At 49.4% G+C, this 57,671-nt stretch carries 54 protein-coding genes and 3 tRNA genes (1 of these 57 running past the window's edge); 23 read left to right on the forward strand and 34 right to left on the reverse strand.

All coding sequences use genetic code 11. The features are described 5' to 3' along the window. Positions 1 to 144 precede the first annotated feature (144 nt). The 4 genes from BZG80_RS07335 to BZG80_RS07350 form a co-directional block, all read right to left on the reverse strand. Positions 145 to 1,149 carry a substrate-binding domain-containing protein gene (locus BZG80_RS07335; protein WP_077679064.1) on the reverse strand — a complete coding sequence of 335 codons (1,005 nt, stop codon included), beginning with the start codon at positions 1,147 to 1,149 and terminating at the stop codon, positions 145 to 147. A gap of 315 nt (positions 1,150 to 1,464) precedes the next feature. Further along, positions 1,465 to 2,241, reverse strand: a complete 777-nt coding sequence (locus BZG80_RS07340; RefSeq protein WP_158011534.1) for a heme ABC transporter ATP-binding protein — start codon at positions 2,239 to 2,241, stop codon at positions 1,465 to 1,467. Further along, positions 2,241 to 3,275 carry a FecCD family ABC transporter permease gene (locus BZG80_RS07345; protein ID WP_077670083.1) on the reverse strand — a complete coding sequence of 345 codons (1,035 nt, stop codon included), beginning with the start codon at positions 3,273 to 3,275 and terminating at the stop codon, positions 2,241 to 2,243. The genes BZG80_RS07340 and BZG80_RS07345 overlap by 1 nt, the downstream gene beginning before the upstream one ends. A 2-nt stretch (positions 3,276 to 3,277) precedes the next feature. After that, a complete protein-coding gene (locus BZG80_RS07350) occupies positions 3,278 to 4,126 on the reverse strand; it encodes a heme/hemin ABC transporter substrate-binding protein (protein ID WP_077461141.1) in 849 nt (282 codons plus the stop codon). Positions 4,127 to 4,335: 209 nt separating this feature from the next. Between BZG80_RS07350 and BZG80_RS07355 the strand changes: the two genes are divergently transcribed. The 5 genes from BZG80_RS07355 (at position 4,336) to BZG80_RS07375 (ending at position 8,732) form a co-directional block, all read left to right on the forward strand. Beyond that, positions 4,336 to 6,393 (forward strand): TonB-dependent hemoglobin/transferrin/lactoferrin family receptor, encoded by a 2,058-nt coding sequence (locus tag BZG80_RS07355; RefSeq protein ID WP_077670081.1) that lies wholly within the window; start codon positions 4,336 to 4,338, stop codon positions 6,391 to 6,393. A 95-nt stretch (positions 6,394 to 6,488) separates the two neighbouring features. Further along, entirely contained in the window at positions 6,489 to 7,025 is a 537-nt protein-coding gene (gene hutX / locus BZG80_RS07360) for a heme utilization cystosolic carrier protein HutX (RefSeq protein WP_077661013.1), read from the forward strand. A gap of 2 nt (positions 7,026 to 7,027) precedes the next feature. Continuing rightward, positions 7,028 to 7,597: a heme utilization protein HutZ gene (gene hutZ, locus BZG80_RS07365; RefSeq protein ID WP_077461144.1), complete on the forward strand. Its 570-nt coding sequence runs from the start codon at positions 7,028 to 7,030 to the stop codon at positions 7,595 to 7,597. A 137-nt stretch (positions 7,598 to 7,734) separates the two neighbouring features. Beyond that, positions 7,735 to 8,205: a DUF2947 domain-containing protein gene (locus tag BZG80_RS07370; protein WP_077461145.1), complete on the forward strand. Its 471-nt coding sequence runs from the start codon at positions 7,735 to 7,737 to the stop codon at positions 8,203 to 8,205. 83 nt (positions 8,206 to 8,288) lie between these two features. Then, positions 8,289 to 8,732, forward strand: coding sequence for a hypothetical protein (locus tag BZG80_RS07375; RefSeq protein WP_077679066.1), 444 nt, complete (start codon positions 8,289 to 8,291; stop codon positions 8,730 to 8,732). 47 nt (positions 8,733 to 8,779) lie between these two features. On the opposite strand, the gene panP is transcribed toward BZG80_RS07375, so the two are convergent. From panP to ugpB, 7 genes are all read right to left on the reverse strand, one after another. After that, positions 8,780 to 10,426 (reverse strand): pyridoxal-dependent aspartate 1-decarboxylase PanP, encoded by a 1,647-nt coding sequence (gene panP / locus BZG80_RS07380; RefSeq protein WP_077661015.1) that lies wholly within the window; start codon positions 10,424 to 10,426, stop codon positions 8,780 to 8,782. Positions 10,427 to 10,646: 220 nt separating this feature from the next. Then, a complete protein-coding gene (locus tag BZG80_RS07385; RefSeq protein WP_021023736.1) occupies positions 10,647 to 11,168 on the reverse strand; it encodes a hypothetical protein in 522 nt (173 codons plus the stop codon). Positions 11,169 to 11,401: 233 nt separating this feature from the next. Further along, positions 11,402 to 12,199, reverse strand: coding sequence for an HAD family hydrolase (locus BZG80_RS07390; RefSeq protein WP_077679067.1), 798 nt, complete (start codon positions 12,197 to 12,199; stop codon positions 11,402 to 11,404). Positions 12,200 to 12,231: 32 nt separating this feature from the next. Next, the gene (locus tag BZG80_RS07395) at positions 12,232 to 13,335 is read right to left on the reverse strand and encodes a sn-glycerol-3-phosphate import ATP-binding protein UgpC (RefSeq protein ID WP_077679068.1); all 1,104 of its coding nucleotides are present in this window, start codon (positions 13,333 to 13,335) and stop codon (positions 12,232 to 12,234) included. Further along, positions 13,336 to 14,184 carry a sn-glycerol-3-phosphate ABC transporter permease UgpE gene (gene ugpE, locus BZG80_RS07400; RefSeq protein WP_077670077.1) on the reverse strand — a complete coding sequence of 283 codons (849 nt, stop codon included), beginning with the start codon at positions 14,182 to 14,184 and terminating at the stop codon, positions 13,336 to 13,338. Further along, positions 14,184 to 15,065 carry a sn-glycerol-3-phosphate ABC transporter permease UgpA gene (gene ugpA / locus BZG80_RS07405; RefSeq protein WP_077646739.1) on the reverse strand — a complete coding sequence of 294 codons (882 nt, stop codon included), beginning with the start codon at positions 15,063 to 15,065 and terminating at the stop codon, positions 14,184 to 14,186. The genes ugpE and ugpA overlap by 1 nt, the downstream gene beginning before the upstream one ends. Before the next feature lie 57 nt (positions 15,066 to 15,122). Then, entirely contained in the window at positions 15,123 to 16,427 is a 1,305-nt protein-coding gene (gene ugpB, locus BZG80_RS07410; protein ID WP_077679069.1) for a sn-glycerol-3-phosphate ABC transporter substrate-binding protein UgpB, read from the reverse strand. 277 nt (positions 16,428 to 16,704) lie between these two features. On the opposite strand from ugpB, the gene BZG80_RS07415 reads away from it, so the two are divergent. Both BZG80_RS07415 and BZG80_RS07420 read left to right on the forward strand, forming a co-directional pair. After that, complete coding sequence (locus tag BZG80_RS07415; RefSeq protein ID WP_077679070.1) at positions 16,705 to 17,472, forward strand: glycerophosphodiester phosphodiesterase family protein; 768 nt, start codon at positions 16,705 to 16,707, stop codon at positions 17,470 to 17,472. Positions 17,473 to 17,519: 47 nt separating this feature from the next. Continuing rightward, positions 17,520 to 18,260, forward strand: coding sequence for a DeoR/GlpR family DNA-binding transcription regulator (locus BZG80_RS07420; protein WP_077676815.1), 741 nt, complete (start codon positions 17,520 to 17,522; stop codon positions 18,258 to 18,260). 28 nt (positions 18,261 to 18,288) lie between these two features. Here the strand turns inward: BZG80_RS07420 and BZG80_RS07425 are convergent, their stop codons facing one another. The 5 genes from BZG80_RS07425 to BZG80_RS07440 all read right to left on the reverse strand — a co-directional run bounded on the left by BZG80_RS07425 (position 18,289) and on the right by BZG80_RS07440 (position 23,493). Then, complete coding sequence (locus BZG80_RS07425) at positions 18,289 to 19,554, reverse strand: ABC transporter substrate-binding protein (protein ID WP_077670088.1); 1,266 nt, start codon at positions 19,552 to 19,554, stop codon at positions 18,289 to 18,291. Then, positions 19,554 to 21,002 (reverse strand): ATP-binding protein, encoded by a 1,449-nt coding sequence (locus BZG80_RS07430; protein WP_077679071.1) that lies wholly within the window; start codon positions 21,000 to 21,002, stop codon positions 19,554 to 19,556. The genes BZG80_RS07425 and BZG80_RS07430 overlap by 1 nt, the downstream gene beginning before the upstream one ends. Further along, on the reverse strand, positions 20,992 to 21,711 hold the full coding sequence (locus BZG80_RS07435; RefSeq protein WP_021023747.1) for a response regulator: 720 nt from the start codon (positions 21,709 to 21,711) through the stop codon (positions 20,992 to 20,994). The genes BZG80_RS07430 and BZG80_RS07435 overlap by 11 nt, the downstream gene beginning before the upstream one ends. 196 nt (positions 21,712 to 21,907) lie before the next feature. Further along, complete coding sequence (locus BZG80_RS15750) at positions 21,908 to 22,009, reverse strand: MetS family NSS transporter small subunit (RefSeq protein WP_021023748.1); 102 nt, start codon at positions 22,007 to 22,009, stop codon at positions 21,908 to 21,910. Further along, entirely contained in the window at positions 22,006 to 23,493 is a 1,488-nt protein-coding gene (locus BZG80_RS07440; protein WP_077461155.1) for a sodium-dependent transporter, read from the reverse strand. Before BZG80_RS07440 ends, BZG80_RS15750 begins: the two co-directional genes overlap by 4 nt. Before the next feature lie 798 nt (positions 23,494 to 24,291). On the opposite strand from BZG80_RS07440, the gene BZG80_RS07445 reads away from it, so the two are divergent. The 5 genes from BZG80_RS07445 to emrD all read left to right on the forward strand — a co-directional run bounded on the left by BZG80_RS07445 (position 24,292) and on the right by emrD (position 28,845). After that, positions 24,292 to 25,566: a patatin-like phospholipase family protein gene (locus tag BZG80_RS07445; protein ID WP_241833879.1), complete on the forward strand. Its 1,275-nt coding sequence runs from the start codon at positions 24,292 to 24,294 to the stop codon at positions 25,564 to 25,566. 4 nt (positions 25,567 to 25,570) lie between these two features. Continuing rightward, positions 25,571 to 26,128 carry a sugar O-acetyltransferase gene (locus BZG80_RS07450; protein ID WP_077670086.1) on the forward strand — a complete coding sequence of 186 codons (558 nt, stop codon included), beginning with the start codon at positions 25,571 to 25,573 and terminating at the stop codon, positions 26,126 to 26,128. Between the two features lie 141 nt (positions 26,129 to 26,269). Continuing rightward, on the forward strand, positions 26,270 to 26,875 hold the full coding sequence (locus BZG80_RS07455) for a GTP cyclohydrolase II (protein WP_021023753.1): 606 nt from the start codon (positions 26,270 to 26,272) through the stop codon (positions 26,873 to 26,875). A 105-nt stretch (positions 26,876 to 26,980) separates the two neighbouring features. Continuing rightward, positions 26,981 to 27,442, forward strand: a complete 462-nt coding sequence (locus tag BZG80_RS07460; protein ID WP_077461157.1) for a methyltransferase family protein — start codon at positions 26,981 to 26,983, stop codon at positions 27,440 to 27,442. Between the two features lie 191 nt (positions 27,443 to 27,633). Continuing rightward, positions 27,634 to 28,845 carry a multidrug efflux MFS transporter EmrD gene (emrD, locus tag BZG80_RS07465; protein WP_077679072.1) on the forward strand — a complete coding sequence of 404 codons (1,212 nt, stop codon included), beginning with the start codon at positions 27,634 to 27,636 and terminating at the stop codon, positions 28,843 to 28,845. Positions 28,846 to 28,956: 111 nt separating this feature from the next. On the opposite strand, the gene BZG80_RS07470 is transcribed toward emrD, so the two are convergent. Further along, positions 28,957 to 29,292, reverse strand: coding sequence for an HI1450 family dsDNA-mimic protein (locus BZG80_RS07470; RefSeq protein WP_021024513.1), 336 nt, complete (start codon positions 29,290 to 29,292; stop codon positions 28,957 to 28,959). A gap of 250 nt (positions 29,293 to 29,542) precedes the next feature. Between BZG80_RS07470 and BZG80_RS07475 the strand changes: the two genes are divergently transcribed. From BZG80_RS07475 to BZG80_RS07485, 3 genes are all read left to right on the forward strand, one after another. Then, positions 29,543 to 30,337 (forward strand): hypothetical protein, encoded by a 795-nt coding sequence (locus tag BZG80_RS07475; RefSeq protein ID WP_028569789.1) that lies wholly within the window; start codon positions 29,543 to 29,545, stop codon positions 30,335 to 30,337. A 401-nt stretch (positions 30,338 to 30,738) separates the two neighbouring features. Beyond that, positions 30,739 to 32,055: a YjiH family protein gene (locus BZG80_RS07480; RefSeq protein ID WP_077679073.1), complete on the forward strand. Its 1,317-nt coding sequence runs from the start codon at positions 30,739 to 30,741 to the stop codon at positions 32,053 to 32,055. An 80-nt stretch (positions 32,056 to 32,135) separates the two neighbouring features. Beyond that, complete coding sequence (locus tag BZG80_RS07485; protein WP_077679074.1) at positions 32,136 to 32,783, forward strand: esterase/lipase family protein; 648 nt, start codon at positions 32,136 to 32,138, stop codon at positions 32,781 to 32,783. 74 nt (positions 32,784 to 32,857) lie between these two features. Here the strand turns inward: BZG80_RS07485 and BZG80_RS07490 are convergent, their stop codons facing one another. Both BZG80_RS07490 and BZG80_RS07495 read right to left on the reverse strand, forming a co-directional pair. Then, entirely contained in the window at positions 32,858 to 34,129 is a 1,272-nt protein-coding gene (locus BZG80_RS07490; protein ID WP_077679075.1) for a DASH family cryptochrome, read from the reverse strand. A gap of 140 nt (positions 34,130 to 34,269) precedes the next feature. Then, positions 34,270 to 34,602 (reverse strand): DUF3392 domain-containing protein, encoded by a 333-nt coding sequence (locus tag BZG80_RS07495; RefSeq protein ID WP_021024518.1) that lies wholly within the window; start codon positions 34,600 to 34,602, stop codon positions 34,270 to 34,272. A gap of 135 nt (positions 34,603 to 34,737) precedes the next feature. Here BZG80_RS07495 and BZG80_RS07500 point away from each other — a divergent pair, with 135 nt between their 5' ends. Further along, entirely contained in the window at positions 34,738 to 35,679 is a 942-nt protein-coding gene (locus tag BZG80_RS07500; RefSeq protein WP_021024519.1) for a Gfo/Idh/MocA family protein, read from the forward strand. Positions 35,680 to 35,711: 32 nt separating this feature from the next. On the opposite strand, the gene BZG80_RS07505 is transcribed toward BZG80_RS07500, so the two are convergent. Next, positions 35,712 to 37,052: an ABC1 kinase family protein gene (locus BZG80_RS07505; protein ID WP_028569791.1), complete on the reverse strand. Its 1,341-nt coding sequence runs from the start codon at positions 37,050 to 37,052 to the stop codon at positions 35,712 to 35,714. Positions 37,053 to 37,272: 220 nt separating this feature from the next. Here BZG80_RS07505 and BZG80_RS07510 point away from each other — a divergent pair, with 220 nt between their 5' ends. The 4 genes from BZG80_RS07510 to BZG80_RS07520 all read left to right on the forward strand — a co-directional run bounded on the left by BZG80_RS07510 (position 37,273) and on the right by BZG80_RS07520 (position 40,843). Further along, positions 37,273 to 39,021, forward strand: coding sequence for a formate--tetrahydrofolate ligase (locus BZG80_RS07510; protein WP_077679076.1), 1,749 nt, complete (start codon positions 37,273 to 37,275; stop codon positions 39,019 to 39,021). A 156-nt stretch (positions 39,022 to 39,177) separates the two neighbouring features. Further along, on the forward strand, positions 39,178 to 39,342 hold the full coding sequence (locus BZG80_RS15965) for a hypothetical protein (protein WP_198532930.1): 165 nt from the start codon (positions 39,178 to 39,180) through the stop codon (positions 39,340 to 39,342). A 142-nt stretch (positions 39,343 to 39,484) separates the two neighbouring features. Continuing rightward, positions 39,485 to 39,958 carry an NYN domain-containing protein gene (locus BZG80_RS07515; RefSeq protein ID WP_077676792.1) on the forward strand — a complete coding sequence of 158 codons (474 nt, stop codon included), beginning with the start codon at positions 39,485 to 39,487 and terminating at the stop codon, positions 39,956 to 39,958. 60 nt (positions 39,959 to 40,018) lie between these two features. Beyond that, positions 40,019 to 40,843 (forward strand): Cof-type HAD-IIB family hydrolase, encoded by an 825-nt coding sequence (locus BZG80_RS07520; protein WP_021023660.1) that lies wholly within the window; start codon positions 40,019 to 40,021, stop codon positions 40,841 to 40,843. A gap of 136 nt (positions 40,844 to 40,979) precedes the next feature. Here BZG80_RS07520 and BZG80_RS07525 read toward each other — a convergent pair. The 14 genes from BZG80_RS07525 to hutC all read right to left on the reverse strand — a co-directional run bounded on the left by BZG80_RS07525 (position 40,980) and on the right by hutC (position 54,799). Beyond that, a tRNA-Val gene (locus BZG80_RS07525) sits at positions 40,980 to 41,056 on the reverse strand. Positions 41,057 to 41,069: 13 nt separating this feature from the next. After that, positions 41,070 to 41,146, reverse strand: a tRNA-Val gene (locus BZG80_RS07530). A 64-nt stretch (positions 41,147 to 41,210) separates the two neighbouring features. Further along, a tRNA-Val gene (locus BZG80_RS07535) sits at positions 41,211 to 41,287 on the reverse strand. Positions 41,288 to 41,434: 147 nt separating this feature from the next. Continuing rightward, entirely contained in the window at positions 41,435 to 42,439 is a 1,005-nt protein-coding gene (locus BZG80_RS07540; protein WP_077679077.1) for a DUF3080 domain-containing protein, read from the reverse strand. A 107-nt stretch (positions 42,440 to 42,546) separates the two neighbouring features. After that, complete coding sequence (locus BZG80_RS07545; RefSeq protein ID WP_077576022.1) at positions 42,547 to 44,580, reverse strand: methyl-accepting chemotaxis protein; 2,034 nt, start codon at positions 44,578 to 44,580, stop codon at positions 42,547 to 42,549. A 195-nt stretch (positions 44,581 to 44,775) separates the two neighbouring features. Next, the gene (locus BZG80_RS07550; protein WP_077679078.1) at positions 44,776 to 46,146 is read right to left on the reverse strand and encodes an MATE family efflux transporter; all 1,371 of its coding nucleotides are present in this window, start codon (positions 46,144 to 46,146) and stop codon (positions 44,776 to 44,778) included. 261 nt (positions 46,147 to 46,407) lie between these two features. After that, the gene (locus tag BZG80_RS07555) at positions 46,408 to 46,611 is read right to left on the reverse strand and encodes a CPXCG motif-containing cysteine-rich protein (protein WP_021023665.1); all 204 of its coding nucleotides are present in this window, start codon (positions 46,609 to 46,611) and stop codon (positions 46,408 to 46,410) included. 136 nt (positions 46,612 to 46,747) lie between these two features. Next, positions 46,748 to 47,401 (reverse strand): hexitol phosphatase HxpB, encoded by a 654-nt coding sequence (hxpB, locus tag BZG80_RS07560; RefSeq protein ID WP_021023666.1) that lies wholly within the window; start codon positions 47,399 to 47,401, stop codon positions 46,748 to 46,750. Between the two features lie 35 nt (positions 47,402 to 47,436). Then, positions 47,437 to 48,306, reverse strand: a complete 870-nt coding sequence (locus tag BZG80_RS07565; RefSeq protein WP_077679079.1) for a fructosamine kinase family protein — start codon at positions 48,304 to 48,306, stop codon at positions 47,437 to 47,439. 135 nt (positions 48,307 to 48,441) lie between these two features. Next, a complete protein-coding gene (gene hutH, locus BZG80_RS07570) occupies positions 48,442 to 49,974 on the reverse strand; it encodes a histidine ammonia-lyase (RefSeq protein WP_021023668.1) in 1,533 nt (510 codons plus the stop codon). A 10-nt stretch (positions 49,975 to 49,984) separates the two neighbouring features. Continuing rightward, positions 49,985 to 51,673 (reverse strand): urocanate hydratase, encoded by a 1,689-nt coding sequence (gene hutU, locus BZG80_RS07575; protein ID WP_077576018.1) that lies wholly within the window; start codon positions 51,671 to 51,673, stop codon positions 49,985 to 49,987. Between the two features lie 2 nt (positions 51,674 to 51,675). Then, on the reverse strand, positions 51,676 to 52,728 hold the full coding sequence (gene hutG / locus BZG80_RS07580; protein ID WP_077679080.1) for a formimidoylglutamase: 1,053 nt from the start codon (positions 52,726 to 52,728) through the stop codon (positions 51,676 to 51,678). After that, a complete protein-coding gene (gene hutI, locus BZG80_RS07585; protein ID WP_077679084.1) occupies positions 52,725 to 53,975 on the reverse strand; it encodes an imidazolonepropionase in 1,251 nt (416 codons plus the stop codon). Before hutI ends, hutG begins: the two co-directional genes overlap by 4 nt. Positions 53,976 to 54,094: 119 nt before the next feature. After that, complete coding sequence (gene hutC / locus BZG80_RS07590; protein ID WP_025744397.1) at positions 54,095 to 54,799, reverse strand: histidine utilization repressor; 705 nt, start codon at positions 54,797 to 54,799, stop codon at positions 54,095 to 54,097. A 252-nt stretch (positions 54,800 to 55,051) separates the two neighbouring features. Between hutC and thrS the strand changes: the two genes are divergently transcribed. The 3 genes from thrS to rpmI form a co-directional block, all read left to right on the forward strand. After that, positions 55,052 to 56,980: a threonine--tRNA ligase gene (thrS, locus tag BZG80_RS07595; protein WP_077679081.1), complete on the forward strand. Its 1,929-nt coding sequence runs from the start codon at positions 55,052 to 55,054 to the stop codon at positions 56,978 to 56,980. A 3-nt stretch (positions 56,981 to 56,983) separates the two neighbouring features. Then, positions 56,984 to 57,529, forward strand: a complete 546-nt coding sequence (gene infC, locus BZG80_RS07600; protein ID WP_077460504.1) for a translation initiation factor IF-3 — start codon at positions 56,984 to 56,986, stop codon at positions 57,527 to 57,529. 95 nt (positions 57,530 to 57,624) lie between these two features. Beyond that, positions 57,625 to 57,671, forward strand: the beginning of a protein-coding gene (gene rpmI, locus BZG80_RS07605) for a 50S ribosomal protein L35 (protein ID WP_025673304.1). It continues 148 nt past the right edge of the window; 47 of the gene's 195 nt are visible here — the first part of the coding sequence; the start codon lies at positions 57,625 to 57,627; its stop codon lies off the right edge, out of view.

Below are 57,671 nucleotides of genomic sequence, written 5' to 3' on the forward strand. Positions count from 1 at the left end.
GCCCTCTCTACGCGTACAAAATGTGATATTGGTTCAATAAGTATGTAACTGATAATTTAAAGTAAAAGCTCTTATCCATAGGAAATCAAAAAAGCCACGACCGTCATAGGGGCGTGGCTTTACATAAAAAAACGCGATAAACCATTAGGTTAGGTTTTTTACAGAGTCTCGACTGATTAATGATAAATCCATTTCAAACACTTGCTGCTGCGTATCGTTATCATTAATCCGGCTGAGTAAARGTTTAACCGCAGTCTTGCCCAGTTGTCGTTTAGGTTGATGGACAGTCGTCAACGGTGGTGAGTAATATTCAGTCAGATCAATATTGTCATAACCGATGACAGAGATATCATCTGGCACCTGAATACCCGCCTGGTTGAAGGTGCTGATCGCCGCTAACGCCATGATATCATTAAAACAAAAAACTCCCGTAGGACGGTTTTCCATGGCAATAAACTGCTGAGCGGCGACTTTTGCTTGATTCGCTTCAAAGTCCGCTTCAATGATCCAGTCTTGATTTACGGGGATATCAGCTTCTTTCAGGGCCCGATAAAATCCTGCAAGCCGTTGCTTACAGGTGTTCTTATCCATTTGCCCAGAGATACAACCAATTTGGGTATGCCCGTTGTCAATAAAATGTTTGGTTGCCAGATAGCCGCCTAGTTCCGCGTTATCTTCAATCCGATCGGTATCAATGTGGTGACTGCCCCAATCCATGACGACCATGGGTAGGTCACGCTTTTTCTCTAGCAGTAGCATGAGATCTTCATTGAGATCCGAGCACACCACAATTAAACCGTCGACACGCTTTTCTGACAGCATACGCAAATAGTCGCGCTGCTTTTCAAGGTTGCCTTCGGTATTACACAAAACTAGCGTGTAGCCTTGCTCGTAGCAATAGTCTTCTACACCGTGCACGAGCTCGGCAAAAAATGGGTTGGTCGATTTAGTGACCAGCATTCCGAGCGTACGTGTCGTATTACATTTTAAACTACGAGCCACAGCACTCGGTGCATAGTTCAGGTCTTCAACGGCTTGCCAAACCTTTTCTGTTGTCTTTTCGGCGACAAAGCGGGTCTTATTGATAACGTGTGAGACCGTGGTGGTTGAAACACCCGCGAGACGCGCGACATCTTTAATCGTTGCCATCTTAATTCTTCTATATTGTGAAGCCTTGGGATCGTTACTCGCGACCTTACAGAAAAACGCCGCTGATACGCAGCGGCGCTGTCTTTCACAATCCCGGCCCATCAGACGGTTGCGAAGGTAACGAATCCGATTTCATCCATTCTCATAGCTAATCGGTTGCGGTCTCAGTTTACTTAGGTTGCCGCCTAGTCGCAATTGGTCTGATGAGCGAACGATCATCAACAGACGGTTTTGTGACCCAGCTAGGCGGTTATCAATGCAAAAGTCTCATGGCGACGCTGGCAAGATCCCACCTTGATAGCAATAACTCAGGCACTAGGTCACGATCAATGGGCAGGCATGCTCTGGGTGCTCAATGACCTTAAGCGGATACTGATAAATCTTTGCGACCTGTTCACTCTCAAAACATTGCCATGGGGTACCCGTTAATATCATCTCTCCTTGTTTGAGAAAATACAGGCGATCCGCGTAGCGACTGGCAAGATTGAGGTCATGCAGCACCAAGACCACTGTCATCCCTTGATCGGCAAGCGATCGACAGCGTTGTAGCGTGTAATGCTGATGGGTAATATCGAGCGCCGATGTAGGCTCATCAAGTAGCATGATGGCCCGCGTTGGATCGGTTTGGATTAACTGCAAAGCAATGCGTGCCATATGGACTCGCTGTTTTTCACCGCCTGACAATATAGGATAAGGCCGGTTAGCAAGGTGGGTGATATCCCACTGCTGTAACTGCTCATCGGCGAGGGCGGCAATTTGCGCCTGATTCGCTTGTAACGGTGTCGCCCCCATTTGAACCACTTCTTTGACCGTAAACGCAAAGGTTAAGCCACTACTTTGGGGAAGAAAGGCGACCTGTTTAGCAAAGCGCTCACCATGCCATGCGGCTTTAGGCATGGCCCAAAAATCAACCTGGCCTGATGGATGACTGTCACTCATCACTTGTTTGAGTAAGGTGCTTTTTCCCGCGCCATTTGGCCCGAGCAACACATGTAATTGGCCTGCAGCAAAGGAAACATTGATGCGATTAAGCAGTTGGCGTCCGTTAAGCGAGTAACTTAAATCACGAACATTGAGGGCAATATCAGACATTAATGCACCACTGCTTGTCGTTGTTGGATCAAAAGCCATAAAAAGAAGGGTGCCCCCATAAGTGCGGTGATGATCCCCACTGGCAGCTCTGCCGGCGCAACAATGATTCGTGCGATAATATCAGCAAGCGTCAATAAAAGGGCGCCCAATATCGCCGATAAAGGGATCAGGGTGCGATGATCTGGCCCAGCCAATAGACGGCCAATATGCGGTACAACCAAGCCAATAAAGCCAATTAATCCTGCGGCACTGACCGACACGCCCATTCCAGCGGCTGTTGCAATGATCAATAAGCGCTTTAGGCGATGAACATTGATGCCAAGATACGCAGCTTCGTTTTCGCCAAGTAATAAGGCGTTGATATGCGGAGCGCAGCGATAGGCAAAAAGCGTGAGGGTAACGGATGCAACGCCCGTTAACGCGATGAGTCCCCACGATGCGCCAGTGAGCGATCCCATTGACCACAAGGCGATATCACGCAATGTTTGGTTATCAGCAACGTAATTGATTAACCCGAGCGCCGCACCCGACAAGGCACTAATGGCAATACCGGCTAACAACATCACGGTAACCGATGTTCCCATCGATGTTGTGCCAATACGATAAACAAACAAGGTGGCGACCAGCGCACCCAAAAAGGCAAATAGCGGCACCGAGAGGGTAAAACCGACGTTAAGGCTGCCCCAGGATAACAGCAACAATCCCAACGCGCCGCCTAAAGACGCCCCTCCAGAGACTCCAATGATCCCCGGATCCGCAAGCGGATTGCGAAATAGCCCTTGCATTAATGCGCCAGATACTGCCAGAAGTGCGCCAACGAACAAACACAATAAGGTGCGTGGTAAGCGGACCTGTTGCACGATGGTCAAGATATGCGGTGCGACATCACTTTGCCAAGGGCTCAAGCTTTGTAAACTGACGAGCCACCCAAGTTGCCACTGTCCCACGGCTATCGACATCACAGTGACGATGAACAAAACAGTGATCAACACAGGGAAGAGCCGCTGATGCGTTTCACGAAAGTAAGCGTGCATTACTATTGGTTTCCGGTTAAATGGGTTTGAATGCGCAGGGCCTCATCAAGAGTATTCAGACTTAATCCACCCACTAATACACGGCCATCCACAGCGATGATGCGATTGTTTTTATACGCTCGTGTGCTTGATAGCAACGGGACGGCGTTTGCCAGCCCTTGCATACCACCAAGCTGATCGAGTGAGCGTTGCATGACCAAAATAAAGTCAGGATTAAAGCCAAGCAGCGCCTCGGGTGAAAGTGGCTTATAGCTGGTGACGGATTCAGCCGCAGGGTTCGTGGCACCGAGCAATTCAATCAAGGTATTTGGAGTGGTATCAGCGCCGGCGACACTGGCAGGTCGTCCCTGGTGAACCAAGAGAAAAAGACCGTTGAGCGTGGATGTGTTTGATGCTGACGCTCGGGTTTCTAGCTTGGCTAATTGGTCATCCATGGCGTTGATCAATGGTTCGGCATTCGCTTGTGTCGCCGTTAACTCCGCCAAGGTATGAATACGTTGCTTGAGGGCAGCGACCGTCGGGGTACTCGATAACGTCACCACCTTGACCCCGGCATCACGGAGTGTTGATAACACCGGTGCTGGGCCCATTTCTTCTGAACCAATTAAAAGATCGGGGGATAGCGAAAGTACACCTTCCGCCGCGAGCTGGCGATGATAGCCCACGCTCGGCATGTCTTTCTCTTGTAATTGGCTGGTGGCATCAATACCAACAATTTGTGATTGCGCGCCAAGTTCAACGAGCAAGTCAGTCACACTGGCGCCCGCACTGACGATGCGTGGCGAGGCATGAATCGATAGAGATATGAGGGTACTGAACAGAGCTATCACTCTTACTGCGGCGGTGGCCATGTTAAATCCTTATTTTCGCTTTATCAGTGGCTTATTGGTCAAAGGTAATGCGGTGTCATTGACAGTGATTTATCGTTCACTGCACATTTGTAATCATTAGTTACATAACTAATTAATATCAATTATCGTTTACATTGCTGTTCTCGATCAATACAATCTTGCAAAAATAATGATGATTCTCATTTGTAGTTGAACCAGAGAGCACTGAAATGACATTGAAAAAGGATATTTTGATACCACGTCCGAGCCACCTAAACCTCGCTATCGGATTTGCGCTTGGCACATTAAGCCTCACTTCACCCGTCATGGCCGCCGATGGCGGGCAACAAAATGGCAACCAAACAGAAACGGTGTCTGTGTATGCCAGTCGTATGGACGCGCAAAAAGCGAATCGCGCTGTTGCCGTCAGCACGGTGTCACAAGAAGAGATTGAGACAAGGCAAGGAAGTAACGTCACGGATTTAATTCGGCACCTACCCAATGTCTCTGTGCTTGGTGGCGGGCGCGATGCCGCTCAGTCTGTGACTATTCGTGGATTAAGCAGCGAAAACGGCCGCGTGGTGCAGCTTGTTGATGGTGCGCGTCAGAATTTTTCTGTTGGTCACCGCTCCAGTCTATTTATTGATCCTGAGTTACTCCGCTCGGTAGAGGTGGTCCGTGGCCCATCGAGCACTCTTTGGGGCTCCGGTGCTTTGGGAGGCGTGTTTGCCCAAAACACCAAATCAGCCAGCGATTTTCTTTCCGGTGATCAGGCCGTAGGTGGTTACCTTAAACAAGGATTCCACAGCAACAATAATGCCTCACGCACCAGCGGCGCGGTGTTTGGACGCACAGAGACGGTTGATTGGCTGGTACAAAGCTACTATCACGATAGTGATGATAACCAACTAGGCAACGGCAAAACCTTGTCTTATTCAGCGGATAGAGAAAAAGGTGGTTTTGCTAAAGTCCGTTACACACCATCTTTAGATCACCAATGGACGTTCACTGCTCGTCAAGGCGAACTTGATGATATGTCTCCATCAAATCCCTCAGTCAAAGAGCCGTCAGGTTCTTATCCGTTAGTATACCGGGAAACAAGGGACCAGAGCCTTTCCGTTGCCTACGATTATAGTCCCGCCAGTCATTGGGTCGATATTAACTCTCAGTTGTATTTCAATAATACTGAGATGAAAGAGCACCGTGTTGCATCGCAAGAACGTGACAATAATGAGACCCAAACCATAGGCTTCTCTATCACGAATACGTCCAACATAAAAAATATCGATTTAATTACAGGTCTGGATTTATATCGCGATAGTTATGAAACGAAACGTGATGACAGTAGTGCACCTGGAGAGCGTCCGGCAGGACAAGATGCAAATGCAGAAAGTATAGGGGCGTTTGGTCAAATAAATATTCCTGTATTCGATCAGATTCGTTGGCAAGCGGGTGTTCGATTTGACTCATACAAAGGTGAAGATAATCGGCCGACATCACTGGATAGTGAGAGCCGCGATCATGCGTGGTCCCCATCGACGGCATTGACATGGAACGCAACCGAACAGCTAGCATTGACTGCCAGCTATCGCGAAGCTTTTCGTGCACCGAGCTTAGAAGAAATGTATGCCAGTGGTACTCACTTTGTGGTTCCTATGGGGCCTACAAAGTTGATCAATCGATTTATACCGAATCCGGACTTGAAACCTGAGCACAGTGCCAATAAAGAATTAGCCATCACGTACCAATTTACACCGACGAGCTATTTCGACAATGCTTATGTTGATGCGCGCCTGTTCCGCAACGATGTTGACGATTTTATTGATATGAACGTTGACTTCATGGGCGGCACTACAACGCGTGAAAACGTTAAAGATGCCAAACTGGAAGGCATCGAACTAAGCCTACATCACCAACTCGGTGGCTTTACCAATAATCTAAGCTACAGCCAAACCGAAGGCAAGAATAAGAATGATGGTAGCTATCTCGATAACATCCCAGCTCACAAGTTTGTCGCAGAAACCGACTATGCGCTGGCGACGTTACCAGTGAGTGTCGGCGGTCGAGTCTCTCATTATGCCGATCAAAACGACACTAACGATGCCAACACTTACGACGGCTACACCCTGTGGGATGTGTATGCAAGCTACAGTCCCAATGGCGCTTGGGATGGCGTGAAGTTTGATTTAGCGATCGATAACTTAACCGACGAGCAATATACCCAAGCTTGGGCGCAAGTGGCTTCACCAGGGCGCGATATCAAATTTAATGTTCGTTACCAATTTTAGCTCGTTACCAACTTTAACGACTCGTACAAAGGGCAGGTGAACGCCTGCCCACACTGATAGAACCTATCACAATAAAAATAGGCTGGGAGTGATCAATGACAACCACTACGTTAACGGAGCAGGTCAGTGCGCTACTGACCGAGAATGCCTCGATGCTGCCTGCCGATATGGCAGCAACGCTAGGTGTGAGTGAGGGGGAAGTGGTACGCGCCATGCCCGCAAATTATCAAACTTGGGTCGATGGGCAACATGCTGAAACCGTGCTCATGCAGGTGGCCGGATGGGACGGGCCTGTGACGGCGATTGTGCATTCCGGCGGCTCGATCTTTGAAGTAAAAGCGCCGTTCCCCAAAGGAAAAATCGCTTACGGCTATTACAACTTAATGGGTAAGCCCGGTGAGATGCATGGCCACTTAAAATTAGAACGCATGGCGGGCATTGCTTTTGTCAGCAAACCCTTTCGCGGCAAGACAACCCATTACATCGGCTTTTTTACCGAACAAGGCGATTCGATTTTTAAGATCTATCTCGGGCGTGATGAAAAACGTCAGCTTCTCGACAATCAGATTGATGCCTTTAACCAACTAAAAACGCAGTTAGCGACCTCACAACAAACAGAATCGGAGCAATAACTATGGATCAAGCGACTAAACAACAACGGCTACAAAACCGCCTTGGCCCTGAAATTAAAGAATTTCGTGCAAACTGCCGGACATTACAGCTTGCAACATTGGATACAAAAGGCAAACCCAATGTCAGTTATGCCCCCTTTGCTCAGCGTGAAGATGGCTTTTATATCCTGATCAGTGAAATTGCCCGTCACGCACGCAACCTGCAAGAAAACCCAAACTTGTCATTGATGATGATCGAAGATGAAGGGAGCGCGAAACAGATTTTTGCTCGTCAACGTCTTAGTTTTGATGCACGAGCTGAAATGGTGGAACGTAACACCGCGACTTGGCAAGTTGGCATTGATGCATTGAAAGCGCGGTTTGGCGATATTATCGATAATTTGAGTGGGTTAGAAGACTTTCGCCTCTTCCGTCTGGCGCCAGAAAACGGCCTGTATGTGAAAGGATTTGGCCAAGCGTTTCAGGTTGGCAGTGACGACTTTGTTGATATGGTGCACCTTGATCAGGGCCACCGTAAAATCGGCGAAGACAATGACATTAAAACTACCGATGAGCTCGTCATTAACGGCTAATCGAGTTGATGAAGGGTGAGACGGCAATGTGTTTCGCATTGCCGTTTTCTCTTTATTATCGGTATTGGGCTTGGTAACAACCTCGCTGCAATTATGGTAAAGTGAACGCCATTACCAAGCCGATAACCACGAGCAGCATGAATTACATCCCATTATCTGACTACAAAAGAAAGTGGATTTTCACCCATCAATCTCTCCCTATCCCAGAGCAAGATCTTGCTGAGATTAAACCCATGACAGAGACGCGTGCGGCGCAGTTGTGGCAAGAATTTATCAGTAAAGATAGCCCGACACCGGATCATTTTGGTAAGCAAGATTGGCCCACCCATCAAAACGTTTGGACTCAACGGCTGGTCTGGCAACATGCGTGGGACAACGATGATGATCTGCCTGAAGACTTTGTGTCCAATTTTCCTTGGGAAGACAATATTACGGTCTACTTTTGTTACGACAAACATAATATCGTCGAAACTCGCTGGGGTGTGTTCAAGCAATATTGGAAAAACTTTCTATTCTATGATGACAAACCCATCTTGATTGGTCGTCGTCGCAAAGAGGTTGCGATGTTTGAGCAATCAGGTGAAGTAGTGATCGGTCAACGTGACTGACGTTCAAGTCATCAACGACGTGGCCGTTAATAGAAAGATAAACCGCATGTCCAATCCATAGCGTCATCGTATAGGGATCAGAGATGATAAAAATAATCGCTGCCGTGTGTTTGTCGGTCTTACTGGTTGGGTGCTCGTTACCTAATATGTCGGATCTGTGGCGCAATTACAGTACCATTGGCTTAAACGAAGCATTACGGGGAGCCGAGCAAGATCTGATTCATTGTCGCTATGATAATACGCTGGATACCGCGCAGCGATACACAGTGATTGGAACCGCGCGAGAAAAAGCGCGTGCGTTCGAATTAATGGGGATCGCGTATAGCGAGCAAGAAAACACTGCTGAATTTGATCATACCTTGCAACGCTTTTTATTTTCAGAGCCAGGGCGCGCAATGACAGCGCCACAGGTGCAAATACAATGGCAACAAGCCCAGCTAGACATTGAGCATCAGCGTGAGACGGCGCTAAGCCAGACGCACTGTTTGCAGTCAACCAATATCCCCAAAACAGGACCGCTCAACTAATTAGGCAGCCACTGAATGTGACTGCCTGCGCACGCCGCAATGTTTGGCTAGCTCTTTAGAATACTGTCTGCCAAGGTGATCAGTCGCGGATAAGCGAACTCACTTTCTTGCGCAATCGCAGCTTGTTCAACTAACACTTCGTGCAGAATCTCTTGTGTGGTAAGCGGGTTCGCAAGTACCACCCTAAACACTGTGGTCGTCCGCCGCTGCCACTGCTCTGGCGTGAGACGCGTCCGTGAGACGAACGTTTGACCTGATTCACGCTGGCGTTTTTGCACAAATTTAGTCAGATCATTGAGCAAGTTATGAATCAAATCGACTTGCTCTTCATTAGCCACCGCAAGGGCCGCTTGCACACGAGCGGGAACAAACCGATAGGTCAATAAACAAAGCTCTGGCTCTGAGATCAGCTCAAAATCCGGGTGTTGGCTAATCATCTTGGCAAACGCAGCTGCTTTATCGATACTTTGATCAATCAACAGCTCATAGCCACGGCGAGAAATAATATTCATACAGGCAAATACCAACATCGCCATACCGCTGCGAGAGCCTTCAAGCGTATGACTTCCGAGGTCTTTTGCCCCTTTACGGAGAATATACTCGGCGTGGTGCTCGATGGATGCGACCACGGAAGGATCTTTAAACAGCACCATACCGGCGCCCATAGGGACATACAGCTGTTTATGGGCATCAATGGTCACCGAATCAGCACGCTCAATACCGGCCAGCTTATGGCGCTGGTTATTCGACATTAACGTGGCACCACCCCAGGCGGCATCCACGTGAAAATGAATGCCTTCTCGCTCAGCAATATCAGCTAACGCATTGAGTGGATCGATACTGCCGGTTTCTGTCGTGCCAGCGACACCCACGATGGCCACCGGTTTGATATTATCGCGATTCAGTTGCGTAATAGTGTCTTCGAGTGCATCTATGCAAATGCGATTTTGGTTATCTGCGGGCACGGAGATCAATTGGTCGCGGCCAATTCCTAGCACATCGGCGGCTTTTCCCAATGAATAGTGGCCCCGTTCAGACACTAAAATGGCCAAATCGCGATAACCATAGTGACGCATTGCACCAAACAAGCCTGCTTTGTTAATGCCAGGAAATTCACCATCAGGCTTAAGGACGTTATTTCTCGCCACCCATAGCGCGGTAATGTTGGCGACTGTTCCCCCCGAGCAGAATGCGCCCAGCGAGTGGTTGGCGCTGTGCATCCAGCTTTGATAAAAGGCATCATCTTGCTGATAAATCAGATTATGCAGCATGCCAAGCACTTGGCGCTCGAGCGGAGTAAACGCTTTCGAGGTTTCGATCTTGACCGTATTCTGGTTAAGGCCAATCATGATTTTTGATAACGGCATTAAAAAATACGGCAGGGCAGAGGTCATGTGGCCAATAAATCGCGGCGAGGCGGTGTGAACGGACTGGGCGACCAATTTATCGAGTAAAAACTGCGTGTGATCCGACACGAAAGCAGGATCTTCAGGAATTGTGGGATTACTAAAATCACTTTCGATATCTGCCAGCGAACGCTCGGTAGCCGTAATGTGATTTTGTAAAAATCGATTAAGATTCTGCGAGATTTCTTGCTCAATTTGACTGAGCGTTGAGTCTGGCGCTTCGGGGACAGTGAAAATTCGGTGTAAGGTTTCGGGCGTCGCGTCCGCGGCTTTATTATGTATGGCCATGACGTTCTTCTTTTATCTGCTTAGCTGTTCAAACGGTGAAAACCCTGATCAAACAAAGGCTATGCACACGATCACTTGCTGAAAAATGGCCACAACATAGCAAAAAAATGCGCGGCAATCAGGCTTTTTTATCGTTTGATGACAGCAAAAGCCGCATAAGCAACGAATATGATGACGGTCAGAGCCGACAACTGCCGGCTCATTGTTGATTGATGCAGACTTACTGACATTGACGATCGTTAATGCTTACCATCTGATCGTTATATTGGTTCAATGGTTTGTCGATTTCTTTAGGGTGGCTAAGAAGGTCGGCGAGGGCACTACGTAACGCATAGTTACCTTCCATTGACTCTCCTTGACGAAAAGCAAACACGTCTTTCGCCAGTGACGACGGCGGCAGTGAGCTTTGCGACAGGGTTTTAACATCTTCTTGCGAGAGCATTAGCCATGATTCAACCGGCGCATCGAGATTGAGCTTGGCGCTGTCATTATTTAAATAATAGTCAAAAGCTTGTGCGTTCAGATTAAAGTGGTTGGTGCGGCCGCGTAAAAACCAGTCGGCTACCTCATCCAAAGAGGCGTCTTTTTCAACGGTCATCTCCACTAATGCTTGATACCAGTTAATTGATGCATCAACGTAGTCATGATATTTGGCTGAATAACAGTCTGCGTTTTCTACCGGTGCCGCGTGTGACATCATCGGCAACAAGGCTGCGACCAGTGCAAGGGCATAGCGTTTCATAGCATTTTCCTAATCGTTATCGTGTTTGCGCTTAATAATTATACGCACTAACCATGCGAGGTGCGCAAACAGTGAGGTTTGGGCATCATTATTATGATAAAACGCCCACATTGTAGAACGACCTACCGACAAAGTTAAATAACACATTGATATAAAAAGCCCTGTAGCAGAAAAGCTGTGAAGCTGCCCTCAGTTAGTCGTTGCTCTCAGTGACGAAAGTAAAAAAGATCGGCTTAGCGCACTAATGATAACCAGCAGGATGCAAATTCAGCGAAGCCCAGCCCACCTGGTGCCTCTGTGATCCAGGTGGGTGGGGTATCGAGTGCAGCAAGGTGGGGGGCAATATTGGCGACCCCAACACTGAGCGGAAAGTAGGCAAACATGTCGTTATCGTTGCGTGAGTCACCAATAAAGGCAACCTGTTGAGGAGCGGCCTTTTCTGTGACACCGTAACGAAAAAGCCAATCCAGCGTCGCTTGTTGTTTATTATGGGTACCCAACCATGCGTTAATATGAATAGAGCTAGCCGTTGCTTTGGCACCATATGCGTGGAGTGCCTCAAGCAATGCATCGACTTCGGATTGTGGCGCACGTTGGGTATGCTGACCAATATCAATGGCCACTTCACAGTGGCGGTAGGCTTGATCGGCGCTGAGGGTACGATTTGGATACTGCTCGAGTAAGTGATCAATCCAATCGCGCAGCCCGGGTTGTGCTTGCTGGGCGGTGTAGCTGATTTTTGTCTGTCGTCGGCCATCTTCATGCCACATCACCACGCCACCATTTTCACCGATGACCGCATCGACAGGCCAAGCGTTAATGATGTGATCACACCAACCTGCACAGGCCCCTGTCACGGGTACTACACGGATCCCCGCGTCACGCAACTCGGTTAATGCCTTCAGTGTTTGCCACGGAAGTGCCCCTTGCCACGTCAAGGTGTCATCAACATCGGTAAACAGCCACTGAACATCGCGCCAGCGTTCGGCGTGTTGATGTATCGATGACAAAGGCAAACACTGAATTGGCATGACGCTATGCTCCTAAAGTATGCTCCTAAAGATTAAATCGCCACAACCCGCTCATCGCTAAGCGCTTTCACATCAAGCGTCAGCCGTTTACCGCTTTCAGCCGCAAAGACATGCAAATTGTGCGGGTCAATCGCTAACGGTAGTTGATCGCCCTCTATCACTTTACTATGGCCTTCTAAGCGCAAGGTGATCAGACTATCCGTGTCCGCGATGTGACCATAGACCAACAAATCGGCCCCTAACGCCTCCGTTAAGGTCACCGATAGCGTAAATTGCGCCTGGTCGTTAGGGACGATTTTTAAATGTTCAGGCCGTAGCCCAACACATACCGATGATGCGGTTGTGCCCTGGCAATAAGCCAGTGCGTGATGACCGATGGATAGGGTGTGGTTGTGGATTTGTCCGTCGACGATGTTCATCGCCGGAGAGCCAATAAAGGTGGCAACAAAGAGGCTGGCAGGTGCATCATAGACTTCCAGCGGTGTACCAATTTGCTCGACGTTGCCGCCATTTAACACCACTAACCGGTCGGCAAGCGTCATCGCCTCAACCTGATCGTGGGTGACATAGACCGCTGTCGTCTTGAGTTTTCGTTGCAGGCTTTTTATTTCCAAACGCATCTGAACACGTAGCTTAGCATCCAGGTTGGATAAGGGTTCATCAAACAAGAACACCTTGGGACGACGAACAATTGCACGGCCCATTGCCACGCGCTGACGTTGGCCACCAGACAGTTGATTGGGGCGTCTATCTAGCAAGTGATCAAGCTCCAACATGGTCGCGACTTCGTTGACCAATGTTTCAATCTCCGCTTTTGGGGTTCCGCGATTTCTCAATCCGTAAGCCATGTTATTAAATACACTCATGTGCGGGTAAAGCGCATAATTTTGAAACACCATCGCGATATCACGCTCACCCGGCTCCAGATCATTCACTCGCTTGTTGTCGATAATTAAGTCGCCATCCGAGATGGCCTCCAGGCCCGCAATCATGCGCAGTAATGTGGATTTACCACAGCCACTTGGGCCGACCAAGACAATCATCTCGCCATCTTGTACGGCCAAGTCGACACCATGAATAGCTTTGAACCCATTCGGATAGGTTTTTTGAAGTTGATCGAGGGTTACCGTTGCCATTTACTTCTCCGTCTCCACTAAGCCTTTAACAAATAGTTTTTGCATGCCCAAAACCACCAATACAGGCGGTAGCATTGCCATTAATGTGGTTGCCATGACGCGGTTCCATTCCACTTCACCGTCGCCAACAGACAACATGCGCTGAATACTCATCACGATGGTGTAATACTCGTCATCCGTGGTGATCAGAATGGGCCATAAATACTGGTTCCACCCATAGATAAAGGTGATCACAAACAGCGCGGCAATATTGGTGCGCGATAAGGGCAATAAAATATCTTTAAAAAATTTAAACGGACCTGCACCGTCCATGCGGGCGGCTTCCAGCATTTCCCCCGGCACGGTCATAAAGAACTGCCGGAATAAAAAGGTCGCGGTGGCGCTGGCGATCAGTGGAATTGTAAGGCCCGACATGGAATTCAACATATTGAGGTCGGCAATGACCTGGAATGTCGGCATAATACGTACTTCAACGGGAAGCATTAAGGTCATAAAAATGATCCAAAATGCCAGCATGCGGCCAGGAAAACGGAAATAGACCACCGCATAGGCCGACAAAATTGAAATAGCCAGTTTGCCGATGGATATGCCCATCGCCATTAAAAATGAATTCCATAACATGCCTGCTACGGTGATATTTAACTCACGCGATGTCCCTTCGGTGAGTACCTCTGTAAACACAGATAGGCCTTTGTCACCAAACCATAATGGGGTAACACCACTCACAAACGCGCTGCTATCATGAGTGGCGGCGGTGAGCGCAAGCCACACGGGCAACGCAACAGAGGCCACACCCAGAATCAACACCAGATGCGAGAACACAGTAAGCCAAGGGCGACGTTCAACCATTAGTAGGCCACCTTCTTTTCAACATATTTAAACTGAATCACGGTTAATGCACCGACCAAGATCATCAGCACCACCGACTGGGCCGCGGATGAGCCCATATCGAGCCCAACAAAGCCATCGGCGTAAACTTTATAAACCAGCGTGGTTGTCGATTGACCTGGCCCGCCTTGGGTCATAGCGTGAATAACGCCGAACGTCTCGAAGAAGGCGTATACCAAGTTAACAACCAAGAGAAAGAATGACGTGGGTGACAGCAGCGGAAAAATAATGGTCACAAACCGTTTCCCCGGTCCAGCCCCGTCAATCGCGGCCGCTTCAATCAATGATCGTGGGATCGACTGTAACCCTGCAAGAAAGAACAAAAAGTTATAGCTGATCTGCTTCCAGGTGGCGGCAATAATGACCATGGTCATGGCATCCCCAGAATGAATAAAGGGATTCCAATCGAGCCCAATGGCTTCAAGCGCATGGGCCAGTACACCCACGGTGGGGTTGAACATAAATAGCCAGAGCACCCCAGCGACAGCGGGAGCAACCGCATAAGGCCAAACCAATAAGGTTTTATAGCCCGTCGCGCCTTTGATCACACGATCGGCCATCACCGCGAGCACTAATGCCGAGAGAAGAGCAATAGCGGCGACTGAAAAACTAAAAAACAGCGTAGTGAAAAAGCTACTGTAATAGCTTGTATCACCAATGAGCGCGATAAAATTGTCAGCACCGACGAACTCGGTACTGAGTCCAAAAGGATCTTCAAGTAGCATCGACTGCCAGACCGCTTGTGCTGCTGGCCAAATAAAGAAAACAAACGTAATGAGCAGTTGCGGTGCGAGTAATAAAATGGGAAACGCACTGTGGTTAAATGTGGGTTTATTGGACATAGACTTTCTCAATAAAAAGAGCGGGCTCAGCGCACCGCTCCATAATACAAGGCGTAATTATTTGTTTGCTTTAGCAAACTTAGCGAGCAATCCGTTCGCACGTTCAACGGCCTCATCCAACGCTTCTTGCGCTGACTTATCGCCCGACCAGACAGTTTCAAGCTCTTCGTTGATCACATCGCGAATTTGCACGAAGTTACCCAAACGAATACCTTTCGATGCAGGGGTGGGCTCCACTTCTGTCATCTGATTAATCGCGACATCTGTCCCCGGGTTCTTAGCGTAAAAGCCTTGCTTTTTACTTAGCTCATACGCACCGTGAGTGATCGGCAGATAGCCAGTAAATTGGTGCCAATCAGCTTGGATCTCTGGTTTTGACAAGAACGAGAAGAACTGAGCAACGCCCTTGTACTCTTCTGATTCATGACCTTGCAGAACCCAAAGCGTGGCGCCGCCAATAATCGTATTTCTTGGCTGCTCAACGGCTTTATCCCAGTAAGGCAGCTTGGCAACACCAAACTCAAAGTCTTTCACGCTCTCACGCACGCCCGCATAGGACGCTGAAGAGTTCATATACATGGCACACTCACCACTATAAAAAAGTGGTGCACTGTCAGAGCGACGGCCGCCATACTCAAAGATCCCAGCTTGTTGCCAGTCTGCCATTTTGGCAATGTGATCAACGAAAGGTGATTGGTTAATCAGCATTTCGTTATCCACACTGCTAAAGCCGTTATCATTGGTGGCAATCGGGCTATTATGACGTGCGCCGAGGTTTTCGATTTGTACCCAAGACTGCCAGCCGGTGGTGAAGCCACACTGGGTGCCATTGGCGAGAAGCTTTTCTGATACTTGCTCGACCTCTTCCCAAGTCTTAGGTGGTGTCACCCCCGCTTTGGCGAACAAATCTTTGTTGTAATAAAGCACCGGTGTTGAGCTGTTAAACGGCATAGACAACATGTTGCCATTTTCGTCTGAGTAGTAGCCGGTCACAGAAGAGAGATAATCAGACTGGTCGAACGGTACTTTGGCGTCTTGCATTAACTCATACACTGGGTAAATGGCGCCTTTTGCAGACATCATGGTCGCCGTGCCTACCTCAAACACTTGCACGATATGAGGTTGTTTGTTGGCGCGGAAGGCAGAGACCGCCCCCGTCATGGTTTCGGTATAGTTGCCCTTATAAACGGGCTTCACTGTGTAGTCGTCCTGACTGGCATTGAACTTCTCGGCCATTTCATTCACTTTTTCACCGAGATTTCCGCCCATTGCGTGCCACCATTCAATTTCGGTTGCAGCGTTGGCGGAAAACGAGGCCAACAACAAGGCCGAAGAAAGCGCGGTTAAGCGTTGGGTTTTCATGCGTCACTCCTTTTGAGGATGGGGTAATGTTCATCTGGCAACTTAATGAACAAAAATGAACATAATATGAACCTCACCGAAAAGGGAGATGACAATTGTATGACTTTTGACCGCGATCTCGTTGGCCGTGAAAAAAATGTTAATTAAAGCGTGTTTTATCAATGAAAAGCATGAAATAAAAGGTAATAGCAATGTAACAAATTTGTCACCTTTAACGGGGAGAAATGAAGTCCTGGTTGGCTTACAATAGATTTATTTAAGATAAAGAGATGTTCATATGAAAACCGAGCCCGAAAAGTCAGTTTTATCATCTACTCCGGTATCACCTCAGAAATTATGTGGTCACCGGGGCGTCGCCGCTCAAGCGCCTGAAAATACTTTAGCGTCGATCGCCCGCGTGCGTGAACTCGGCTTAAGTTGGGTGGAAGTGGATGTGCAATTAACCCAAGACGGCATTCCTGTAGTCTTTCATGATCAAACGTTATCCCGGTGCACGAATGGGAAAGGGGCGTTGAAAGACACCGCCTTAGTCGATTTACAGCAATTGGATGCGGGAAGCCACTTTTCAGCTGACTTTGCTCAACAACGAGTGCCGACATTAGCGGCCGTATTGGCACAAGTTCATCACGATGATCTGCACCTTAACCTTGAGATAAAAACCTATGCCGATACCGATATTGCTGCATTATGCGACGCGGTATTTGATTGTTTATCGACAAGCCCTGTGAATGAGCGGCAGGTCTTAATCTCGTCTTTCTCTTTGGATGCGTTGCGGTATTGTCGCGATCAAAAACCGAGCCTCGCCCGGGCGATCTTATGGGAAACCATCCCTGACAATTGGCATGAGTTTCGCGATTTAGCCACACTTAGCATTCACTGCAACTATCGCCACCTCACCCAAGAGAAAGCAAAATCCGTTAAAGATTCAGGTTTAGCATTGAAGTGTTACACCCCTAATGATCCGCACGCCGTGGCACCTTTATGGGAGTGGGGAGTGGACATGATGATCACCGACGCCCCTGAGCGTTATTTATCGATAAGTTGATATCGACAAATTGAAAAAATAAGGAGGGAGTGTTGGTGACTAACGATTTGGGATTAAACTGGCGACAGCGAGATATTCTCAGCCAATTAGCCGATGTCGAACATTTAGAAACTGACCACTTGGCCGCGCATTTTTCCGTGACTACGCAGACTATCCGTCGCGATATTAATCAGCTTTGTGCATTGGGGCTCGCCCGTCGTCATCATGGTGGGATCAATATGCCCTCCGCACAGGCAAACAGTGACTATCAGCGCCGGCTTGAACGCCATCGTGGGATTAAAACTGGGATTGCGCAGGCTGTCGCCGAGCGTATTCCTGACGGGGCCACCGTGATGTTAGGCATTGGCACGACCGTCTCGGCGATTGCCGAACAGTTACTCACCCGACGTGATCTTCGGGTGATAACCAACAACGTACAAATCGCCCACATTCTCGGCGCTAATTCTGACCTGGAAATTTGGCTGGCCGGCGGAAAGTTACGGGCCAACGATCAAGATATGGTGGGCCATTCGGTGATTCAGTTTTTATCCCGCTTTCAAGCCGATATTGCCATTATTGGTTGTGCGGCGGTGAGTGAAGAAGGGTGGGCCTGCGAGTTTTCCCCGGATGAAGCCGATGTCAGTGACACCATGTTGGAAGCCGCCACCGCGCGTTGGCTGGTGGCTGATGGTTCAAAATGGCAGCGCAGTGCGCCGGTGAAAGTGAAAACGCTCAAGCAATTTGACTATGTGTTCACCGATCATACTGAGCTTGCCAGTGACATAGCCTTTGTTCCTTGTGCGTTTTAATCATGGCGAGTTAGACCGCAAGGTGTGATCATGCTTGCGCCGATAAGATCGCCCGATAGAGTGCTTCTGCGGCCTCACGCGGGGTTTGCTTCGGGTCGTAGAAAAACTCGTCAATCACATCAAAAATGGCACTTTGCACATAGCGTGTGGTCGACAGTCCATGTGACATACTCGGGCTTAAGGTGCCGTGTTCTTGCGCATAAAGAAACGCATCGCGCGATGCGTGGGCGCAATGATCATCCTCAGGCAATGGCACATCAAATCGGATCGGCAAAGAGCCTTTATAACGATTAAAATCGCGTTGAAATTGCGGTGTCAATAAATACGACGCTATATCCGCCTGGCTTTGCCGCTCGTTTTCATTGTTGGGTTTAAAAAACACAAAGCTGTCGACGTTATAGCTAAACGCGTGTTTAGTGCCAGGGACGGCAACACAGGTAAACGCCTTGCCTTCTTGCTGATTAGCTGCGAAAAATTCACCTTTCGCCCAATCTCCCATTACTTGCATGCCTGCCTGATTATTAATCAGCAGCTGCGTGGTATCGCTCCAGTTTCGGCCTTGACCCTTGTCATCGACATATTTGCGCATTTTGGCGAGTAAACGGAACGCTTCAATGACGCCGTCACTCAGTAATGCGTTGCGTTCGAAATTAAGAAACGCCCGCTGATAAAGTTGTGGTCCCATGACGGACAGGGCCAAGCTGTCAAACAGCGTCGCCACTTGCCAGGGCTCTCCGCCCAGGGCAAGGGGAACATAGCCTGCCTGTTTAAGTTTATCTGCCGCAATAAAAAAGCTATCAAAGTCGGTCGGGATATCAGCATCCGCGGCCTCAAACGCACGTAAGTTAATCCATAGCCAATTTACTCGGTGGATATTAATGGGCGCGGCGACGTAATTGCCTTGATACTGCATCACATCTCGAAGTGGCGCAGGGATCTTGGCTTCCCACTGCTCGGCATCAGCAATATTATTAAGATTACGCAAAAAACCGAGTCTCGCCCACTCCGTGATCTCTGGGCCTTTGATTTGTGCGGCCAAAGGTGGATTGCCACTAATCGCACGAATTCTCAGTGTATTCATCGCACTGATCCCAGCGCGACCTCCTACCGCAAAATCTTGCCATTGATAGCCTTGTCGCTCCATGCCCTGACGTAATACCGAGGCGGCTTTGGCCTCTCCGGCTGAGGTCCACCAGTGAAGCACTTCAACCTTGCTTGCAGCGGCGCTAACGCTGTAGGCTAACAAACTGTACGCAAGCAGCGTACCCGATAAAAATCGTGTTGTTCGACGCATTATTCTTCTACCCGCGGGAAACTGATATCAACTTGTAATCCACCCTCACGATGATTACTGAGCACCATATCACCACCATGGGCATGAATGATATCTCTGGCGATCCCAAGGCCTAAGCCCGAGCCGTCACTGTCATCATGCAAGCGCACATAGGGATCGAACACTGACGTGAGTGCTTCTTCTGGAATACCAGGGCCTTCATCGATCAAGGTGATATCTAAGGTGTGCGTCGCGTCCATAACATAAATGGTTACTTTTTCGCCATACTTAACCCCGTTATCAATTAAATTGGATAGGCAACGTTTAAACGCGAGCGGTTTACAGGTAAATGGCGGCACGGCATCGCTTTCAATCTGCACCCGCATTCTGGTTTGGTTGTGGGGTTCAACAATCATCGCTAAAAAGTCGATCACATCAATCGCGGCCATATTCTCGTGAATATCGGTATCACGCACGGTTTGAACCGCGCCTTTCACCATCATTTCAAGATCGTCCAAGTCTTTATTTAATTTTGCCGTTTGTACCTCATCGTCGATCAGTTCCGCGCGCAGGCGTAACCGCGTGATAGGGGTTTTTAAATCATGCGACATCGAGCGAAAAAGGGTTTCCCGCTCGCGTAGATGGCGTTGTAAGCGTCGTTGCATCCGGTTGAAGGCTCGGGTCACAATCGCAATTTCAGCCGCGCCTTCTTCTTTAAGCGGGGGTTGCTCAATGTCAGTACTGAATAAATTAGCGGCCTTTGCTAATCGCTTTAGCGGCCGAGCTTGTTGACGAATTAAGATGTAGGTAAAAAATAGCAGCAAAGCGGTAATGACCACGATAAAGACCACTTGATCGGCGGTGATCAGCGTATCATCGAGGGTCACATAGGGCGCAGGAAGTAGGGCAGCGATATAAACCCATTCACCGGTTTTAAGCTCCATTTGCACCACCAGAATAGGTGGATTGAGTGGCTCTAAGCTTAAGGTGTGATGTGCCCAAGACTTGGGTAAATCTTGCAATAAAATATCGTTATTCAGCACTCGCAATGTTTCAGGGCGAGAAAAATTAACCTCGATGGTGTTTAACGCCGGCAGTTGTTGATGAAGAATGCCTGATACGGTATCGATAGCAACCTGTTTGGCTTGCGTGTCTTCGATCGGCGTGATGTGAATTTTTTCTTTATTGAATGAAACAAAAAACCGCGTGCCACCCATATTACGCAACTGATTCAATGCGACATGACGATACGCCACGGGTAAAGACTGAAAAAAGGTGGTGGTCGATGCAAACATGTTGGCTAAACTCGCCGATGCGGATTCTAATCCCTCTAACTGGGTTCGCTTCGACTGAGTATACCAGATTGATGTCGCAATCCCTTGTGCCAAGACCACCGATAGTAGCGTTAACAGCAGTGTTCTGGAAAGCAGAGAGCGTGGGATCAGTTTTTCGAGCCATTCATGATTCATACTGGATCTCGGCAACAAACATATAACCTGCACCACGTACCGTTTTAATTAGGTTCGCTTTACTGGTATCGCGTAAGCGTTGACGCAGACGGCTGACTTGAACATCAATACCACGCTCTTGCGCTTGGGCATCTCGCCCGCGTGTTGCCTGACTAATGGCGTTACGATCCAGTAGCTGGTGCGGGTGGTCGATAAAGAGCATGAGCAGTGCGTAGTCAGAGGCAGACAGCTCGATTTCCATCCCAGTGACAACATGATGCAGCTGCTGCGTAGCTGGCTCAAGACGCCACTGACCAAAGCGGATTGCTTTTGGGCGTGACAAGGTTGTTTCTTGTAACTGTTGAGTACGGCGCAGTAACGCGCGAATACGTGCAATCAGTTGGCGAGGGCTAAAGGGTTTTGCAATGTAATCATCCGCGCCCAACTCAAGTCCGACAATTTGATCCGTTTCGTCCGACACCGCCGTGAGCATAATGATGGGGACACCCGAGTCTTTGCGGATACGTTTACATAAGGTAAAGCCGTCATCACCCGGAAGCATGACGTCTAAAAGAATTAAGTCGGGATACTGCACGGCCAGCTTAGATTGCATCTCATGACCATTTTGCGCGGTGACTACGTCATAACCGGCTTTCGCCAGATAAGCCTGAAGAAGTTCACGAATCTCAACATCGTCATCCACCACCAAGATGCGTTTGGCTGAAGCCATAGTGCTTTTGTCCTCGTTGCTATTTTGATCGGTCCATTATCGGTGCTTTGTGGCTAAGATGCTAGAAACAACCCCGCAGTTTGTGTAATTAATCAGCGACTAACAAAAAGCCCCCAAGCGATATCGAGCTTGAGGGCTGTTAGGCGTGTTTGTATTGTCAAAACAGCGCCTACTTGCAGCAGGCGCTTCACATATTTTATTCACTATTACTTTGCATCGCTTTACGAATACACAGAGCGGCACCGCCCCATGTTACCGCTAAACCGATAAGCATCATTACGATTGCACCTGTTGTCATGCGTCTGTCTCCATGTCACGAGCGGGTGTGGTTGTGCTGTTAACAATAATGCCAACAACCAGCATGGCTGCCACCAAGCCCCAACCGAGGGTTAATAGCTCGAACTGCGCATAGCCACCATAGCCGTCGTTAAAGGTATCAATCAGGTTTTTCACCAAGATCACGGCCAGCATAATCGGGCTGATAAAGCGGATACAAATTTCCATCCACTGTCCCACATTAAATTCAGATACGCGATTCACGTATTGACGGATGTCAGACAGTTTCACTAGCCAGCCTACGACAATTAGCTCAAGCAAGCAGCTGGTTAACAATGCAACGTTGTTGACAAAGTAGTCGACTAAATCAAGCAGCAACAAGCCACCGTTGGTAGCAAACGCCATTGAGACCACAAAGCCCACACCACAAACCGCGATTGCCGCTTTTTGACGTGTGACATTCAACTTATCCATGATCGATGATGTAACCGCCTCGATGATCGAGATATGCGAGCTTAAGCCTGCCACCACCAGCGCTAAGAAGAACAAGGGACCCAAAATATAAGGGATAGGCAACAGATTAATTGCGGCTGGCAAAGTGACAAAGGCCAAGCCGACACCGCCGCTGACGACGTCAGTGATGCCCTTACTCTGTTCGGCGGCCATGTAGCCGAGAATAGAGAAGATCAACACACCCGCGACAATCGAAAAGCCGCAGTTAATCAACACCGTCATTAAGGCGTTATTATTCACATCCGATTTCTCAGGTAAATAGCTTGAGTAAGCGAGCATGATGGCAAAGCCGACAGAGAGAGTGAAGAAAATCTGCCCGTAAGCAGCGGACCAAACACTGGCATCTGTCAGTTTGCTAAAGTCTGGCGAAAACAAGTAGTTAAGCCCATCAAGCGCGCCCGGTAACATCACCACACGGCCAATTAGCAGCAGCACCATGATAAACAACAGTGGCATCATGATTTTGCTCGCCTTTTCGATCCCGCCTTTTACGCCACGGAATACGGCAGCAAACGTGATTGCCCACGCAATGATCATCGGAATCGCAATATGCCATTGCCAATCACCCAAATTAGTGGGCGAGTTTTCACCCAGCTTTAGGTAATCTGAAAAGAAGAAGGCGTTGGTATCTGTGCCCCAATCTTGTCCAAATGAGAAGCCAAAGTACGAAATGGCCCAACCAATGACCGCGACGTAGTAGATCCCAATCGTTGCCGCAATCAAGACTTGGAACCAACCGAGCCACTCAAACTTGGTGTTGAGTTTTGAGAAAACCACGGGCGATGAGCCACGTAATTTTTTCCCTAAACCAAACTCCATGATCATAAATGGAATACCGGCAGTGAGCATGGCGAAAAGGTAAGGGATAAAAAAGGCACCGCCACCGTTCTCATACGCCATATAGGGGAATCGCCAAATATTCCCTAGGCCGACTGCTGACCCAACGGCAGCGAGGATAAACCCAGCCCGTGAGCCCCATTGTTCTCTTTGCATATCTACTTACTCCTTTGCGAATTGCCCTTCTTGCGCTTATCCAAGCCCGCAGTGTTGTGATGCTGCGTTTTTTGGCCGATATGAAAGAAATAGCACATTCCCGCAATATTGATTTTTAACGTCCTGTTGCCCGAATGTTGATTTTTTTATCTAAAGCGGGCAGTCATTGCACATTAAGCACAGCAAGAGACTAAATCAATAGCCTTAAAACCAACAAGTTAGCAAAAAGATGGGGGTTAACCTGCAATAATGACGCTTTGACAGTTGTTGATGATAAAATTTTGTTGTTCTCTAGTGAAAAGAACTATCTTTTTTATCAATAGGTGGTGATTCATGGTTATTTGGTGGTGCACGTTAATTGACGAAAAAAACAGCATTAACAAGCGCTTTTATTGTGCCACAGCGTGATGAAACATGATCCTGATAGCAGAATTGCAGCCCATAAAGGCGCACACTTAACCAGGTTTTATACTGTTGGTGAGCTAACTAGCGAACCAGCTAACCCGGTAACAAAATTAAAAACGTAAACAGTAAGGAGTCAGGCGATGAACACCACATTGGGCTACGCGTTAATCACCGCAGGTTGTGCGCTAGGCATGATATTTACCTTCGCTGCGGTGGCAGTGATGGGGTAAAAGTGAACAATGTAGATAAGTGTCAGGTTAGATGCTTACTGAAACACGCTCACTCATCCGTAACGGGGTAAGCGCTAGCGCAGCGTTACACGACGCGTTAGACTATGCGGCATCGTTCAATAAAAACAGATGCATAACGTGAGTGTGCTCGTAAGGGGCGAGTGTGGTAGACAGCAAGCAAGCCGTACAACCTAAGATGTTTGCGGCCGATACGCAGGCTATCGGTTTAAATAAGAGCCAGCCTTCGCGACCGCAAAGAATTTCCTTGGTCCTGCAAGGAGGTGGGCAGCGCGGTATTTTTACGGCGGGTGTCATCGACGCATTTTTGACTCGCCACTTTGATCCGTTCGAGCACTATTATGGTACGTCCGCTGGGGCGCTCAATATGAGCGCGTATGTCTGCCAACAATACCAATATGGCTACCGATTTATTACCCAGCTGACGACCCAAGAACGCTTCTTCCACTTAATGAAGTATGTGCGGCGTCAGCATCATATGGATCTTGATTGGGCACTAGAGACCGCGCTACCCGGAAAAGAGACGGCATTGGACATGGAGACGGCACGTCGTCACCTGCAAAATCGATATGCCTATGCGTGTGCAACCGATGTCGATATCTTGAAACCTGCCTTTTTCTCGCTTACGGATGATAATTGGCCTGATGCGCTCAAGGCAACCTGTGCCATTCCACTGTTGTATCCACACCCGGTTAATATCAACGATCACCGGTACGTCGATGGTGGCGTGACCGCTGCGATCCCCGCGAAAGAAGCGTTTGCGCGCGGCGCGGATATCATTGTGGTGATCCGTACAGAGCCTAATGTAGAGCAGGAAAAACGCGTCGATGATAGCGGTCGCTTTCTTGAAACACTGCGAGCACGATTTGAAACCCACAAACCCCAATTTAAAATCGCGGATTACCTCACTAACTTTGAAGAAAAATATCGACTAGCGCGGTTTGAAACCTTTCAAAAAGAGCTGAGTAAGCAGTTAGGAGAGTTATCGGAACGCTATAAGTCGAGCCGAGAGCAGTGGGTCAGTCGAGTGAAAGACAGTATGAGAGAGAAGGCGATGCAAAATGGCGGACGCTGGCTGTTCGGTGGTGACACCATTTATCGGCTACAATCGCTATCGGGTAAGCCACTCAGTACCGACATGCTGAAAATGTTCACCACCCACTATCAAAGCTATCAAAGTGAGCTACAGTTTTTGGCCAACCCACCTGCGCGTGCGCAAGTGCTACAAATTGCGCCGAATGAGCCGCTGCAAAGCAGTGCGTTGTTGAGCAAATCTGAAGCCTTGGAGGCGGATTATCAATTGGGCCTAACATTGGGCAATCAGTTTCTAGATCAATATGGCGATGCGCTGGTGGCCTTGTCATCGGTCGATAACTCAGAGTTTGAGTCGACCTCGGCTCCCATGCCGCATCAAGGATAGGTGGATGACGGAATTTGAAAAAATGCAGCGAGGCTTGCCGTACTGTCCTGCCGATGAGGAACTGACGTTGTTTCGTTATGCGGCGCGCCGACTGTGCCAACAATTTAATCGACTGGATCCAGAGGATGCCTCCAGCTTAAATGTGGTCACCACTAAACTGTTTGCGCATATCGGTGACAACGTCGAAATCGATGCGCCCTTCTTTTGTCATTACGGTATGAACATTAGTATCGGCAGTAATGTCAGTGTCGGGCCCAATTGCACGATTCTAGATGGCGCGCATGTCAGCGTTGGCGATAATGTCAGCATTGGCCCGAACGTTGGGATCTATACCACCCGCCATCGCGTATTACCGCTAGATATTGCCCGTGGTGAGTGTGAGTCTTCTCAAGATGTGATTATTGGTAACAACGTCATTATTGAAGGCAATACGGTGATTAAAGCGGGCATTGCAATCGGTGAGGGGGTCGTGATTGAAGCAGGATCTGTCGTGGATACAGACATTGAGCCTTTCTCTATTGTCGCGGGTAATCCTGCCGTTGTGGTGCGCCGGTTACAATAAACACACTCAATATCTGAATATATAATGTTATAACATAACCCTTTTGTGTTATATTATAACATCTTCTCATTGGCATCCGATCGTGGGTGTAGTAATGTTAGCGCCCTGAATCGGGTATCAGCAGTAAGAGATAAACGCATAATGGTTAAAGTTAGGGCCCGAGTGCCGTTGAAAGTCGGGGTGGGAAGCGAGATCCCCGCAGAGATCCTTTCCTTCCATGGATTACAATCCGAACAAGAGCACGTCGCGCTGATCTTTAAGCAGGCCGATCACACGGCTAATCCACCGCTAGTACGTATGCACTCTGAGTGCCTAACCGGCGATGTCTTTCACTCCTCACGCTGTGATTGCGGCGAACAACTAGAAGAAACTATCCATAAAATGGGTGAAGATGGCGGGATTATTTTGTACCTCCGTCAAGAAGGACGAGGAATTGGTCTGTACAATAAGTTAGACGCCTATAAGTTACAAAGCGAAGGCATGACAACTTACGAAGCCAACAATCACCTTGGTTTTGCTGACGATCTGCGAGAGTTTACCGAAGCGGCGCAAATGCTCAAAGCGCTTAATATTGATTGCATCCGCTTAGTGACCAATAACCCGAAAAAAATCGAAGAATTACAAGCCGCAGGTATCACCTTAAAAGAAGTGATTGGCACCAAAGCCCACCTTAAAGATGGTAACCGTAATTATCTGAAAGCCAAGATCGAACACGGCAAGCATCGTCTCAATCTTGAGCAAGACTGAATATTAAGCGTTAACGCCTCGTAATTTGGCAAAAAGGCAGTGACAGTGGCTGCCTTTTTTGGTTAGAGTTTCGGTATTATATCAGTCATCACTCAAGGACGAGTTATGCGTGTACCGGCTTGGCGTTATCTCTTTCCCCCTTTACCTCCCGTTGCCATGTTAGCGGCAATTGGCGGCGGGCTTGCATTAACGTATTACTTTCCTTTTGATATTAAGCTAGGCAGCCCCAGCTGGGCGATTGCACCGTTTGTCGTTGCCTTAGGGCTATTGCTGGCGGCGAAATGGGCGTTTCATCGTCATCACACCACTGTCGATCCGCTACAAGCCCCCTCCGCGCTGGTCACTACAGGCATCTACGCTTATAGCCGTAACCCAATGTACTTGGCGATGATATTGATCATTGTTGCCGCCGGGTTCTACTTTAATGCGCTATGGTGCTGGGGGATGATCCCTGCTTTTATGGCTTACTTGTCTGCCACATTTATTCCTGCCGAAGAGTATCGCTTGTTGAGCCAATGGCCCGATGAATTTGAAGCCTACAAAGCACAGGTGCGTCGCTGGATTTAGGATTAGATAAACTAATCTTTAATATAACAAAGAATCGGGGTGGTGAGGCTAAACGTCGATTGCTTACCTTGCCTGCAAAGCCTATCATTCCCTCACCGTAAACAAGGTGTTCGCGGAGGTTATGTCCTTAACCTCAATCTTGTTTCGTTTTTCAATGTTTATTTCGCATAATAATTTTTAGGAGTGTTGGTATGTCCTCGGCAATGCCTATGGGCAAGCTATTGCTATTGATCGTGATGTTGGCAGCGGTTGGGCAAATGACCCAAACCATGTATGTACCTTCTATTGGCGTGATGGCGACGGACTTTGCGGTGTCACCGTCACGGTTACAAGCAGTCATGGCCTGTTATTTGATTCCGTACGGATTATCGCAGTTCATTTATGGTGCCGTGTCTGACCGAGTAGGGCGTAAACCCGTGATATTGGCCGGCCTGGTACTATTTTTAGTGGGTACCGGCGTAACCTTACTGGTGAGCTCATTTAACGGTTTTTTGATTGGCAGCGTCGTTCAAGGTGCTGGCATTGGCTGTGGCGGCGCCATGGCGCGTACACTCCCGCGAGACTGTTTTTCTGGTGCTAAACTGCACCGCGCTAATAGCCTTGTCAGTATGGGACTGATTTTCTCTCCCTTACTTGCGCCGCTACTCGGGGGATTTTTAACCGAAGCATTAAACTGGCGCGCGAGCTACTTTTTCTTGCTCCTACTAGGCATTGCCGTGTATGCGATCATGACGCTGCGATTTACCGAAACATTGCCACGTGAGTCACGTCAACCCGGTCACTTTGGTACACGTTACCGCCATGTTATGGGCTCACGTCGCTTTAGAGGCTATCTGCTTTGCCTCGTGACTGTGTTTGCCGGTGTCTCTCTGTTTGAAGCAGCGGCAGGTGTAATTATGTCCGATACCATGGCGTTATCACCGCGTATGATTAGTTTGCTTTTTGTGGTACCACTTCCTGCTTACTTAGTGGGGGCGGGGCTATCGAGCCGATTCGCCGACAGCCTGGGCTATTATGCCACGTTGGCACTGGGCAGCGTCCTCGCTCTGATGGGGGCAGGATTGATCACCTTACCTGGCCTAATGGGTGAGGTGTCACTTTATGCATTGATTGGCGGTGGCTGTGTTTACTTTGCCGGAGCAGGCATTCTGTTTCCCGCAGCAAGCACCGGTGCAATTAGTCCGTTCCCTCATCATGCCGGAACCGCCGGCGCGATTTTAGGCGGTACACAAAACCTTTTGGCAGGGGTAGTCACCTTGGTGGCAAGTCAGTTGGGCGTGGCAAGTCAACTCTCTCTGGGGGCAATCATGCTGATACTCGGCACACTCGCCACGATCGGGCTTATCATCAGCTATCACGCAGAAACTCATGGCGATGATCACGCTTCGCTCACCACGCATTAATCGGTCAGAATATCGTGATTACCCGCAAAACCGACAATAACGGCAGTGAAAGGGCTGCCGTTACGGCTAAGTTTGAATGCGCTTGAGAGCCTCAAGATAAGTGTAAGGACATTAATGCAACTGCTTTCCGTTTCGGTTCCACAGCATATGGCAGAATTTATTATCGATATCGCGGCTAATCAGCATGCGCGCGAATACAGGTTTAAGCACTTCGTCGCCGGCCAGTCCAATTTGCACTTCTGCACACTGAGATAAATCTATATCAGCGCCCACGTGTTCAGGCCAATCACTATTAACTTCGACCACAATCGCACCGCCTTCGTCTTCAAACCGAGATTCAAAAAGCAGCAAATCGTCATGCTCCAAGTTGTCGGGGGCCATTTCGGCAAAAATATCAAACGCGGTCTCGATTATATCCTCTAAGTTAAGCAGGTTGTGTTGCGTCATAATTATCTCTCGTTGGGGTGTGCATGGTCGCACTATAACATGCGCAAGGTGGCATCTCAGCGATCAAAAACGCCAAGAGTGGGGCATGGCTCTAGAGATTCGTATGGCACCCCCTAAACCATGCACAGCGAACCGCTCTGGTGATTATCACAGAGACTGACTAAAATTGAAGCAGAGCCGTTGTTAGAGCGTTGATTTGTTAATGCAGATGACCAACAATAGCGCGCCTGTTCAACCGTGTGTAAAAGTCGTGACTCAGTTGCAATCTCGAACCGCGTATTTACCCGAGCCCGATCGGCGCGCGCCATTCCAATCTGAATTTATTCCCGTGATGATCAAAGCGGTGAAACAGCTGCGTGCTCTTCTTGGCAAGCGGCTTCACAGTGTGTATATCAGTGGCGATATTGTCTGGCGCCGTGCGGTCGTCAAAGAAACGGTGTTATCACTGACCGTTGTGTGCCAACAGGCGTTAACGCTTGATCAATCTAATGCGTTAAATACCTTGTTGTGGCGATTGAAAACCAGCCATAGCAAAGTGATCAGTGATTGCCATATCGATATAGTGACAGTGTCACACGTTAGCGATCTGTCGCAAGTCTTCCATTGGGGCTTCTTTTTTAAGCACAGAGCGATTTGCCTGTATGGACAAGATCTCTCTCTTAGTTTTGGCTTGTTCGAAGCCAGTTGGGAAGTGGCAAAAGCCATGAATCCAGACGTATCGGAAAAGCTTGCGCGCGCCAAGCAAAAGGTGACCGCCGCGACAACTTGGAATACCCAGCTCAACGTCGCACAATCGATCGCCGATACCTTAATACGCGCCGCATTTGGGTTAGTTATGCATAAAGAAGCACGTTGGAGTGAGTCATTAGAAGAGTGTGCCGACGCATTTATCAAACATTATCCTGCCCAGAAAACCGCAATTGAGCGACTTTTTATACTACTAGAACGCAAACCTGTAAAAAAACGTGCTGTTATGACCCTCCTCAATGACTTTGGTGATTGGTTGATCAAAGAATATGCCCGTATTGACTTTAAAATTGGTTAACAGGCATTGAAGGCAAATTTGCGCCTTATCGGTTGATTATATTTGGGCTTATTCTGTGAGCTAACCCACCTCATACCCTACAAATGAGTAACAGAATCTGATCTTGGTCAATAAAATGGTGTAACAAACTTTTCACAAAAGAGAGTTTGTTGAACTATGAAACCAGAAAATGGCATGGCGAATCGACTTTTACGATGTATTTATTCAGTATTTATGACTAAATAGTTATTTACATCCTATGTGTGATTCGATAATCTGCATGCCAGTCAGTCACAGTGAGTGAATAATTAATCGCCAAAGTGGTTGGTTTTCGCTGTGAGATAAATAAAAATTCAGGATTCAGACGTATGCAAAAAACTGACACACTCTCCAAGAAGGCACCTTCGACGAGAAATATTCTGATGTTCGCGATCCCATCGCTGCTTGGGTTGCTGTTTTTCATGACACCCATTACTTTCGGCGACAGTGTCACTATCCCTATTGCGGTGATGGCCAGCACTGTGTTGGACTTGTTAGGTAATAGTGCAACCGCGGTCGTCACTGCCTTAGTGGTGTTGAGTGCCGTTGTTTCAGTATTGGTTACCTTGACCAAACCTGCCGTGATCACACGCCATGGCTTCCTTAATGGCTTATTCAACGTAACCCCCATTTGGTTGGCAACTCGTATATTTGGCGCTGTTTTTGTCATCATGGCGTTTTATGGGATCGGTACGCCTGTGATCATGGGCGAAACCACCGGGGCGTTTGTGCTTAATGAATTGTTGCCTACCTTGCTTTCGGTGTTCATTTTTGCCGGTTTATTGTTACCACTGCTAACCAGCTTTGGTTTATTGGAGTTATTGGGCGCGGTGTTCACCAAAGTCATGCGCCCACTGTTTGGTTTGCCGGGGCGCTCGGCCGTTGATTGTGCGGCGTCTTGGTTGGGCGACGGTAGTGTCGGCATTTTGATGACCAGCAAACAGTATGAGCAGGGCTTTTACACCCAGCGAGAAGCGGCGGTTGTCGGCACCACCTTCTCAGCGGTATCGATCAGTTTTAGCTTGGTGGTGATTGCACAAGTTAATTTGATGCATATGTTTACCTGGTTCTATCTCACTGTATGTTTAGCCGGGATTGCGGCGGCAATAGTGGTGCCACGTTTGCCTCCTTTATGCTGGAAAAAAGATGCGTTAATCGATAACTCAGAGCGACAAGGTGACGAGGAAACATTACCAGAAGGGTATTCTACGTTAAGCTATGGCCTGCATTGTGCCCTCAACCGTGCCGAGAAAATCCGCTCGGTGAACAGCGTGCTCAAAGAGGGCGCCCAAAACGCTGTCGACATGGTACTCGGTGTCTTGCCTGTGGTGATGGCAATCGGAACCGCGGCACTGATGGTCGCAGAATATACCGACGTCTTTAGTATTCTCGGCGCACCCTTTGTACCACTGCTTGAATTGCTGCACATTCCTGATGCGGTGAGGGCGTCCGAGACCATGGTGATCGGCTTTGCTGATATGTTTATCCCGGCCATTCTAGCGGCAGACATTGAAAGCGAAATGACCCGCTTTGTGATTGCAACCGTGTCGGTCACTCAGCTGATTTATATCTCCGAAGTAGGTGCACTCTTGCTCGGCAGTAAGATTCCAGTAAAACTGTGGGAGCTGTTTGTGATCTTTATTTTGCGTACCCTGGTGACGCTTCCCGTTGTTGCAGGTATCGCCCATTTGATTTTCTAACGGATGATAGAGCGCGAGTAAAACACAATGACGTCTCACTCGATGAAGGGTAAGGCGTTTTTTTTAAAAAGGGAGACGGGATGAAAATTGTGACATTGCACGGCTTATACATGCACGGCATCTTTTTGATCCCCCTGTGTGAGCGGCTGGAAAAACAGGGCCATCAGGTGCTGAATCTTTCGTATAACACCTTGAACCCAGACTTCGATGAGATAAACGCTAAAATTGATGCGTTTATTGGCCAAGCGCCCGCCATTCTTATTGGTCACTCAATGGGTGGGCTGATTATTCGACGCTACCTTGAGCGCCAAACCGAGCGCCTCTCGTCTGGCACGATAAACGTTCGTACGGTGATCACCTTAGGGACTCCGCACCAAGGTGCTCAACTTGCTCGTTTATTTGGTGACCTTGGGTGGGGCGGCTGGTTATTTCAACGTAGTGAGCACCTGTTGATCCCAGATACCGTTACCCCTTGGGTCGACTTGCCACCGTTGCACAGCCTCGCCGGAGATTGTCCCTTCGGCCCCGCGGCTATGCTGTTAAAAAAACAAGTCTGTGATGGCACCGTGTTGGTTGAAGAAACAAAAATCGAAGGCATGACTAGCCACGATGTGTACCCGGTTACCCACATTGCCTTACTATTCTCACGCCGGGTGAGCGATAAAGTGAGCGCGATTATTGATAGCTACCGACCCGCCTGCGAAAAAGCCGGCGAGCCGAGAGGCTAAGCGAACGATGCTTTACGGGGTAAATAAATGGGTAACTTGGTAAATAAAGGGGTAGTATCGGATTATCCTCACCATCAATATAAGGGCTCTTCATTGGTTAGCCATTTGGCGACAAAGCTGCCATCAGGATCGTATTGCGCGGCTTGCTTGTCGAGATTAAATCGGCGGCTGCCGCGGGGATCAGCCCCTACACCGGCCAAATATTGCCAATTGCCATAGTTGGCCGCCACATCAAAATCAATCAGCTGCTGCTCAAAATACGCCGCGCCATAACGCCAATCGATCCCAAGCTCGTGAATTAAACAGCTGGCGACTAACTGGCGACTACGGTTAGAGATCCACCCAGTGTGTTTTAACTGACGCATGGCGGCATTCACAATCGGGAAATCGGTACTGCCTTCGCGCCATGCCATAAAGGCTTCAGCATAAAACGTGGTTAGAGGACGTTTATTGGCGATACCTTTAAAGCGGAAAAAGCGCGCACCGTAGTGATACAGCATCCACTGAAAATATTCGCGCCATAACAACTCAAAATACAACCAATAGGTCGATTCGTTTTGCTCGACATTGCGCTCATAGCGGTTTAACTCCGCGGCCACCCAACGTACCGACAAGCAACCGTTGGCCAGCCAAGCCGATAAACGCGAAGAAAACGCCCACCCATCAAGACCATTACGCGTTTCTTTATAACGCTGGACCCGGTGCGTATCCCATAAGAAATGATTTAACTGGGCGCGGCCGGCAATTTCACCGCCTTGATACGGGGAAATCCGACGGTCGGACAGTGGTGCCGGCTCAGATGTCATGCCAGCCAAGGGCGCCGGTAATGACTCAGGCACCGGCAAGGGTAATCGCGGTTGGATCCCTTTCTTTTCGACCGCTTTACGAAACTGCGTAAACGTTGGCGGGATATCAGGTAAATCAAACGGCAACTGGTGTTGTGTAAACAGCGTATGCGCATCGGACACCACCACCCGCTGCGGAAAGCGGCTGACTAAGGTGTCTACCTGATGGCGCTCACGCGTACCAGGGTGGTCGGTGACGCCAATCAGATCAAACTCATGATCCATACAAAGGTTCGCCACCACTTCCAGCGGGTTGCCCGTACGAATAATCAGCTTTTGCCCCATGGCATCTAAGGCGCGGTGCAGCTCCGTTAAGCTTTGCCACAAAAATGCCTCGCGCTGAGGGCCCAAATGCTTGCTTTGAAAATGATCTGCACGTGACCAGCTCGGATCAATCACAAACACGCAGGTCAGCGTGTCACAGCTTGAGGCCAAATTAGCGAGCGCAGGATTGTCGTGTATTCGAAGGTCGTGGCGAAACCACATGAGTCCACGTTGCATACAAATCTCCTTTTTCTCACCAATACGCTGTGATACCAGTATCGGATTGCTTACACAGTATGGCTGCTTAGTAATTAAACAGCCATACGAGAAAGTGGATGATTGGGCATCACAGGGAAGGGGGCTGGGCTATCGGGCGGTTAGATTTGGCGCTGACGCTGCGCCCACATCCCGATAAAGATAAAGGTCGCCACTAAGCCGGCAAACAGCCAATGATCAGGCCATCCACGCATTTTACCCGCAAGCCACGGCGACACCGCTATAATGAAAGCGCCGTAACCAAAAGCATTGATTGCCACAAATACCAGAGTACGAACAATAAAATGGTGTCCGGTTAATAAACGGCGTAGGGTACGGTTAATGTCATTACCAAACACCACCAAAAGCGACGCGACAATAGCCATCGCAATATCATTTAGCCAGGGCGTTAACCACGCACCGGCCTGAGAGAGCCAAGAGATTAAAATATTCATAATGATAAACACTGTGTAGAATGCGGCTAGGTTACTGATTTCTGCTGGCGACTTCCAGCGCTGACTGAGGCCGCACTCGGTTGGGCCGCATCCGGTTGGGCTACAGCTGGCTGCGCCACGACGTAAGGAGAAAGCATGAAGATCGCATCGATCGGGCTTGGCGACATTGCCCAGAAAGCGTATCTACCCTTATTGGCCAACTGGCCAGGATTAGATTGGGTCTTGTGTAGCCGTGATAGCCAAAAGTTGGCTGCGCTCGCATATCAATATCGGGTGACGAACACGGCCACCGACATCCATGAATGCTTGGCGCTTGGTGTGGATGGGGTGATGATCCATAGCGCGACCGACTCGCATGCGGCCTTGATTCGTCCCTGCCTCGAAGCTGGCGTGCCGGTATTTGTTGATAAACCCGTTGCCCCTTCAGGCGCAGACGTTGAAACCTTATTTAACTTGGCTGAGCAACACCAAACGCCGTTGTTTGTCGGGTTTAATCGCCGTTATTTGCCACTGTTAAACACCCACCTGAACGATCAGCGTCCGGAAGACGAGTTAGGTACACCGTTGTTATCGTTGCGCTGGGAAAAACACCGCCATGCGCTGCCTGATACACCACGCCGCTTTATTTTTGATGACTTTATTCATCCGCTCGACAGTATTAATGTACATGGCGACATGAGTATTGATGATTTAGACGTGTTCGCGCAATTTGGTGAAGGGTTACTCGGCCGGTTAGATGTGCGCTGGCACCGTGATAATAGCTTGTTTGAAGCCAGCATGAATCGCCAATACGGTGCCACCAAAGAAACCATTGCCGCTGCGTATCGTAATGAGTGCTATTTCTTTGATGGCTTTACCCGAGGCGAACGCATGCAAGACAACGTAATCACTCAACTTAGCCTCCCAGATTGGACCGGTATGCAGGCGAGCAAAGGATTTGAGGCAATGCTAACTCACTGGTTTGAGGTGGTCAGCGCAGGCTGGGTTGAAACCTCACTGACTCAGCGTAACGTCTCAACCCATTGGACCGCCGACGATCTTGTGGTGTACTGCGACGCATTGCGCGATAGTGACTAAATCGAACATGCCGTTCCCGTCGCGCAGCGGGATTAAACTTGCGCTGTCTCAGTCTGTGGCTCGCCGGTTAAATAGGGCATTAACAATGCACGCACATTTAAGGTGACATCCAACTTCGCGGCCAGTAAATACAAGCCCGCAATTTTACGATGCAAAAACAACGCATCGGCCGGCGGCGTATGCCAATAGCCTTGCTCCATACTCAAGGCGACGCCGCGATTACGTAAGCGCGTGGCTAAGTCTGCTTGCCCAAACGCAAATGGCGCATCGGCAGCAATGGGCTCACAAGCGGTGTTCACCAGCTCAAGCACGCTGGCCTTTTGCTCGGGTAAAATATGCTCAGCAAAAAAGCCAATCTGAGTCAGCGCCGCTTCAATCCCTGCATTATCTTTTTTTATCGCCGCCAAAAACAGCTTGCGATAGCCATCGGTAAACGTCGGTGCATACTGACGCGTGGCGCCAAAATCGAGCAATACCACGCGGCCCGTGTCTGGCTGATACAAGTAGTTAGCGAAGTTCGGATCGGTTTGCACCTCCCCAAACATAAACACCTCTTCAAACAGCAATTGGAACAAACGACTTACCACCCGCTGGCGTACCGCTTCTGAAGCACGGTCAAGCTGCTCAATGGGTTCACCCGCCATATAACTCATGGTTAGAATGCGATCCGAGGTAAGAGCTGAGTGTACTTTAGGCACCACTAAGCCGTCAGCGTCTTTTAAATGGGTACCAAACCGGATAAGCGACCGCGCTTCTTTCAGGTAATCGGCCTCGTCATGCAGCTGTTGCTTGGCTTCATCGAGCAAAGCTTGGTAGTTCGCCTCTTTGGGGATAAGGCCACTCAAACGCAGCAGAGTGATGACATTGTCGACATCGCTATCAATGCTGTCTTTGATGCGTGGATATTGCACCTTCACTGCCACTTTGTCACCGGCATCGGTATACGCTTCGTGCACTTGACCAATGGAAGCTGACGCGATGGGAGAGAAGCGAAAATGGGTAAATTCTGCTTGCCAATTGTCGCCCCATTGTTCGTTAAGCACGGCTTTAAGCTGTGCTGGCGGCATGGGCGTGGCATGATTACGCAACCGCGCGAGCAGATCGCTGAGCTCTGGCGGGATCAAATCGCCCGCATCCATCGACAACAGTTGACCCACCTTCATCGCCGCGCCGCGTAAATCTGCCAATTTATCGGCCACGTGGGCAATATTGGCCGGTGACATCACCAAATCTTTACGACTTGGCCGATTTCCCTGCGCAAACTGCTTCGTGCCTTCCCACGCAACATTCGACGCCACTCGCCCGGCTATTGAAGCCAACGCCCCAAAACGAGACCATTTACCATGCGGAACCTTGCTGCTTTTCATAACCATCTCCTTATCACCCACTAAGTGTACGGTATAAACCGAGGAATGGTTTGGTGAGGCTTCGGTTACTCGTTCCCACGCTCCTGCGTGGGAACGAGTAAGGCGGGATAAAAATCAAAAAGGGCGCTTACGGCAAGTATTCTTTCGCTTTACAATGGTCATTTTAGCGGTATCATTTTTACGCAAACGTTTACGTGATTATTTTATACTCTATTGAGAGGGTTTCATGCTATCTGATGTCGAAATCTGTCGTAACACCACACTGACTTCCATTTCTACCATTGCCAAGCAAGCCGGTTTGCTTGAAGCCGAGTTTGAAACCCAAGGCAGCCACAAAGCCAAAGTCTCTCTCAATTGTTTGAAGCGCCTCGCGCCTAATCAAACTGGCAAGTTGGTCGTGGTTACCGCTATTACCCCAACGCCGCTGGGCGAGGGTAAAACGGTGACCACCATCGGCCTGGCGCAAGGGTTAGCGAAACTCAACCAATCCGTGACCGCTTGTATTCGTCAACCTTCGATGGGGCCGGTATTTGGGGTCAAAGGCGGCGCGGCTGGAGGCGGTTATTCACAAGTGGCCCCGATGGAAGAGCTAAACCTGCACTTAACCGGTGATATTCATGCCGTCACTGCTGCACACAATTTGGCCGCTGCCGCGATTGACGCGCGCATCTATCACGAGCAGCGCTTGGGCTATGACGATTTTGAAGCTCGAAGCGGACTAAAAGCGTTAAACATCGATCCGAATCGCGTGGTGTGGAAGCGGGTGATGGATCATAACGATCGCGCCTTGCGCATGGTTACTGTGGGCAAAAATGAGCCGGGAAAAACCATTAATGGCTATGAGCGAGAGGGCGGATTTGATATCTCAGCAGCTTCTGAGTTAATGGCGATTCTGGCGCTGGCAAGCGATCTTCGTGACTTACGTCAGCGCATTGGCCGCATTGTGTTGGCTTATAGTCATGCCGGTGAGCCGATCACCACCGAAGATTTGCAAGTGGCGGGGGCGATGGCGGTAAGCATGAAAGCGGCAATTGAACCCACGCTCATGCAAACCTTAGAGGGCGTGCCGACGCTAATTCATGCCGGCCCCTTTGCCAATATTGCCCATGGTAATTCGTCGATTATTGCCGATAACATTGCCCTTAAGCTGGGTGATTATACCGTCACCGAGGGGGGATTTGGCTCAGACATGGGATTTGAGAAGGCATGTAACATCAAAGCGCAAGCATCCGGTAAAGCACCAGACTGCGCGGTGATTGTGGCCACATTACGTGGCTTAAAGGCCAACTCAACGCACTATAACTTTTTGCCTGGGCAACCACTACCAGAATCACTTTTTGCGGATGATCATGAAGCATTGGTGGCAGGGTTTGAAAACCTGAAGTGGCACATCAACAATGTAAATCAATATGGTGTGCCGGCTGTGGTCGCAATCAACCGTTTCCCGCAAGATAGCGATGCTGAGCTTGCGACATTAAAAGCCATGATCGAGGCGTTACCCAACCAGGTACAAGTTGCCGTCAGTGAGGGCTTTGCTCACGGCGGCGAGGGCACGCGTGAACTGGCAAAGAAAGTCATGGCTCAATGTGCCGCTCCTTCGACCTTTAGGCCTTTGTATTCAGCCGATCAAAGCTTAGAAGAAAAGCTGATGGCCGTGGCTGAAGTCGGATACGGTGCAGGGAGTGTCACGCTCAGTGATGTTGCTAAGCAGCAGCTGCAACAATTTAAGCAACAAGGCCTTGATGATTTAGCTGTGTGTTTGGCGAAAACGCCGCTGTCAATTTCAACGGATGGCACGATTAAAGGCGCGCCGCAAGGGTTTGATGTACCGATCCGCGAGTTGAAATTGTGTGCCGGTGCCGGATTTGTCTATGCCTTATGCGGCAATGTGATGACCATGCCCGGATTGCCGGAAAAACCGGCGTTTATGAAACTTGACCTCGATGATGAGGGTAATATTGTTGGGTTGAGTTAATGACTTAGCGTCTTGATATCACTTTTATTGAGAAAAACGTCGATGGTGACAACAAGAGACCACACTTTAACGTCGATGACATTGACGCACTATTGCGTAAAAAGTACAATCGAGAGTCACTTGAGCGAATCGTTGGTATCACGAGAGGAGGAAGCCATGCAGAACAAGCGTAATAAGGTAAAATCTACCGCTTTCTCTGACTTCGTGCGTCACTCGTCGTCAAAAGAAAAGCGAAAGTTTTTTGATAAAATAGTGAGAGAAACGATTAAAGAGCAGCAAGACATGCTCACAAAGGCAGAGCAAACAGCTAAGTGTCAGTAATCGTTTATATTTCTTGCGAGAGCCGCTGTTATCAGCGGCTTTTTTGTTTTTGCTAGACGCGGCCACGTTTGTGATTGTCGTCACGGTAGCCTGATGTGGTATCCTCTTTGGCTTCAATTCTCCCACCGACTGTGAGCCTGACTTGAAAAAAATCGCGGTTTTTGTCGACGTTCAAAATATCTACTACACCACACGCCAAGCCTACGGGCGCCAGTTTAACTATCGCCAGTTGTGGCACACGCTGAGCCAAATGGGTGAGGTGGTTACCGCGTATGCTTATGCCATTCGTCGTGATGATGATCAGCAAATCAAATTTCAAGATGCATTGCGGCACATTGGCTTTACCGTGAAGCTCAAACCTTATATTCAACGCGCCGATGGTAGCACCAAAGGCGATTGGGATGTGGGCATTGCCATTGATGTGATGGAAGCTGCGTCGGATGTCGATACCGTGGTTCTGCTCTCTGGTGATGGCGACTTTGATTTGCTGATGAACAAAATTCGCGAGCGCTATCATACCGAAGCCTTCGTGTTTGGAGTGCCTGCGTTAAGTGCCAACTCCCTCGTGAATAGCGTTGATCGCTTTATTCCCATTGACGATAGCTTATTGCTGTAGAGCCGATTAAGGCTGAGGGAATCCATTCCGTTTTGAATTTGATGTTGAGGTAAGTTGACGATGTACAAATTAATCGCCCTAGATATGGATGGCACCTTGTTAAACAGCGATAAAGAAATATCGGCTGAAAACAAACAGGCCATTGCCCGCGCGCGTGACAAAGGGGTGGCCGTGGTGTTGGCATCTGGCCGTCCGCTTGAAGGCATGCAACCTAAGCTGGATGAGTTGGATATTCATTCAGATAAAGACTTTGTGCTGTATTACAACGGCTCGATGGTGAAAAACGTGGGGACTGACGAGGTGATCTTGCAAAAGGGGCTAGACGGTAAAGCTGCCAAAGCGCTCGCTCGACATGCTGAAGCATTAGGTGCCTATGTGCATGCCTTTAGTACCGAGCACGGATTGATCACCCCTGCGCTCAACCCGTATACCGACATTGAGGCCAACATCAACGGGCTTGATATCACCGTGATGGATTTCGAGACTCTAAGCGATGATCACCCCATTATTAAAGTGTTGATGGTGGCGGAGCCAAGCAAGTTAAATGAAGTGATCAGTGCTTTACCCGCAGCGCTGCGCGAGGAGTTTACGGTGGTGCAAAGTGCGCCCTTCTTCCTTGAATTTCTAAACCCGGCAAGTCATAAAGGGGCGGGGGTCGCTGCAATTGCAGAACACTTAGGTATTCACCCCGACGAAGTGATCTGCATGGGCGATGCAGAAAATGACCATGCGATGTTGGAATATGCGGGTCTTGGAATTGCCATGGCCAATGCGATGGAAGCAACCAAGCAAATCGCGGATTATATTACCGAAAGTAACGATAACCACGGTGTCGCTAAAGCAATCGAAAAGTTTGTCTTAGCGGTAGATAGCTCAGTGGCATAATTGTACGGTACAACTTAAAAAGGCTTGTTAGAAAGCAGGCCTTTTATATCTACGCAAACATATACATGACGTTTATTTTTTATGCGTCGCAAGGGAATATATCAAGATACTAAAAAAAGAAGGGGATAATTTGAAGTGGTGCGTCCGGGCAGACTCGAACTGCCGACCCCCGCCATGTCAAGGCGGTACTCTAACCAACTGAGCTACGGACGCGTATTTCAATATTTGGTGCGTCTGAGTGGACTCGAACCACCGACCCCCGCCATGTCAAGGCGATACTCTAACCAGCTGAGCTACAGACGCATACCATTTTTTTAGAACAGCCACCGCGATGTTGAAGCGATTGACCATTTGCTATCAAGCCAAGTGGTGCGTCCGAGTGGACTCGAACCACCGACCCCCGCCATGTCAAGGCGATACTCTAACCAGCTGAGCTACGGACGCACAGTGCTTGAAAGCGGGGTGAATAGTAGCGAGTTCATCTTTATCGCGCAAGCGCTTCAACGCATATTTTTGTACATTCGCGTTTGTTTGGCGATTTGATCATCAAAGTGGCGATATTTTCGCTTTTTCAGTCGCTTCGCTACGTCGCTATTGCCCCAGTTTGACGTCACAGCGTTGGAAAAGTTGCTGCCATACATCTGCATGGTGCTTGATCGCGTCTTTGTATTGGCGGTAAGCCTCTCCCTGCCAATAGGCGTTTTTATACGCGCTAAACGCATCCGGTGTTTGCAACGTAGCAAAACGGGTCAACGCTGGCGCAATATCACGATAAAGGCCATCGACACGGGCTAAATACGGCTGAACATCGCCGACGTAAAATTTATAAAACACGGTTTGTAGGCGCTCTAGGCGGGTCGTATCAAAATTGCCGCCACACAGGACTTTTTCTTGGTGATTGGCGATCAGTGCACTGGTTTGGTTAAGCCAAGCGGTGTGATAGCTCAAGCTAACAAATAGGGCGCCAAGAATGCGTTGCTTTTCAATGCTCTCTTGCCAGTCGGTGACCGATTCGTTGGCTACCGGGTGGTGGTTGAGTAAATGGCTAAACTGATCAATGGTGCTGACGGCATTACTATGTGCGGGAAGATCAATGGGGAGTGTATAGGCCGGTAAACTCAGCTGCCCGCGCCAGGCATCACTATCAGCCAAGGTATTCCAGATTACGGTGTCGCGCTGTTGGCGTTTCAGTGCCAGTGCCTGTTCTAACTCAGTGTGAATGCTCGGATCTTTGACTTGCGGTAAACACCGTTGGGCGGTGTCAATAAAATTGAGTTCGTAATCGAGTTGGCGAAAGCGATCGGCGACTTTGCCGAGGGATGAGTTGCGCTCGGCGATAAGATTAAACAAGCCACACTGACGCAGCTCGTAGGCATCAAGTACGCCCATTCGTAGTGCTTCAAGTGGCTGGACTAGATCGCGTTTGCGTGGCAACGGCGGCACCGCTGGAGTGGTAAAGTCGGGCGTCGGTGCATCAAGCACATTGCCTAAACGTTGGTAATAATCAGCTATCATGTCTTTGGCCGGATCGTCAGATTGGCACCCACCTAATCCGAGTAAGGTAACGAGCAGTAAGGTTGTTTTGAGTCCGCGCATGGTTTATCTCGTGGCTAAGCTCTTGACGTATCAATCATACCATTTACGCAGGCGATCGGATGAACGATCGCCTGGTTGAACGTTACCTGTGTGCATGCGTTAAGAGCTTACTCCGCGACTTGTTGGCTTTGGGTGAGCGATAAAATGGTAGAAAGCTCCTTATCAATGGCTGTCATGTCTTGCTGTACTTGTTCAATATTAGCAATGCTTGACTGAATACTTTCGGTCGCTTGTTCAGACAGGCTCAGTAGTCGTGTGACTTCATCGCTTAACCCATCAGCAGAGTACTGGACTTTATCCATTACCTCGAGGGTCAGCCCAATCACATGGCTGATCTGACCAATGGCGCTGTTGACATTTCTCACTGTCTCTCCAGTGGTACTAAGGCTATTTTGCGTATTTTGCGATAAGTTACGGACTTCATCAGCAACCACAGCAAAACCGCGCCCTTGCTCGCCTGCGCGTGCGGCCTCTATAGCGGCGTTTAATGCCAATAGATTGGTTTGCTCGGCAATGCCATCAATCACTTTTAAAATTTCTTCAATACGGCTGGCGTTCACACTCAGGGCGTCGGTGTGGGTTTGTAGATCTTGGCTTTGCTCGTGTTGTTGTTTGACCTCGTTAGCAAGTGTTGAAAACTGTTGTTGGACAGCTTGGAGAATGTCTGCGCTCTCGGTGGCGTAGTCGGCCACGCCGCTGTAACTGTCCAACAGTGATTGTAGTAGCGATTTGTAGCGCGAAAGACGATCGATGCTGTGCGATTGAAGCGCCGAAAGTTTTTGTAAGCTATTAATTTGTTTTTGGGCGTTGTAGCCACGGTAATCGGCATAGTGAATGGCAAATTGATCGGCAAAATCATCAGCAAAAGGCTCGTTGGGTGCGACGCTATAAAGCATGAGTGCGGTCAGTGTCTGGTTTTGATGTACCCCTAATAGCTCACCAAAGGTTGAAAACCCGCCAACGCTAGGGATGTTATCAAAGCAGGTGACGCGCGCTAACGAATGGCTATTGTTGACCCGGCGTAAGATACAGTCGTTGGCTAGCATAGCAAAAGGACGGCGTGGCTTGTCTTTTAGGTGTCGTTGATAATCTTGCGCGGTGGTTTGAGCGAAATCTTCCGCCTTCATTAGGTACAGGCTATCGCCAAAATCAAGATCACAAAAAAAGTGTAGGGCGCCCTGTTGGTGATCAATCGCAGCGATTGAGCGAATATAAATATGCTCGCCAATTTTTACGCCAAACGTGTAGCCATTTAAGTGCGATTCCAGCTGATCAATCTGGCAGTTAAAATAATCGCATAACGCTTGTACCGGAGAGATTAATGCGGTGCTGTTAGGTGCAAATACATCGGTGACAACGCGGGTCGCAGGATCGCCCTTGGCAATATCGAGGTGGAAGTGAGTCGGTTTGAAGTTATGGCTATTCATGATGCCATAGCGGATACCGGGGGCCAACTTGATAAAAGCTAGCGCGGCATGGTTATCGAGTAGTTTACCGTTGAGTGCTAACTTGGCTGCATTGAAATCCAGGGTACCGCCGGCAGAGCCACCCATAAAGTAGCAAGGGAAACGGCGGGTGGCATAAAGGGCCTGCATAAAGAAGTTCTCTGAACCACTAAGACCATCAAAAAAGGTGAGTGCGACTGTGTCTTGGGCGTCGACAGGAAAAGGCACCCTGAGCTGTTGCAACGAACGTGTGATTTTTTCGATTCGTGCCTTGGGCGATAAGGTCGGTGTACCGCGTTTAATGTCTTCACAATGTAAGGGCACGGTCGCTGCGCTGACAGATTCAATGACATTGTCGCCATAACTTTGCAAAACAATGTTATCCCATTGCCCGTCTGTGGTGTGATACAGCGAAGAATGCCCACCACCCAGTTCGCCGGCTGTCATTATGGTGATCAGAGTTTGGCAAAAAGGCATCGCGGCTTGGAGTTTTTGGGTTGTTGCTTCAAAGGGTAAATGTGGCGAGATAAAAGCCAGTACCAAGGGTGTTTTACCATGAGGGCAAGATAAGGCCGATAGCGTGGTTTGATTGATAGCGCGGCTACTCATACACAATGAATGAACAAAAGGCATAGAGTTCGGCGATTGTGGCGAGGCTTTATCTGATAATGGGCGAGATTTTAGGAATTCAAACATAAACAACTCTACGATAATGTGACCGGTTGCCACGTATTTTGTCTGGGAATAAGGACAAACTATACGTGGTTTAGTGGTGCGTGCGTAGCAGTTGGGTTTGATCTATCACGCTGTTTTATATGTTTTTTATATCAAATTAATAAAGGCGTGACCGGTGTCACCCTGCCAGCGAGCGCCGACAGGGTGGCAAGGCATTCAGCGTTCTGACATGGCCAGTTGGAATTCAGGAGATTGCTGACGCAGCCAGCGTAGGCGTAACCCGAGCAGTACCGCAGCACTGGATAAGCCAATGATGATGCCTATCCAAAACCCATGCGCGCCCATGGCTGGGACGAGCCAATCTGTCATTCCGAGTGCATAGCCAAGCGGCAAGCCCAAGCCCCAGTATGCGATCAGAGTGCGCTGGAAAATGGCACGCATATCTTTGTAGCCACGCAGGGCACCAGCCGCGACCACTTGAATGGCGTCGGTGATCTGATATACCGCGGCCAATAACATCAGTGATGACGCCAACGTTGCCACGTCTGGATTATCGGAATACAGGGCGATAATTGGATCGCGCAGCCAAACGGTCAGTAGCGCGGTAATAACGGCTGTGCTCACCCCCAGCCAAATCCCAATTTTGGCGGAGTTGCCTGCACCCTCGGTGGTGCGCTTGCCCAGCAGGTGGCCGACACGAATACTGACGGCGACACCCAAACTCATGGGTAACATGAAAATCATGGTGGAGAAGTTAATGGCCACTTGGTGCGCTGCGACGGTAATAGAGCCAAGTGGTGCGATTAAAATGGCAATCGCCGCAAATAAGGTCACCTCAAAAAACAGCGAAGCAGCGACTGGGAACCCGAGTCGAAAGAGGCGGATTTGCTCTTTGAGTGCTGGCGCGTAAAGCGAGGCAAAAAGCTGAAGACCACTGAGTTTTTTGCTCACTGCCACATATAACGCCATAAGGATAGCCATGATCCAATACACCAGCGCGGTAGCGACACCGCACCCCACGCCGCCGAGCTCTGGCGCGCCGAGTTTGCCGTATACAAACATCCAGTTGAGTGGAATGTTTGCCGCAAGCCCGATAAAGCCAATGACCATTGCGGGAATGGTGAGCGACATTCCCTCGCATAAGTTACGAATGGATTGGAACACCAAGAAAGCCGGTACCGCCCAGATTACCGCATGTAAGTAACCGATGGTTTTTTCAGTTAGCGCTGCTTCCACATCCATGAGATTAATAATAAAACCGGCTTTATAAAGAATAAGCCCAATGGGTATGCTCAACAGCAATGCCATATACAGACCTTGCTGAAATTGAAACGGGATCGCAGTGGCTTTGCTCGCCCCATTAAGTTGCGCAATCATAGGGACCATGGCCATTAGCAGGCCAATCCCAAACAAGATGGCTGGCATCCATATACTCGAGGCAACCGCCACGGCGGCCATATCGGTGGCGCTATATCCGCCCGCCATGACGGTATCGACAAACCCCATCGAGGTTTGCGCTATTTGGGCAATAAAAACAGGCACACTGAGCCGAATAATGGCTCTTGCTTCATCATGGTATTGCTGCACGTTGGCCTCAACATGTTTAAGTGAAAGGGAGGGAGGAATCGATTGCGCGCAATTATACGTGCCAGGAGGCGCGAAAAGGAAGCAAAAGCCGTGTCAATTTTGCATCCCGAACGAGAGCAAACAATGATGACACAAAGAATAGCCCATCAAGACAATGCGACCCTGATACGAGTCGCGTCGGTTAGCTTTGTGTTTGCACTTGGTGATAACGTTACACTGATTTATGGCGCTGCATTCAGTGGGCGTTATAGGGTGCGTGGGCTAAAAAATTTGCTCGTCATCCGCATCGACAAATAAGTTAACGGTTTTATGCAACTCGTCGATTTGCATGTTGTAGTGCACCGCATTGCAGCAGTTGGGACAATCTTCATAAAACTCTTGATTGCCGCCACTGAGATCCAGTGTGAGATCAATACGGTGTCCACAGTGCGGGCAGCTTACTAGCCGGTCAGTTATATCATCCATCGTCACAGCCCTTCTTTTATGACAAAGCGGTTACTGTCAGTATAGATGAGGATCGTAAGATGGATAAATGATGAGCGCTGCTCTAAAAGGTAGCATTAACTACTGTACGCGCTTAATGCCACCCAGGAGACGATCGCTAAAGCGACGAAAGATTATCCGCACTAAAAGCTTTTAGGCTGGCAAGCTTTTGATCGGCAATCACAAAGCGAGGATCTTCCCACTCATGCGCGGCCGGCACCACAATGGTTTTCATCGAGGCGGCTTTAGCCGCAAGTAAGCCGGTAAAGGAATCTTCAAAGGCGACGCAAGCGTCGGGCTCGACGCCCAAGGCGTTAGCGGCATTAAGATACACTTTAGGATGGGGCTTACCGTATTTTAAATCCCCCGCCGACTCGACAATTTCAAATGCGTCGCTAAGCCCTAGCGCATCCAATGTCGGATGGATTAGGGTCAGTGGAGACGATGAGGCCAGACCGATTTTTAAGCCAGCTTGACGGCAAATTTGCAACGCGTCTTTAACGCCGGGCATCATGGGTTTTTCATCTTTAACCAGCTCAACCACGCGTGCGACGATTCGCGCTTGCACGTCAGCATTCGATGGCCCCTGCCAAGGCTGGGTACGTGCGTAGTGTTTCACAATTTCATCAATCCGCACGCCTGTGGTATCACGCGTATCTTGTAAACTGATAGAAACGCCGAGCTCGGTCAATACATCAATTTGCGCCCGTTGCCAGAACGGCTCTGAGTCGACCAATAGGCCATCCATATCAAATATTGCGGCAGATAACATCGCCAACCTCTATCTCAGTGTGTGTGTCTGGCATCCTACACCGTGAGTGTGAGTTTTGTCAGCAATTGTTCGGCTTGGGCAAGGTAGGGGCCGCCGAATAAATTGACATGGTTGAGCACATGATAAAGGTTATAAATATCTTTTCGTTGTTGATAACCCTCGTCTAATGGCCATTCAGCCTGGTAGCCGTTGTAAAAGCTTTGCGGGAAACCGCCGAATAGCTCTGTCATGGCGATATCGGCTTCGCGATCGCCCCAATAACAGGCCGGATCAAATAGTACTGGGCCTTTGACGGATAAACCGACATTGCCTGACCACAGATCGCCATGGAGGAGTGCAGGTTTGGGGCGATGGTTAGCCAGTTGCGCTTTGACGCCATGAATGATGGTATCAATGTCGCCCAAATGCAGTGATTTTTCCGCTGCTAGTTGTAGTTGCCAGCCAATTCGTTGCTCAGCAAAGAAGTGACACCACTTGCGGTGCCAGCTGTTTCTTTGTTCGCTGGKGCCGATGAAGTTATCGTCATCGAATCCGTATTCGACTTGCTCCCCCCAGCGGTGATGACGCGCCAGTTGCTGACCGAATAAATAGGCTTGGGTATCGTCGAGCGATTTAATGGGTAGGAAATTGAGTACCAATGCTGCACTGTCTTTTACCGGCCCGACAAAATACACCCGCGGAACATGAATGTGCTCACTCATTGCCAGTTGGCGCAGGCCTTCGGCCTCGGCCTCAAACGCGGGCAGACATTCTCGCTGGTTGGTTTTAACGAAAAAGCGCTGCTCGCCCCCATCGCTAATGCAATAGGCGTCGTGGATGTCGCCACCGCCGATGGCGGTTTTTTCTCTGATCTCAAAATCAATATCGAGCTGTTCGGATAAATGTAGAGACAGTGCATGCCACATAAGCGACTCCGTTACATCGAGGTGAGGGGAGGTAACTGCCTACATATTAGTCTATTTTAGCTTTAGTGTTCTGTGGAGATGGCGGCAATTGAATAAAAAACGGCTCATAAGGAGCCGTTTTTGCGGGTAAATACTTTACAGGCTAGGGAGTAAGCCAGAGGGCATTAGTCGGTTATAGGTACCGGTTTGCACCAGCGCATTGGCCTTTTCGATATCAGGCGCAAAGTAGCGGTCTTTGTCGTAAAACGGCACCACGCCGCGTAACTCGGCTTTGGCTTGCTCTAAGCGCTGAGAGGTTTTATTGGGCGCGCGAAAATCAATCCCTTGGCTGGCCGAAAGTAGCTCAACGGCCAAAATGCCGCGGGTGTTGGCACTCATGTCATGCAAGCGACGCGCAGCGAAAGTCGCCATGGAGACATGATCTTCTTGGTTGGCAGACGTGGGCAAGCTATCGATAGATGCCGGGTGAGCCAAGGTCTTATTTTCGCTTGCCAGTGCAGCAGCGGTGACTTGGGCGATCATAAAGCCGGAGTTGACCCCGCCGTTGTTGACCAAAAATGGCGGGAGTTTACTCAAGTTGCTATCAATCAGTAAGGCCATGCGGCGTTCTGATAAGCTGCCGATTTCGGCAATTGCGAGGGCTAAGTTATCCGCTACCATCGCGACCGGCTCGGCGTGGAAGTTGCCGCCGGAAATAATATCGCCATCGTCTGGGAACACGAGCGGGTTGTCAGATACGGCATTTGCCTCGGTGGTGAGCACGTCAGCGGCATGGCGAATTTGTTGCAAGCACGCGCCCATCACTTGTGGTTGGCAACGCAATGAGTAGGGGTCTTGCACTTTTTCACAATTTTGATGGCTGTTGCCAATGTCGCTACTTTCGCCCAGCAAGTGACGGTAAGCGGCAGCGGCATCCATTTGCGTTTGATGGCCACGCACGGCATGAATCCGTGGGTCAAACGGCCGGCGGCTACCAAGCGCGGCCTCTACCGACAATGCGCCACAGACAGTGGCCGCGGCGTATAAATCTTCGGCTTCAAACAAGCCTTCAAGCGCAAAAGCGGTAGAAGCCTGCGTGCCATTGAGCAGCGCGAGTCCTTCTTTTGGTCCAAGAGTGATGGGCGATAGGCCCGCAATTTTGAGTGCAGCCTCTCCAGAAATGACTTCCCCTTTGTACCGGGCTTGGCCTTCGCCGAGCAGTACTGTGCTCATATGCGCCAATGGTGCAAGATCGCCCGAGGCGCCGACTGAGCCTTTTTTGGGAATGCAAGGATACACCTGGTGATTAACCAGCGCTGCCAGTGCTTTTACGACCTCGAAGCGGATCCCGGAGTAGCCGCGCGCCAAGCTGGCTATTTTCAGTACGATCATAAGACGCACGGTGGCATCATCCATAAACTCGCCAATACCAGCGGCATGAGAGAGCACGATTGAGCGTTGCAGGGTTTCTAAATCGTCTAATTCAATCCGAGTATTAGCCAGCAAGCCAAACCCTGTGTTAATGCCATATACGACGCGGTCTTGAGCGAGGATGTCGGCGACGGTGTCGGTACTGGCTTTCATGGTGGCTTCAATGCCATCCGCAAAAGCAATCTGTACAGATTCACGGCTTACTTGCCGCAGTTGGGAAAGGGTGAGTTCGCCCGGTTGTAATGTCAGTGTGGTCATTTTGCTCTCCTTAGCGCAGCGGCTGGTTAGGTAAATCCAGCAGCGGCAGATCGAGTTGTTCTTCTTTGGCGCAATCAATGGCAATGTCATAGCCGGCATCGGCATGGCGCATCACCCCGGTGGCCGGATCGTTTCTGAGTACTCGCGCCACTCGTTGATGCGCATCGTCGGAGCCATCACACACAATCACCACGCCTGAGTGCTGAGAAAAGCCCATGCCGACACCGCCACCGTGGTGCAATGATACCCAGGTTGCACCGGATGCCGTGTTGAGCATGGCGTTTAGCAATGGCCAGTCTGACACGGCATCAGAGCCATCCAGCATGCCTTCGGTTTCACGGTTGGGACTTGCGACTGAGCCTGAGTCAAGATGATCACGGCCAATGACGACCGGCGCTTTGAGCTCGCCATTTTTTACCATATCGTTAAAGGCAAGCGCTAAGCGTGCACGATCTTTGACCCCAACCCAGCAGATACGAGCAGGTAAACCTTGAAATTGAATACGTTCTTTGGCCATATCAAGCCAGTTGTGGAGATGCGGATCATCAGGGATCAGCTCTTTCACTTTTTGGTCGGTTTTATAGATATCTTCTGGGTCACCAGATAACGCCACCCAGCGGAACGGGCCAATGCCTTGACAGAATAACGGACGAATATATGCCGGTACAAATCCTGGAAAATCAAAAGCATTATTGACACCGACTTCCAGCGCCATTTGACGGATGTTATTGCCGTAATCCAAGGTTGCTGCGCCGCGTGTTTGCAGATCGAGCATCGCTTTAACTTGTACGGCCATCGAGGCTTTCGCGGTTTTGACCACCTCGGCTTCGTTGTCTTTACGCTGTGCCGCGGCTTGCTCCATGGTCCAGCCTTGCGGCAGATAACCGTTAAGGGGATCGTGGGCCGAGGTTTGGTCGGTGACCACATCGGGGGTGATATGACGTTCCACCAGCTCTGGGAAGATATCGGCTGCATTGGCCAATAAGCCAATCGACACGGGCTTGCCTTGTCGTTTTGCTTCTTCAATCATGCCGAGTGCTTGGTCCAAGGATGTTGCTTTGCGGTCGACGTACCCCGTACGTAAGCGGTAATCGATGCGGCTTTCATCGCATTCAACCGCAATCATAGAAAAGCCTGCCATGGTCGCGGCGAGTGGCTGCGCGCCCCCCATGCCCCCCAGACCGCCAGTTAAGATCCAGCGGCCTTTGGCGTCGCCATTAAAGTGTTGTTTCGCCACCGCGACAAACGTCTCGTAGGTGCCTTGCACAATGCCTTGCGAGCCAATGTAAATCCAGCTGCCTGCCGTCATCTGGCCGTACATCATCAGCCCTTGCTTATCGAGCTCGTTAAAATGTTCCCAGTTTGCCCAATGCGGGACCAAGTTGGAGTTGGCAATCAATACACGTGGCGCATCTTTGTGGGTGGGGAAGACACCCACCGGTTTGCCGGATTGCACCAGCAAGGTTTGATCGTCGTTCAGGCGTTTTAGTACCTCGACAATCTTGTCGAAACATTGCCAATTGCGGGCAGCTCGGCCAATGCCACCATAGACCACCAAACCATTAGGATGCTCGGCCACGTCAGGGTGTAGGTTATTCATCAGCATACGAAGCGGCGCTTCGGTTAACCAACTTTTTGCATTAAGCTCAGGCCCGGTAGGGGCTTTCACGGTGCGTGAATCGAAACGTGGGTCCGTCATGGTTATTCTCCTTGATCGTTGATGGGGTGCGAGCCTGCTTGCTGCGGACAAGATTGATGCGGACAAGCTGTGTGAATCATGGTCCACGCCATACGCGCGGCTAAGCGACTGGTTTGCTGGTCGCGGTCATAATGGGGGTTTACTTCTGTGATATCGCAAATAGGGACGGGAATGTGTTGCTTCTGCGCAACGGTGAACAGGTGCCGAATTAACGGCTCAATCACCGCGACTGGCACGCCGTAAGCTGCAGGGGCGCTCACCCCAGGCGCGACACTAGCGGGAAACACATCCATATCGACAGTAAGATAGAGATAATCACAGCCTTGAATAAACTGGGTTAATCGCGCTTTTAACGCCGGTAATGCGTCTACCTGCATATTGATATCTTCTTCTACCCAGCAATGGCGTTGCTCGGCTTTATCGAACAGCGCTTGGGTATTGCTGGTGCGGCTTACGCCAAGGCAAGCATAGTGGAATGGCCAACCTTTTTTGTCACAATATTGGGCGATTTGTGCGAAGGGTGTGCCTGAGCTGCCGGCGTGACTGCGCCCTTGTGGCGTGCGCAAATCAAAATGAGCATCAAAGTTAATAATACCAATCTTAGGCGGCTGCGCGGGGTCGTTGACATGGGAGTGTGTCAAATGACGGGATAAGCCCTGAAAGCTCGCCCATGCAGTTTCATGGCCGCCGCCTAGGGTTAAGACCCGGTGCTTTGGCAACGAACGATGGATTTGCTGACTTAATCCTTGCTGGGCCAATACCAGATCTGAGTCATCACATACCACGGTTCCGCCGTCATAAAGCGGATGACTGTTATGCCAGGCGAGGTTTGCCAGTGCTTGTCGCAGCGCTTCAGGGGCAAGGGCTGCACCGAGGCGGCCTTGATTACGCGCTACCCCTTCATCGCAGGCAAACCCATAGATCACGACACCTGGCGGCTGTTCGACGCTGTTATCGTAGGCGCTGATGGTTTGGTGCAAACGCAGACCGCGCTCCCCATCTTCTGGATCAATACGTCCTTGCCACACGGTCATATCAGCAGGAAGATGTTTCATTCTTGATTCTCCTGGTGGGGCGTGCTTTGCGGAGTCGGTGTTGCGGGATACCAGACCCCGTTGACCACTCTTCCGACTAAGGGCGCCGTGCCGACCATATAACTGAGCTCGGCTGGGGTGTCGCACTGCCAAACGGCAAAATCGGCATCAAACCCAACCGCGATTTGACCTTTGTTTGTTAAGCCCAGTGCTTGGGCGGCATGACGGGTGACGCCGTAAAGGTTCTCTTTTGGCGTGAGGCCAAATAAGGTGGAAGCCATGTTCATCATGAGCGTCAATGAGGCAAAGGGCGAGGTGCCGGGGTTGAAGTCAGTGGCGATCGCAATGGGGACATGATGTTCACGTAATGCTTCAATCGGTGGCATTTGGGTTTCACGTAAAAAGTAAAACGCGCCGGGAAGCAGGGTTGCCACAGTGCCAAATTCGGCCAAAATCTGGGTGTCAGCCTCTGACAAATACTCAATATGATCCACCGAATAGGCCCCGGCTTTGGCCGCCGCCACACTGCCGCCCAGGTCGCTTAATTGCTCGGTATGGGCTTTAATGTTGAGTCCATGAGCATTGGCAGCCGCATAGATTTTTTCGGCCTGGTCGACGCTAAAGGCAATGTTTTCACAGAACACATCCACGGCGTCAGCAAGCTGTTGCTCCGCCGCGGCCGGGATAATGGATTGACAGATATGCGCAATATAATGATCCGCATCGTGTTGATATTCGGGCGGTATAGCATGAGCGGCGAGCAAGGTCGTAGAGACACTCACGGGTAAATGCTGCTCGATAGCTTTCGCCACCCGAAGCATTTTAAGCTCATCGTCGAGGCTTAACCCATAGCCTGATTTAATTTCAATTGTTGTGACACCGTCACGCATTAAAGCTTCGGCACGTGGCAAAGCGAGGGCAAGTAATTCTGCTTCACTCGCCGCCCGCGTCGCTTGCACTGTGGAGAGAATTCCGCCGCCTTGTTCAGCAATGGTTTGGTAAGGCACGCCATTGAGGCGCTGCTCAAACTCGTCCGCGCGATTGCCCGCAAAAACAAGGTGAGTGTGGCTATCAATGAGTCCGGGTGTCACCAATCTTCCGTTTAACGACTGCTTCGGCCAGTCAAGCTGCTCGGCATCTTGGCCAAGTGCAACAATTTTGCCGTTTTCAACCGCAATCGCGCTAAGGTCTTGGCATTGGTAGCCGTCGCTATTGTGGATATCGCTGGCCATCGTGACCAGTTTTGCATCGGTATATAGGTGTCTCATGATGATGGCCTTACCGCTCATAAAATGTCTATACAAATGTATAGACAAATAAAGTGGCAGACACAAGAGGGAATGTAAAAGAACAGTAAAAAATTGTGATCGGTTCGATCTAAATGAAGTTATCTATCTGTTCTCGACGTGAGCTTATAGCGCGATCCTGGATGGTACAGCAAGGCGGCACTGACGAGGGTTTGTTGGCTCCAGGTCCGACGGTGTAATAATAAACAGGGTTCGTCTGATCGCATCGCGAGGGCTTGCTGAATGGTCGAGCTCGCTTGAATGGCTTCGACTGTATGCTCAATGGTATTCACTGGGCAAACCGTTGATAAATACTCGTTTGGGGTGGTTTGATTAAAGTCTTGTGCTAAGTAGTCGGGCGCCAAAGCCGGATTGACCCAGCGCTGTTCAAGTTGCAACGCGATCGCATCACCGTAATGAACAATCTCACTATAAAAGACGGAGGTACCCACCATAACGCCTAAGCGCATAGCAACATCAGCCGGTGCAGAAATGCGTTTCAATGTGCGAATATCACTGTGATAAGTTTGCCCGCGAGCGTTAACCTCATCGGCGATATTACGAATATCCATTAATGGGGATTCGGCTTTGGGCTCAGTGACAAACGTCCCCAATCTAGGTGTGCGCTCCAGTAAGCCTTCAGCGACTAAATCGCGCACGGCTTTGTTCACCGTCATGCGGCTGACGTCAAATTGATCGCATAATTCGTATTCGGTCGGAATACGTGTCCCCACAGGCCAAACCCGAGTTTCAATTTTCTCTTGAATAAAGGTTTTAATTTGTTGATAGCGGGGCGCATTGGCCATAGATTGTTCCTGTCATTATTGTGTATACAAATAAGCATTGCTGAAGTCTAGTGCAAAATCAAGCGGATGATAGGGCGATACTCGTGAATCATTCGTTGGACGGTGAAGAAATTCTTGACGGGATGACTTGCATCACAAATGTCGGATCTTCATAATCAAAACCCTACTCACACTGTGCGGTTACTTACTAATCGCAAAATACACGTTCATGTGCCACTTGGTGTGTGGCACCACTGAGAAGGATTGTTATCAATGCCTCTAATTACTCTCCCTGACGGCAGTCAGCGTTCTTTTGACCACCCAGTTTCAACCTACGACGTTGCCAATGACATTGGTCCTGGCCTCGCTAAAGCTTGTATTGCGGGCCGTGTTGACGGCAAACGCGTTGATGCGTGTGACTTGATTGAGCACGATGCACAGCTCGAAATTATCACCGCAAAAGACGATGATGGGCTTGAGATTATTCGCCACTCGTGTGCGCACCTTTTAGGGCATGCGATTAAGCAACTTTTCCCTGATACCAAGATGGCGATTGGCCCAACCATCGATAGTGGTTTCTATTACGATATCGATATGGATCGCTCGCTCACCCAGGATGACCTGGATGCAATTGAAAAACGCATGAAAGAGCTGGTGAAAACCAAGTATCAGGTTGTGAAGAAAACGGTCAGCTGGCAAGAAGCACGTGATACCTTTGAATCACGTGGTGAACCGTACAAGATTGAAATCTTGGACGAGAATGTCTCTCGCGATGACCGTCCGGGCTTGTATCACCACGAAGAATACATCGACATGTGTCGTGGTCCACATGTACCGAACATGAGCTTTTGTCAAAACTTTAAAATTTTGAACGTGGCTGGCGCGTATTGGCGTGGTAACAGCGACAACAAGATGCTGCAACGAATCTACGGCACCGCCTTTCCTGATAAAAAGCAACTGAAAGCACACCTGGTGCGTTTAGAAGAAGCGGCGAAGCGTGATCACCGTAAACTGGGTAAGCAGCTTGATTTGTATCATATGCAGCAAGAAGCGCCTGGGATGGTATTCTGGCACCACAATGGCTGGACGATTTTCCGTGAGCTTGAGCAATTTATCCGTGCGAAGTTGACCGAATACGACTATCAAGAAGTGAAAGGTCCGTTGATCATGGACCGCGTGTTGTGGGAGCGCTCTGGCCACTGGGACAAATATGCTGATTACATGTTTACCACCCAGTCAGAAAGCCGTGAGTATGCACTTAAGCCAATGAACTGCCCAGGTCACGTACAGATTTTTAACCAAGGGTTAAAGTCTTACCGTGATTTACCGCTGCGTATGGCAGAATTTGGTAGTTGTCACCGTAATGAGCCATCCGGTGCGCTGCATGGTTTAATGCGTGTGCGTGGCTTTACCCAAGACGATGCGCATATCTTCTGTATCCCAGAACAGGTACAAAAAGAAGTCAGTGCGTGTATCGAAATGGTCTACGAGACGTACCAAACCTTTGGTTTCAACAACATCGAAGTCAAACTTTCTACACGCCCAGAAACGCGTGTTGGCTCTGACGAGATGTGGGATCGTGCAGAAAAAGCCTTGCACGAAGCCTTAACGGCGATGGATATTCCGTTTGAAATTCAAGAAGGTGAAGGGGCGTTTTACGGGCCTAAGATTGAGTTTACGTTACATGATTGCCTGGATCGTGCTTGGCAATGTGGTACAGTACAACTAGATTTCGCGCTTCCTGAGCGCTTAAGTGCCACGTATGTAGGCGAAGACAACGAACGTCACACACCTGTGATGATTCACCGTGCTATCCTCGGTTCGTTGGAACGTTTCATCGGTATTCTGATTGAAGAATACGCTGGACACTTCCCAACGTGGCTATCACCGCAGCAAGCTGTGGTGATGAATATCACGGATAAACAAGCAGATTATGCGCAAGAGATTGCGAAAAAACTGCAAAAAGCTGGATTTAGAGCCTCTGCGGACTTGAGAAACGAGAAGATTGGCTTTAAAATCCGCGAACACACTTTGAAGCGTGTACCGTATATGCTCGTTTGTGGTGACCAGGAAATGGAAGCTGGCGAAGTAGCAATACGTACCCGTAAAGGTAAAGATTTGGGTAAAATTAAGATTGATGACTTCCTTGCTCAATTGCAGCAAGAAGTGCAAGATCGAACACTCAATATTGTGGAGGAATAAGGTATTAAAGGCGCAAGAAAAGCCCCGGCAAAGAAAAACGCTCATCGTCTAAACAACGAAATTCGTGGTGTCAAAGAAGTTCGATTGTCTGATGACAGCGGCGAACAACTCGGTATCGTCCCTTTTGATGAAGCACTCGCCAAAGCAGAAGAGGCGACTCTTGACTTGGTTGAGATCAGTCCGAACGCTGAGCCGCCGGTTTGTCGTATCATGGATTACGGCAAATTCCTTTACGAGAAGAGTAAAGCTGCGAAAGAGCAGAAGAAAAAGCAAAAGACTATTCAGGTTAAGGAAGTTAAATTCCGTCCTGGCACAGATGTAGGCGACTATCAGGTAAAACTACGCAACCTGGTTCGCTTCATTGAAGAGGGCAACAAGGTCAAGGTCACTATCCGATTCCGCGGGCGCGAAATGGCGCACCAAAGCATCGGTGTTGACGTGCTGAACCGCTTGAAGGAAGACACTGCTGAAATCGCTTCAGTAGAAAGTTTCCCGACTCGCATCGAAGGCCGTCAAATGATCATGGTCCTGGCCCCAAAGAAGAAGTAATTCTGGCTTCCAAGTAACAAGCGGCTGCGCCTGTTAGGTGCAGCCGCTTTGTTCGCCAAATTGCTATATTATTAACACAATGCGGAGTTATCATCATGTCTAAGATGAAATCCAACAAAGGTGCTGCTAAGCGTTTCAAGAA

The organism is Salinivibrio sp. MA440 (genome assembly GCF_001996265.1).
Classification (GTDB): Bacteria; Pseudomonadota; Gammaproteobacteria; order Enterobacterales; family Vibrionaceae; genus Salinivibrio; species Salinivibrio costicola.

What these genes read in the sequence shown, in the direction of transcription:
- BZG80_RS07540 (WP_077679077.1), bottom strand. Translation starts at nt 42,439, where the DNA reads ATGCGCGGACTCAAAACAACCTTACTGCTCGTTACCTTACTCGGATTA.
- BZG80_RS07375 (WP_077679066.1), top strand. Translation starts at nt 8,289, where the DNA reads ATGATAAAAATAATCGCTGCCGTGTGTTTGTCGGTCTTACTGGTTGGG.
- BZG80_RS07340 (WP_158011534.1), bottom strand. Translation starts at nt 2,241, where the DNA reads ATGTCTGATATTGCCCTCAATGTTCGTGATTTAAGTTACTCGCTTAAC.
- panP (WP_077661015.1), bottom strand. Translation starts at nt 10,426, where the DNA reads ATGGCCATACATAATAAAGCCGCGGACGCGACGCCCGAAACCTTACAC.
- thrS (WP_077679081.1), top strand. Translation starts at nt 55,052, where the DNA reads ATGCCTCTAATTACTCTCCCTGACGGCAGTCAGCGTTCTTTTGACCAC.
- hutZ (WP_077461144.1), top strand. Translation starts at nt 7,028, where the DNA reads ATGGATCAAGCGACTAAACAACAACGGCTACAAAACCGCCTTGGCCCT.
- BZG80_RS07510 (WP_077679076.1), top strand. Translation starts at nt 37,273, where the DNA reads ATGCTATCTGATGTCGAAATCTGTCGTAACACCACACTGACTTCCATT.
- BZG80_RS07505 (WP_028569791.1), bottom strand. Translation starts at nt 37,052, where the DNA reads ATGGTTATGAAAAGCAGCAAGGTTCCGCATGGTAAATGGTCTCGTTTT.
- BZG80_RS15965 (WP_198532930.1), top strand. Translation starts at nt 39,178, where the DNA reads ATGCAGAACAAGCGTAATAAGGTAAAATCTACCGCTTTCTCTGACTTC.
- BZG80_RS07350 (WP_077461141.1), bottom strand. Translation starts at nt 4,126, where the DNA reads ATGGCCACCGCCGCAGTAAGAGTGATAGCTCTGTTCAGTACCCTCATA.
- hutG (WP_077679080.1), bottom strand. Translation starts at nt 52,728, where the DNA reads ATGAAACATCTTCCTGCTGATATGACCGTGTGGCAAGGACGTATTGAT.
- hutH (WP_021023668.1), bottom strand. Translation starts at nt 49,974, where the DNA reads ATGACCACACTGACATTACAACCGGGCGAACTCACCCTTTCCCAACTG.
- hutC (WP_025744397.1), bottom strand. Translation starts at nt 54,799, where the DNA reads ATGGCCAATGCGCCCCGCTATCAACAAATTAAAACCTTTATTCAAGAG.
- BZG80_RS07345 (WP_077670083.1), bottom strand. Translation starts at nt 3,275, where the DNA reads ATGCACGCTTACTTTCGTGAAACGCATCAGCGGCTCTTCCCTGTGTTG.
- BZG80_RS07435 (WP_021023747.1), bottom strand. Translation starts at nt 21,711, where the DNA reads ATGGCTTCAGCCAAACGCATCTTGGTGGTGGATGACGATGTTGAGATT.
- BZG80_RS07470 (WP_021024513.1), bottom strand. Translation starts at nt 29,292, where the DNA reads ATGACGCAACACAACCTGCTTAACTTAGAGGATATAATCGAGACCGCG.
- BZG80_RS07395 (WP_077679068.1), bottom strand. Translation starts at nt 13,335, where the DNA reads ATGGCAACGGTAACCCTCGATCAACTTCAAAAAACCTATCCGAATGGG.
- BZG80_RS07385 (WP_021023736.1), bottom strand. Translation starts at nt 11,168, where the DNA reads ATGAAACGCTATGCCCTTGCACTGGTCGCAGCCTTGTTGCCGATGATG.
- BZG80_RS07425 (WP_077670088.1), bottom strand. Translation starts at nt 19,554, where the DNA reads ATGCGTCGAACAACACGATTTTTATCGGGTACGCTGCTTGCGTACAGT.
- BZG80_RS07355 (WP_077670081.1), top strand. Translation starts at nt 4,336, where the DNA reads ATGACATTGAAAAAGGATATTTTGATACCACGTCCGAGCCACCTAAAC.
- BZG80_RS07390 (WP_077679067.1), bottom strand. Translation starts at nt 12,199, where the DNA reads ATGCCAATTCAGTGTTTGCCTTTGTCATCGATACATCAACACGCCGAA.
- BZG80_RS07480 (WP_077679073.1), top strand. Translation starts at nt 30,739, where the DNA reads ATGTTCGCGATCCCATCGCTGCTTGGGTTGCTGTTTTTCATGACACCC.
- BZG80_RS07520 (WP_021023660.1), top strand. Translation starts at nt 40,019, where the DNA reads ATGTACAAATTAATCGCCCTAGATATGGATGGCACCTTGTTAAACAGC.
- ugpB (WP_077679069.1), bottom strand. Translation starts at nt 16,427, where the DNA reads ATGAAAACCCAACGCTTAACCGCGCTTTCTTCGGCCTTGTTGTTGGCC.
- ugpA (WP_077646739.1), bottom strand. Translation starts at nt 15,065, where the DNA reads ATGTCCAATAAACCCACATTTAACCACAGTGCGTTTCCCATTTTATTA.
- BZG80_RS07450 (WP_077670086.1), top strand. Translation starts at nt 25,571, where the DNA reads ATGACGGAATTTGAAAAAATGCAGCGAGGCTTGCCGTACTGTCCTGCC.
- BZG80_RS07430 (WP_077679071.1), bottom strand. Translation starts at nt 21,002, where the DNA reads ATGAATCATGAATGGCTCGAAAAACTGATCCCACGCTCTCTGCTTTCC.
- hutI (WP_077679084.1), bottom strand. Translation starts at nt 53,975, where the DNA reads ATGAGACACCTATATACCGATGCAAAACTGGTCACGATGGCCAGCGAT.
- BZG80_RS07370 (WP_077461145.1), top strand. Translation starts at nt 7,735, where the DNA reads ATGAATTACATCCCATTATCTGACTACAAAAGAAAGTGGATTTTCACC.
- BZG80_RS07555 (WP_021023665.1), bottom strand. Translation starts at nt 46,611, where the DNA reads ATGGATGATATAACTGACCGGCTAGTAAGCTGCCCGCACTGTGGACAC.
- ugpE (WP_077670077.1), bottom strand. Translation starts at nt 14,184, where the DNA reads ATGGTTGAACGTCGCCCTTGGCTTACTGTGTTCTCGCATCTGGTGTTG.
- hutU (WP_077576018.1), bottom strand. Translation starts at nt 51,673, where the DNA reads ATGACGGACCCACGTTTCGATTCACGCACCGTGAAAGCCCCTACCGGG.
- BZG80_RS07455 (WP_021023753.1), top strand. Translation starts at nt 26,270, where the DNA reads ATGGTTAAAGTTAGGGCCCGAGTGCCGTTGAAAGTCGGGGTGGGAAGC.
- emrD (WP_077679072.1), top strand. Translation starts at nt 27,634, where the DNA reads ATGTCCTCGGCAATGCCTATGGGCAAGCTATTGCTATTGATCGTGATG.
- BZG80_RS07460 (WP_077461157.1), top strand. Translation starts at nt 26,981, where the DNA reads ATGCGTGTACCGGCTTGGCGTTATCTCTTTCCCCCTTTACCTCCCGTT.
- BZG80_RS07545 (WP_077576022.1), bottom strand. Translation starts at nt 44,580, where the DNA reads ATGTTTGAATTCCTAAAATCTCGCCCATTATCAGATAAAGCCTCGCCA.
- hutX (WP_077661013.1), top strand. Translation starts at nt 6,489, where the DNA reads ATGACAACCACTACGTTAACGGAGCAGGTCAGTGCGCTACTGACCGAG.
- BZG80_RS07490 (WP_077679075.1), bottom strand. Translation starts at nt 34,129, where the DNA reads ATGCAACGTGGACTCATGTGGTTTCGCCACGACCTTCGAATACACGAC.
- BZG80_RS07485 (WP_077679074.1), top strand. Translation starts at nt 32,136, where the DNA reads ATGAAAATTGTGACATTGCACGGCTTATACATGCACGGCATCTTTTTG.
- hxpB (WP_021023666.1), bottom strand. Translation starts at nt 47,401, where the DNA reads ATGTTATCTGCCGCAATATTTGATATGGATGGCCTATTGGTCGACTCA.
- BZG80_RS15750 (WP_021023748.1), bottom strand. Translation starts at nt 22,009, where the DNA reads ATGACAACAGGTGCAATCGTAATGATGCTTATCGGTTTAGCGGTAACA.
- BZG80_RS07440 (WP_077461155.1), bottom strand. Translation starts at nt 23,493, where the DNA reads ATGCAAAGAGAACAATGGGGCTCACGGGCTGGGTTTATCCTCGCTGCC.
- BZG80_RS07500 (WP_021024519.1), top strand. Translation starts at nt 34,738, where the DNA reads ATGAAGATCGCATCGATCGGGCTTGGCGACATTGCCCAGAAAGCGTAT.
- BZG80_RS07415 (WP_077679070.1), top strand. Translation starts at nt 16,705, where the DNA reads ATGAAAACCGAGCCCGAAAAGTCAGTTTTATCATCTACTCCGGTATCA.
- BZG80_RS07495 (WP_021024518.1), bottom strand. Translation starts at nt 34,602, where the DNA reads ATGAATATTTTAATCTCTTGGCTCTCTCAGGCCGGTGCGTGGTTAACG.